This window comes from Mycobacterium sp. Dal123C01, from assembly GCF_052566995.1.
In genome coordinates, this window is the sequence record NZ_CP199580.1 from 5,646,845 (window position 1) to 5,704,515 (window position 57,671).

51 protein-coding genes, 1 tRNA gene and 1 pseudogene (2 of these 53 running past the window's edge) are annotated in these 57,671 nt (G+C 65.4%); 20 read left to right on the forward strand and 33 right to left on the reverse strand.

The window, feature by feature from the left end; all coding sequences use genetic code 11:
* The 5 genes from ACTXG5_RS26400 to ACTXG5_RS26420 all read right to left on the reverse strand — a co-directional run.
* On the reverse strand, positions 1-3,121 hold the 5' end (the start) of the coding sequence (locus tag ACTXG5_RS26400; RefSeq protein WP_445161590.1) for an amino acid adenylation domain-containing protein. Its footprint begins 5,753 nt before the window's first position; only the first 3,121 of its 8,874 coding nucleotides appear in the window; its start codon is at positions 3,119-3,121; its stop codon lies off the left edge, out of view.
* Positions 3,122-3,233: 112 nt separating this feature from the next.
* Positions 3,234-4,172 (reverse strand): methionyl-tRNA formyltransferase, encoded by a 939-nt coding sequence (locus ACTXG5_RS26405; RefSeq protein WP_445161591.1) that lies wholly within the window; start codon positions 4,170-4,172, stop codon positions 3,234-3,236.
* Positions 4,173-4,298: 126 nt separating this feature from the next.
* Positions 4,299-5,792, reverse strand: a complete 1,494-nt coding sequence (locus tag ACTXG5_RS26410) for a DHA2 family efflux MFS transporter permease subunit (protein WP_445164605.1) — start codon at positions 5,790-5,792, stop codon at positions 4,299-4,301.
* Between the two features lie 310 nt (positions 5,793-6,102).
* Positions 6,103-6,780 (reverse strand): CGNR zinc finger domain-containing protein, encoded by a 678-nt coding sequence (locus tag ACTXG5_RS26415; protein WP_445161592.1) that lies wholly within the window; start codon positions 6,778-6,780, stop codon positions 6,103-6,105.
* A 233-nt stretch (positions 6,781-7,013) separates the two neighbouring features.
* The gene (locus ACTXG5_RS26420) at positions 7,014-7,679 is read right to left on the reverse strand and encodes a winged helix-turn-helix transcriptional regulator (RefSeq protein ID WP_445161593.1); all 666 of its coding nucleotides are present in this window, start codon (positions 7,677-7,679) and stop codon (positions 7,014-7,016) included.
* A gap of 116 nt (positions 7,680-7,795) precedes the next feature.
* Here ACTXG5_RS26420 and ACTXG5_RS26425 point away from each other — a divergent pair, with 116 nt between their 5' ends.
* On the forward strand, positions 7,796-8,203 hold the full coding sequence (locus ACTXG5_RS26425) for a tautomerase family protein (protein WP_445161594.1): 408 nt from the start codon (positions 7,796-7,798) through the stop codon (positions 8,201-8,203).
* 108 nt (positions 8,204-8,311) lie between these two features.
* Here ACTXG5_RS26425 and ACTXG5_RS26430 read toward each other — a convergent pair whose 3' ends face one another.
* Positions 8,312-9,166 carry an alpha/beta fold hydrolase gene (locus ACTXG5_RS26430; protein WP_445161595.1) on the reverse strand — a complete coding sequence of 285 codons (855 nt, stop codon included), beginning with the start codon at positions 9,164-9,166 and terminating at the stop codon, positions 8,312-8,314.
* A 427-nt stretch (positions 9,167-9,593) separates the two neighbouring features.
* Between ACTXG5_RS26430 and ACTXG5_RS26435 the strand changes: the two genes are divergently transcribed.
* Positions 9,594-11,222, forward strand: a complete 1,629-nt coding sequence (locus ACTXG5_RS26435; protein WP_445161596.1) for a GMC family oxidoreductase — start codon at positions 9,594-9,596, stop codon at positions 11,220-11,222.
* A gap of 63 nt (positions 11,223-11,285) precedes the next feature.
* Here the strand turns inward: ACTXG5_RS26435 and ACTXG5_RS26440 are convergent, their stop codons facing one another.
* The gene (locus ACTXG5_RS26440; protein WP_445161597.1) at positions 11,286-11,978 is read right to left on the reverse strand and encodes a helix-turn-helix domain-containing protein; all 693 of its coding nucleotides are present in this window, start codon (positions 11,976-11,978) and stop codon (positions 11,286-11,288) included.
* Positions 11,979-12,194: 216 nt separating this feature from the next.
* Positions 12,195-12,791: a TetR/AcrR family transcriptional regulator gene (locus ACTXG5_RS26445; RefSeq protein ID WP_445161598.1), complete on the reverse strand. Its 597-nt coding sequence runs from the start codon at positions 12,789-12,791 to the stop codon at positions 12,195-12,197.
* 145 nt (positions 12,792-12,936) lie between these two features.
* Between ACTXG5_RS26445 and ACTXG5_RS26450 the strand changes: the two genes are divergently transcribed.
* Positions 12,937-13,404, forward strand: a complete 468-nt coding sequence (locus ACTXG5_RS26450; RefSeq protein WP_445164606.1) for a DUF1772 domain-containing protein — start codon at positions 12,937-12,939, stop codon at positions 13,402-13,404.
* A 47-nt stretch (positions 13,405-13,451) separates the two neighbouring features.
* On the forward strand, positions 13,452-13,817 hold the full coding sequence (locus ACTXG5_RS26455) for a nitroreductase/quinone reductase family protein (protein WP_445161599.1): 366 nt from the start codon (positions 13,452-13,454) through the stop codon (positions 13,815-13,817).
* A 108-nt stretch (positions 13,818-13,925) separates the two neighbouring features.
* Here the strand turns inward: ACTXG5_RS26455 and ACTXG5_RS26460 are convergent, their stop codons facing one another.
* Positions 13,926-14,807 carry an AraC-like ligand-binding domain-containing protein gene (locus ACTXG5_RS26460; RefSeq protein WP_445161600.1) on the reverse strand — a complete coding sequence of 294 codons (882 nt, stop codon included), beginning with the start codon at positions 14,805-14,807 and terminating at the stop codon, positions 13,926-13,928.
* A 573-nt stretch (positions 14,808-15,380) separates the two neighbouring features.
* Here ACTXG5_RS26460 and ACTXG5_RS26465 point away from each other — a divergent pair.
* Positions 15,381-16,877 (forward strand): aldehyde dehydrogenase family protein, encoded by a 1,497-nt coding sequence (locus ACTXG5_RS26465; RefSeq protein WP_445164607.1) that lies wholly within the window; start codon positions 15,381-15,383, stop codon positions 16,875-16,877.
* Between the two features lie 23 nt (positions 16,878-16,900).
* On the opposite strand, the pseudogene ACTXG5_RS26470 reads toward ACTXG5_RS26465, so the two are convergent.
* From ACTXG5_RS26470 to ACTXG5_RS26495, 6 genes and pseudogenes are all read right to left on the reverse strand, one after another.
* Positions 16,901-17,270 (reverse strand): annotated as a pseudogene (locus tag ACTXG5_RS26470) (hypothetical protein); the annotation flags it as partial.
* Positions 17,271-17,373: 103 nt separating this feature from the next.
* Positions 17,374-18,921 carry an acyl-CoA synthetase gene (locus tag ACTXG5_RS26475; protein WP_445161601.1) on the reverse strand — a complete coding sequence of 516 codons (1,548 nt, stop codon included), beginning with the start codon at positions 18,919-18,921 and terminating at the stop codon, positions 17,374-17,376.
* 331 nt (positions 18,922-19,252) lie between these two features.
* Positions 19,253-19,326: transfer RNA gene (locus ACTXG5_RS26480), tRNA-Met, on the reverse strand.
* Between the two features lie 72 nt (positions 19,327-19,398).
* Positions 19,399-19,935 carry a cupin domain-containing protein gene (locus ACTXG5_RS26485; RefSeq protein WP_445161602.1) on the reverse strand — a complete coding sequence of 179 codons (537 nt, stop codon included), beginning with the start codon at positions 19,933-19,935 and terminating at the stop codon, positions 19,399-19,401.
* Positions 19,936-19,961: 26 nt separating this feature from the next.
* Positions 19,962-20,462 carry a Dps family protein gene (locus ACTXG5_RS26490; protein ID WP_445161603.1) on the reverse strand — a complete coding sequence of 167 codons (501 nt, stop codon included), beginning with the start codon at positions 20,460-20,462 and terminating at the stop codon, positions 19,962-19,964.
* A gap of 41 nt (positions 20,463-20,503) precedes the next feature.
* Positions 20,504-21,154, reverse strand: a complete 651-nt coding sequence (locus ACTXG5_RS26495; RefSeq protein ID WP_445161604.1) for an HD domain-containing protein — start codon at positions 21,152-21,154, stop codon at positions 20,504-20,506.
* A 106-nt stretch (positions 21,155-21,260) separates the two neighbouring features.
* Here ACTXG5_RS26495 and ACTXG5_RS26500 point away from each other — a divergent pair, with 106 nt between their 5' ends.
* On the forward strand, positions 21,261-22,232 hold the full coding sequence (locus ACTXG5_RS26500; protein WP_445161605.1) for a GlxA family transcriptional regulator: 972 nt from the start codon (positions 21,261-21,263) through the stop codon (positions 22,230-22,232).
* On the opposite strand, the gene ACTXG5_RS26505 is transcribed toward ACTXG5_RS26500, so the two are convergent.
* The 3 genes from ACTXG5_RS26505 to ACTXG5_RS26515 form a co-directional block, all read right to left on the reverse strand.
* A complete protein-coding gene (locus tag ACTXG5_RS26505) occupies positions 22,229-23,128 on the reverse strand; it encodes an SDR family oxidoreductase (RefSeq protein WP_445161606.1) in 900 nt (299 codons plus the stop codon). The genes ACTXG5_RS26500 and ACTXG5_RS26505 overlap by 4 nt on opposite strands.
* A 6-nt stretch (positions 23,129-23,134) precedes the next feature.
* Positions 23,135-26,116, reverse strand: a complete 2,982-nt coding sequence (locus ACTXG5_RS26510) for a UPF0182 family protein (protein ID WP_445161607.1) — start codon at positions 26,114-26,116, stop codon at positions 23,135-23,137.
* Between the two features lie 95 nt (positions 26,117-26,211).
* Positions 26,212-27,234, reverse strand: coding sequence for a YlbL family protein (locus ACTXG5_RS26515; RefSeq protein ID WP_445161608.1), 1,023 nt, complete (start codon positions 27,232-27,234; stop codon positions 26,212-26,214).
* 78 nt (positions 27,235-27,312) lie between these two features.
* Here ACTXG5_RS26515 and ACTXG5_RS26520 point away from each other — a divergent pair, with 78 nt between their 5' ends.
* Entirely contained in the window at positions 27,313-28,701 is a 1,389-nt protein-coding gene (locus ACTXG5_RS26520; protein ID WP_445161609.1) for a zinc-dependent metalloprotease, read from the forward strand.
* Here the strand turns inward: ACTXG5_RS26520 and ACTXG5_RS26525 are convergent.
* Entirely contained in the window at positions 28,698-29,468 is a 771-nt protein-coding gene (locus ACTXG5_RS26525; RefSeq protein ID WP_445161610.1) for a C39 family peptidase, read from the reverse strand. The two genes, ACTXG5_RS26520 and ACTXG5_RS26525, sit on opposite strands and share 4 nt — an antisense overlap.
* A 187-nt stretch (positions 29,469-29,655) precedes the next feature.
* Between ACTXG5_RS26525 and ACTXG5_RS26530 the strand changes: the two genes are divergently transcribed.
* Together ACTXG5_RS26530 and ACTXG5_RS26535 are read left to right on the forward strand one after the other, a co-directional pair.
* Positions 29,656-30,516 (forward strand): cyclodehydratase, encoded by an 861-nt coding sequence (locus tag ACTXG5_RS26530; RefSeq protein WP_445161611.1) that lies wholly within the window; start codon positions 29,656-29,658, stop codon positions 30,514-30,516.
* 68 nt (positions 30,517-30,584) lie between these two features.
* A complete protein-coding gene (locus ACTXG5_RS26535) occupies positions 30,585-31,928 on the forward strand; it encodes a macrolide-binding ATPase MABP-1 (RefSeq protein WP_445161612.1) in 1,344 nt (447 codons plus the stop codon).
* On the opposite strand, the gene ACTXG5_RS26540 is transcribed toward ACTXG5_RS26535, so the two are convergent.
* From ACTXG5_RS26540 to ACTXG5_RS26550, 3 genes are all read right to left on the reverse strand, one after another.
* Complete coding sequence (locus ACTXG5_RS26540) at positions 31,925-32,194, reverse strand: WhiB family transcriptional regulator (RefSeq protein WP_445161613.1); 270 nt, start codon at positions 32,192-32,194, stop codon at positions 31,925-31,927. The two genes, ACTXG5_RS26535 and ACTXG5_RS26540, sit on opposite strands and share 4 nt — an antisense overlap.
* Positions 32,195-32,336: 142 nt before the next feature.
* Complete coding sequence (locus tag ACTXG5_RS26545) at positions 32,337-32,489, reverse strand: hypothetical protein (protein ID WP_445161614.1); 153 nt, start codon at positions 32,487-32,489, stop codon at positions 32,337-32,339.
* A gap of 120 nt (positions 32,490-32,609) precedes the next feature.
* Complete coding sequence (locus ACTXG5_RS26550) at positions 32,610-34,706, reverse strand: ATP-dependent DNA helicase UvrD2 (RefSeq protein WP_445161615.1); 2,097 nt, start codon at positions 34,704-34,706, stop codon at positions 32,610-32,612.
* A gap of 126 nt (positions 34,707-34,832) precedes the next feature.
* Here ACTXG5_RS26550 and mrx1 point away from each other — a divergent pair, with 126 nt between their 5' ends.
* Complete coding sequence (gene mrx1 / locus ACTXG5_RS26555) at positions 34,833-35,087, forward strand: mycoredoxin Mrx1 (RefSeq protein WP_445161616.1); 255 nt, start codon at positions 34,833-34,835, stop codon at positions 35,085-35,087.
* 44 nt (positions 35,088-35,131) lie between these two features.
* On the opposite strand, the gene nudC is transcribed toward mrx1, so the two are convergent.
* The 4 genes from nudC to ACTXG5_RS26575 all read right to left on the reverse strand — a co-directional run bounded on the left by nudC (position 35,132) and on the right by ACTXG5_RS26575 (position 43,639).
* Positions 35,132-36,055 (reverse strand): NAD(+) diphosphatase, encoded by a 924-nt coding sequence (gene nudC / locus ACTXG5_RS26560; RefSeq protein WP_445161617.1) that lies wholly within the window; start codon positions 36,053-36,055, stop codon positions 35,132-35,134.
* Positions 36,055-37,110 (reverse strand): potassium channel family protein, encoded by a 1,056-nt coding sequence (locus ACTXG5_RS26565; protein WP_445164608.1) that lies wholly within the window; start codon positions 37,108-37,110, stop codon positions 36,055-36,057. Before ACTXG5_RS26565 ends, nudC begins: the two co-directional genes overlap by 1 nt.
* 104 nt (positions 37,111-37,214) lie before the next feature.
* Positions 37,215-40,508, reverse strand: coding sequence for an ATP-dependent helicase (locus ACTXG5_RS26570; RefSeq protein WP_445161618.1), 3,294 nt, complete (start codon positions 40,506-40,508; stop codon positions 37,215-37,217).
* Positions 40,505-43,639 (reverse strand): ATP-dependent helicase, encoded by a 3,135-nt coding sequence (locus ACTXG5_RS26575; RefSeq protein ID WP_445161619.1) that lies wholly within the window; start codon positions 43,637-43,639, stop codon positions 40,505-40,507. The genes ACTXG5_RS26570 and ACTXG5_RS26575 overlap by 4 nt, the downstream gene beginning before the upstream one ends.
* 80 nt (positions 43,640-43,719) lie before the next feature.
* Between ACTXG5_RS26575 and ACTXG5_RS26580 the strand changes: the two genes are divergently transcribed.
* Complete coding sequence (locus ACTXG5_RS26580; RefSeq protein ID WP_445161620.1) at positions 43,720-44,505, forward strand: alpha/beta fold hydrolase; 786 nt, start codon at positions 43,720-43,722, stop codon at positions 44,503-44,505.
* Between the two features lie 2 nt (positions 44,506-44,507).
* Complete coding sequence (locus ACTXG5_RS26585) at positions 44,508-44,816, forward strand: MGMT family protein (RefSeq protein WP_445161621.1); 309 nt, start codon at positions 44,508-44,510, stop codon at positions 44,814-44,816.
* Here ACTXG5_RS26585 and ACTXG5_RS26590 read toward each other — a convergent pair.
* From ACTXG5_RS26590 to ACTXG5_RS26600, 3 genes are all read right to left on the reverse strand, one after another.
* Positions 44,813-45,667, reverse strand: coding sequence for a TIGR02569 family protein (locus tag ACTXG5_RS26590; protein ID WP_445161622.1), 855 nt, complete (start codon positions 45,665-45,667; stop codon positions 44,813-44,815). The two genes, ACTXG5_RS26585 and ACTXG5_RS26590, sit on opposite strands and share 4 nt — an antisense overlap.
* Before the next feature lie 83 nt (positions 45,668-45,750).
* Complete coding sequence (gene moeZ, locus ACTXG5_RS26595; protein WP_445161623.1) at positions 45,751-46,929, reverse strand: adenylyltransferase/sulfurtransferase MoeZ; 1,179 nt, start codon at positions 46,927-46,929, stop codon at positions 45,751-45,753.
* A gap of 71 nt (positions 46,930-47,000) precedes the next feature.
* Positions 47,001-48,026 carry a DUF3152 domain-containing protein gene (locus tag ACTXG5_RS26600; protein ID WP_445161624.1) on the reverse strand — a complete coding sequence of 342 codons (1,026 nt, stop codon included), beginning with the start codon at positions 48,024-48,026 and terminating at the stop codon, positions 47,001-47,003.
* 198 nt (positions 48,027-48,224) lie between these two features.
* On the opposite strand from ACTXG5_RS26600, the gene ACTXG5_RS26605 reads away from it, so the two are divergent.
* Positions 48,225-48,911 carry a TetR/AcrR family transcriptional regulator gene (locus ACTXG5_RS26605; RefSeq protein WP_445161625.1) on the forward strand — a complete coding sequence of 229 codons (687 nt, stop codon included), beginning with the start codon at positions 48,225-48,227 and terminating at the stop codon, positions 48,909-48,911.
* On the opposite strand, the gene ACTXG5_RS26610 is transcribed toward ACTXG5_RS26605, so the two are convergent.
* A complete protein-coding gene (locus ACTXG5_RS26610) occupies positions 48,898-49,170 on the reverse strand; it encodes a DUF3107 domain-containing protein (RefSeq protein WP_445161626.1) in 273 nt (90 codons plus the stop codon). The two genes, ACTXG5_RS26605 and ACTXG5_RS26610, sit on opposite strands and share 14 nt — an antisense overlap.
* Positions 49,171-49,367: 197 nt before the next feature.
* On the opposite strand from ACTXG5_RS26610, the gene ACTXG5_RS26615 reads away from it, so the two are divergent.
* Positions 49,368-50,144 carry an MmpS family transport accessory protein gene (locus tag ACTXG5_RS26615; protein ID WP_445164609.1) on the forward strand — a complete coding sequence of 259 codons (777 nt, stop codon included), beginning with the start codon at positions 49,368-49,370 and terminating at the stop codon, positions 50,142-50,144.
* A 10-nt stretch (positions 50,145-50,154) separates the two neighbouring features.
* On the opposite strand, the gene ACTXG5_RS26620 is transcribed toward ACTXG5_RS26615, so the two are convergent.
* Complete coding sequence (locus ACTXG5_RS26620) at positions 50,155-50,850, reverse strand: ferritin-like fold-containing protein (protein ID WP_445161627.1); 696 nt, start codon at positions 50,848-50,850, stop codon at positions 50,155-50,157.
* A 246-nt stretch (positions 50,851-51,096) separates the two neighbouring features.
* Here ACTXG5_RS26620 and ACTXG5_RS26625 point away from each other — a divergent pair, with 246 nt between their 5' ends.
* A complete protein-coding gene (locus ACTXG5_RS26625; RefSeq protein WP_445161628.1) occupies positions 51,097-52,614 on the forward strand; it encodes a DEAD/DEAH box helicase in 1,518 nt (505 codons plus the stop codon).
* Between the two features lie 12 nt (positions 52,615-52,626).
* A complete protein-coding gene (locus ACTXG5_RS26630) occupies positions 52,627-53,838 on the forward strand; it encodes an Rv3212 family protein (RefSeq protein WP_445161629.1) in 1,212 nt (403 codons plus the stop codon).
* Between the two features lie 26 nt (positions 53,839-53,864).
* On the opposite strand, the gene ACTXG5_RS26635 is transcribed toward ACTXG5_RS26630, so the two are convergent.
* Positions 53,865-54,665 (reverse strand): ParA family protein, encoded by an 801-nt coding sequence (locus ACTXG5_RS26635; RefSeq protein ID WP_445161630.1) that lies wholly within the window; start codon positions 54,663-54,665, stop codon positions 53,865-53,867.
* A 138-nt stretch (positions 54,666-54,803) separates the two neighbouring features.
* Between ACTXG5_RS26635 and ACTXG5_RS26640 the strand changes: the two genes are divergently transcribed.
* Genes ACTXG5_RS26640 through ACTXG5_RS26650 form a run of 3 tightly spaced genes read left to right on the forward strand, consistent with a single transcriptional unit; the run spans position 54,804 to position 56,985 of the window.
* Positions 54,804-55,409, forward strand: a complete 606-nt coding sequence (locus ACTXG5_RS26640) for an acid phosphatase (protein ID WP_445161631.1) — start codon at positions 54,804-54,806, stop codon at positions 55,407-55,409.
* A complete protein-coding gene (locus ACTXG5_RS26645) occupies positions 55,406-56,506 on the forward strand; it encodes an isochorismate synthase (protein WP_445161632.1) in 1,101 nt (366 codons plus the stop codon). Before ACTXG5_RS26640 ends, ACTXG5_RS26645 begins: the two co-directional genes overlap by 4 nt.
* Complete coding sequence (locus ACTXG5_RS26650; RefSeq protein WP_445161633.1) at positions 56,503-56,985, forward strand: GNAT family N-acetyltransferase; 483 nt, start codon at positions 56,503-56,505, stop codon at positions 56,983-56,985. Before ACTXG5_RS26645 ends, ACTXG5_RS26650 begins: the two co-directional genes overlap by 4 nt.
* Here the strand turns inward: ACTXG5_RS26650 and ACTXG5_RS26655 are convergent.
* Complete coding sequence (locus tag ACTXG5_RS26655; protein ID WP_445164610.1) at positions 56,937-57,365, reverse strand: hypothetical protein; 429 nt, start codon at positions 57,363-57,365, stop codon at positions 56,937-56,939. The two genes, ACTXG5_RS26650 and ACTXG5_RS26655, sit on opposite strands and share 49 nt — an antisense overlap.
* Positions 57,366-57,486: 121 nt before the next feature.
* On the opposite strand from ACTXG5_RS26655, the gene ACTXG5_RS26660 reads away from it, so the two are divergent.
* Positions 57,487-57,671 carry the 5' portion of a diacylglycerol/lipid kinase family protein gene (locus tag ACTXG5_RS26660; RefSeq protein WP_445161634.1) on the forward strand. It continues 781 nt past the right edge of the window, so 185 of the gene's 966 nt are visible here — the first part of the coding sequence; its start codon is at positions 57,487-57,489; its stop codon lies off the right edge, out of view.

Here is a 57,671-nt window from a genome sequence, read left to right on the forward strand (position 1 = left end):
CGTGCAGCCAGCGCATGATCGGGGTCGCCAAGACCGGCCCGATGCCCTCATCGACCACATCGTCATCGGCGGTGGCGATCGTGGCCACTCGGGCCAGACCGGCCACGGTCTGCTCGACGAAAATGTCGCGCGGGCGACACAGCACCCCGATGGCCCGGGCCCGGGCCACGATCCGCATCGACAAAATGCTGTCGCCGCCGAGGTCGAAGAAGGAGTCGTCGATTCCGACGCGGTCCAGACCGAGGATCTGGGCGTAGATACCAGCCAGGATCTCCTCGACTGCGTTACTCGGGGCGCGGTACTCGGTGTCGTGGTATCGCGGGACCGGCAGCGCGCGGGTGTCGAGTTTGCCGTTGACCGTCAACGGCAACGCGTCGACCGCCACGAGCGCGGCCGGCACCATGTAAGCCGGCAACCGCTTGGCCAACCGTTGGCGCGCACCACCGACATCGACCGCTCCGGGCACCGCTTCGGTGAAGTAGCCCACCAGCCGCCTATCGCCCGGACGGTCCTCACGAACCACCACGACCGCGGCCTCTACCCCATCCAAACCGCTTAGCGCTGACTGGATTTCACCCAATTCGATGCGATACCCACGGATCTTGACCTGCTCATCCGCGCGCCCGATATAGCGCAGCTGCCCATCGGGACCCCAGCACACCAGATCCCCGGTGCGATACATCCGTACCCCAGAAGCGAACGGACAGGCCACAAACCGCGACGCGGTCAACGACGCCCGGCGCAGATAACCCAACCCCAAACCACGCCCGGCCACATACAACTCAGCGACCACCCCGGGCGGCACCGGCCGCAACAATGCGTCTAGCACAAACAACGCCGCGCCCGGTATCGGCACACCAATGGGCACCACCCCGGTTCCCGCCTGCAGCGGCACACTCACGGTCACACACAGCGTGGTCTCGGTCGGCCCGTAGGCGTTGGTCATCACCCGCCCCGGTGCCCACCGGTCCACCAACTCCACCGCACACGGCTCAGCGGCCACCACCAACGCCGCCGACTCCAAGCCATCCAGCGACAGCGCTGACACCGCAGACGGGGTTTGATGCAACACAGTGACCTGCTCGTCAATCAGCAAGGCCTGGAAGGCTTCCGGGACCGCTGCTACCGACTCGGGCACGATCACCAGCCGAGACCCGTGCAACAACGCACCCCAGATCTCTTCCACCGACGCATCGAAAGCATAGGAGTACCACTGCGACCATACCTGGCCCGGCCCCGAAGGCAGACCCACGTGCAACGGCTCCAGCAGCTGAGTCACGTTGTGGTGAGTGGTGGCTACTCCTTTAGGCACACCCGTGGTTCCCGAGGTGTAGACGATGTGGGCGACGTCATCGGAGGCCGGCACCGGCAACGCCGCACTGGACTGCGCGCCAATAACGGGATCGTCGACATCAATAACCACAAGCCGGTGACCATCAAAGCGCCCGGCCAGGTCAGCGGTGCTGATCGCCGCGACCGGCGCGGCATCGGCGAGCATGAACTCGATGCGGGCATCGGGCACCGCAGAGTCGATCGGCAGGTAGGCCGCCCCCGACTTCAGCACCGCCAAAATCGCCACGATCGCCTCCGCCGACCGCGAAAACATCACTCCCACACACTTGCCTGGACCAGCGCCCCGCCCAATCAATAAGTGCGCCAACCGATTAGATGCCTCGTCAAGCTCTCGATAAGTCATCAAACGGCCTGCGCTGCTTATCGCTACTGCTTCCGGCGTACGAACCACCTGCGCAGCAAACGATTTCGGTATCGACGCCCCCACCACCGGTCGCCCCAACACCGCCCGATTACCCAGCACGTCGAGACGCGCCCGCTCGTCTTCTTCAAGCAACGGCACGTCGCCCACCACCACGGACGAGTCCGCCATCAAGAGACGTTCAAACAGCGATTCCAGACGGCCTATGTGCCCGGCGATCTCGTCGTCGGCGTACCGGTCCGGATTCCACGCCAGGTGAACTCGCGGTGCGCCGTCACCCCACTGCGGATAGATGTTGACCGCGATGTCTTGTATGGGAAAATTGCTCAGTATGTTGCAGATACCTTCGGATGGGCTGAAATAGAGTGGGGCCGCGAAGTCGAGCACGTTGACCACCGGGCCAAACTCGAGGTTCATGTCGTGACGGGTGCCGTCGCCGATGATGTCCGGGAAGCGCCGGAACTGTTGATGCCGCAGTGCCCCAACGACGGCCTTTCCAACCCGATCGGTGAGTGTGCCGATGGTGTCCGCGTCGAAGACATCGATGACCAGCGGCACCATGTTCGACACCATGCCCGCACAGTTTTTCAGCGCTGCGGTCGTGCGTGCCGAAACCGGCAGAGACAGCGAGATATTTTGTTGCCCAGTCGTTTTCGCGATGAATACCGCCATCGCCGCGACGACTCGTGCGACGTCGAACTGGCCGTTCTCCAACGATCGCAGCTCGCGCACCAGCGGGTGGCGCGGTGCCACCGACCTCTGTCTTGCCGACAAGTCGGTGACTTCTGGCGACCCGCGCACAACGCTCTTCCAGTACTCGGCATCGGCATGACTGCGTGAAGACTGCTGATATTTCTCGTCCGCGGCGCGGATCACCGCAAACTCCGAGAAATCGACGTCGCCGGTATTGGCAGCCGCTCCCGAGTAGACGTCCGCGACGTGCCGCATGAAGGTGTAGGCACCATAGCCGTCAAAAAGAACGTGGTGCACCCGCAGGTAAAAGTAGGACAAATTGTCGGTGATCCGCAGCAGCACGAAGTTGGTCAGTCGGTCGCGAACCAGATCGACCGGCCGGTGGTAGTCGTCCTCCATCCAGCTGCGACCAGCGGCGAGTGGATTGGACTCGGCACGCACATCAATACACTGCAGGGCCTGCGGAATCGAATGGTCAAGCATGAAGACCGGTTCGCCATCGTCGAGGGAAAGCCGCGCACATGGTGTGCCGAAGCGTGTGGCCGCCGATTCGCATGCAGCCATCAGCTTTTCGGCATCGATAGCGTGGTCGATCTCGACGTAACCGGCGAAGTTGTAAGGGACTTCGGGTCGGAGTTCTTGGGCAACCCATATCGAACGCTGGGCGGGGGTCAACGGTCCCAACGTCTCCGGTTGCGTGCCGTAATTCAGCATCTACGACGAACTTTCTATGCGGACCGGCGTGCCGGCGCTCGCCACGTCACGCCCAGTTCGGTTGACATCGCGGAATAGTCAGCTGTGCAAGAGTTTTTAGTCGGCGGCCGCACTATGTGTGGCTGTCCAGGTAGCTCCCGAACCGAAAGTATTTTTCCCCACTGCACTCGACGCCGTCGGACGAACGAACGCGAGTGATCACCAAGCCGCGGTTGCCGCCCCGACGTGCGCCGGATCCGCACACCACCACGCCGCCTTCTTCCTGCACCATCACCCGGCCCGGCGTACCGCCGTAACGGGCATCGGAAACGCGCGCCTCGAGGACTTCGATCCGTTCCCCACGGTAGAAGCTGAATGCGCGAGGATAAGGGTCGGACAGTGCACGCACAAACCGCTCGAGATCCTCGGCCGGCCAACTCCAGTCGATCAAACTGTCGCGCTCCGAACGCTTGTGGAAGTACGTCCGTTCGGCCTTGTTCTGCGGCCGAAAGACCGCGCCGCCGGACTCCAGCGCGCTCAACGCTTCGTCCAGTGCGCCCGAAATCAAATCCATGCCCCGCATGACCAACTCGGTGCCGGAGTCGGTCGGACCGATCGGCAGTGAGCGCTGCACCAGGATGTCCCCGGTATCCAGACCGTCATCCATCCGGTGCACAGTCAATCCGAACTCGGACTCGCCGCTGATCAATGCCCACAGCACGGGAGAAAACCCGGTGAATTTCGGCAGCAGCGAATCGTGAAAGTTCAAGGTGCCATATCGGGGAAGGTCATAGAGCTCCGCCGGCATCCGGTGGTACCAGCTATTGACGACGATCACATCGGGCTCGAAGTGGTTGACCAAATCGATGGTCTCGGCGTCAACCCGCTGGGCGAAATGCACTGGAATGCCGTGCTCGCGCGCGAGTTCGTCGACCGGCGCTGACCAGATCGCCTTATAGGATTCGCTGCTGGCCGGGTGGGTGACGGCAAGCACGACTTCGTGCTCGAGATCAATCAACGCCTGAAGGGTCTTGTAGCCCCACGTCTGAAACCCGAAAAACACAATGCGCATGACGCAAAACCCACTAACTCTTTACCCCGACCGGCCCTGCACCGTGCCGCTATTGAGCACCGCCCACCGGCGGCAAAGCTTACCTTAGCCTCCCCTAACTAGCGAACGGGCCGTATCAGCATGAACTCAAGGATCAATCCTCGAGCGATGGCGCCTGCCCGCGGGTTTCCTGGGCAGAAAGGCCGCGGGGATGATCGTGCAAACCGCCAGTGCGGCGGCCACCGCAAACACCATCGTGTAAGCGCGCGCCAGGTGGTCAGACGCGCCTATCTCTTCGTGACGATTCAACTGATCGGTCAACAGCACCGCCATCAACGCGGCTCCAATGGCGCCACCCAGCTGATCGTTGATGCCCAGCAGCGTCGTAGCCCGTGCGATCTGATGCGACGCCAACGACTGCACGCACCCCGCAGACAGTGGCGTCGCGGCGCAACCGATTCCCAGGCCCATGATCGTCAGGCCGGCGAGCAGCGTCGGTGAATAGGCCTCTTGGCGGGCGACTCCGAGGGTGAAGATGCCCAGGCCAGCTGCCATCAGCGGGAAGCCGATCAGCACCATCCTGCCGGGCCCGAGTTTGTCCATGAATGCCCCGGCCAGGGGCGTGGTGACTATGACGCCGACTCCCATCGCGATCAGATGCGTCCCGGACTGCATCGGCGTCTGGTGTAGCGCGACCTGGAAATAACTGGGGACAAGCACTAAGACGCCGACGTAGGTGGCGGCGAAGAGCAGCAGCGTCACGTTAGCCAATGTGACCACGCGGTTCTGGAACAGTCGCAGGTCGATGAGTGGGTGATCCGTGCGACGCCAGGCGTGGAAGACGAAGGTGGTGATCAATGCCAGGCCGATCGTTACGGGTATAAGCACGTGGGGATCGGCGACCGTGTGCTCGGGAATGGATGAGACCCCAGCCAGCAGTGCCGCAACGCCGGGTGACAGCAGCAGCACGCCGATGACGTCGAGTTTCTCCGACGGCGCCGGACGATCCTCCGGAAACATGATTGCCGCGAGCGCGAAGGCGGTCAGTCCGATCGGCAAGTTGATCAGGAATATCCACTTCCAGCCGTAGGCGCCGATCAGCCACCCGCCCAGGATCGGCCCCCCAATAGGGCCGAGTAAGAAGGGCACTGCTCCTATCGCAACCAGGCGGCCGAGCCGCTTCGGGCCTGACTCACGGGTAACGATCACAAAACTCAGTGGTGACAGAACGCCGCCACCGGCCCCCTGGAGCACCCGAAAAATGATGAGCAGCCATATGTTTGGTGCAATCGCGCACAGCAGTGACGCCAACGTGAATACTGCGACCGCGCCCATGAAGAGCCGCTTTGTCCCGAACCGGTCGGCCGCCCACCCCGTTACCGGGACAACCGCCGCGAACGCGAGCAGGTAGCCGGCGATCGTCCACGAGACGACGGCCGGAGTGGACCCGAATTCGGCGGCAAAGGTGCGTTGGGCAACGGCGACGGCGGTAGCGTCCAGAAACCCCATCAAGGCAGCCAGGCCGCACACCGCGCCGATCCGGAGCAGCCTAGCGTCGAGCTTATCGGGGTAGTCAGGCTCACCCACGCCCGATTGCCCGATGGTTGCGGAAGACGCGTCGTTCATAGCGTTGCCGAGCATATCGACGGCGACCGAATGCTCCCAACGGGCATCGCGGCCACCCCGCGCCCCTGTCGGATTACGCATGTCGTCGAGGTAGAAGGCAACACGGCCAAGTTGGCGGTGGCCAAGAACGCGTGATTGCTGGTCAGACATGGAAGTGGCCCCCGGAGAAGTCTGCGGGGCCCACCTTCGCTAGTAGCGGGGACAGGATTCGAACCTGCGATGGAATGTCGAACTGTCCGCCACTCTCAAGGTGCCCATCCACCTGTGCGAGCTCGCCGTACGCAACGTCGACAGAGGCCGTCTACGGCGCCCGATGGCCGAAACTTCAGCCAGGGCGTGGCCCGGCGGTCGACGGCGAACCGGTTAACGGTGGCGCGCACGTCGTCAAATTGTGCCAAACGGCGCTGTTGTTCCATGAGCGGTCATAAAACGTCGCTCGGCACGCCGGATTCGGGCATTGTTTGAGTCGTTGCCAGGTAGAACCTTGTTGGCTTAGCAATACTTCAATCCAGACCGCGAAAGCGAGCCACCGCCACCCGAATCCGATCGGCTCCCAGCGGATCGTGCCATCTGCGTCACGAGCTATCGCGGCAAGGCCGAGATAATCATGGCCGGTTGGTACTGAGACGCCGGAGATTAACGTCTCGAGCACGTCGCGGAGGTCTCTGAGGCGATCTGCGTCGTGATCAGTCAGCCGTGGGGGCGCATGGTCCTCCCCTCTTTGCGCGGACCAAGCCTTCACGGCGTTCGCGACCCAAAGCTGAGCGTGCGCGACATCACCGAGCATGTCCTGGCTGTGCTGCGTGCTGGCGCGGGTATTGAGGAGATCTTGAACCAGTGCCAACCCGCCGGGGGCGGCAGCAACGCCGTGGCGCTCGGACGCAATCCATGACGATGTCGGCCTACGGCTCGTCAAGTCTGTGCCGGCATGGCATGGCCAGCTTCTTGTGTGTGAGGTCATGTCACGGCTTCCAGGAGACGATCTTCGTTGGCGCGGACGCATTCGGAAAAGTCCTGTGCCACATCAGAACATCGCCGCGCAGACGGTGTCAGTCGAGTGATCATCATTGCTGACTCCTGCGGGGCGCGGTAATCGTTAACATCAGCATTGCCACTATGTGACGAGGTAGCCAGACCGCAGTCCTACTGGTAGCGGCAGAGACAGGATGGGTCGTAGGCCGGTGTCGGCGCTCGCGAGGTCGAGCAAGCGGCCCAACTGGAGAAACGCGACGTCGCTTAGGCGGTCGGCACCGGCTGTGGCAGGGGAAAGAGGCGCCGAAACCGCTCGACGATCTCAGCGTTCCCGGTGATGTCAAGCGTCCCTTTGGTTTCCAGCTCATCGAGGCCCGTGTCGGTGCGCAGCAGTAAGAGCAGCGTGCGTTGATCGGTGTGCAGTGTGGCGTCGGGGTTGTGAATGTCCCCGCGGCTGATCCTCAGTTCGCCGTGGGCGATGCGTATTTGGAAGGGTTCGTCGCCGAGGTGGATGGCAATGGTCGTCTCGAGGTCGGCGGCGGCGGCGCGGTCAAAGAGCGCGCCCAGGGAAAGCATCAGCGAGTCGCTTCCCATCGGGGCGTCATAGGGCATGGCGGGTGAGTGGCTGGCCCATTGCGCCAGACTCGTCACGATTGGGGCCAGCTGGTCCCCCCACGGGGTCAGCTCATAGACCCAGGAGGCCGCCGGCGCGCTGAGTTTGCGGCGCCCGAGCACGCCAGCGTCGGTGAGCTCCCGCAACCGTTGGGTGAGCACACCGGGGCTGATTCCGGGCAGGCCGGTCAGCAGATCGGTGAAGCGTTTGGGGCCCAGGAGTAGGTCCCGGACAACTAGTAGCGCCCACCGCTCCCCGACCAGGTCCAGCGCATGGGCAATCGCGCAGCCCTGCCCATATGTTCGCTCACCAACCATGACGACGACTCTACCAGGGGAAAGTGGAAAAACCGCCTAGTCACTTGTTTTTTAGTAGTCATTACTACTAGATTCATAGTTATATTGTCCGACCCCAACTCAGGAGACGAAAACTGATGCCCGTGTTCACCATTGACGCCCCTTCAGGGGCGCAGCAAGACGCCAAAGACAAGATGCTGAAGGAGGTCACCGAAGCGCTGCACGAGGCGTGGCCCATCCCCGACACCCGTGGCTGGTTGCGCGAATACCCAGCCGGCAACGTCTCCCAGGACGGACGCATCGCAGCTGAGCCGGTGCGGCCAGTGTGCTCACTGGAGGCGCCAGAACTGACCAACCTGGACGCGAAACGGAAACTGGTGCAAAAAATCGAATCGGCGATCGCCGCGGCCTACGACGGCATCGCCAACACCGAGGAGGTTCTCGTCTTGGTCAACCACTACCCACTTGAAAACGTCGGATGGCAAGGAAGTCTGCAATCCGACAAACCCGAGATCGTCGCCGCCATCGCGCAGCTCAACCAATAGACAGGACGTTGATCGAGGGCGGAGTGCCCCCCAGCGTCTCGCCCTCGATCAATCCTTTGACCAATATTGTTGCAATGCACACGATTCCGGTGATGCCTGCTTGCGGTTTTAGCCACCGGGCGTAGACGTCGACACGATGAACGCCCGAACTAATTCCGCAAATGCGTCGGGGCACTCGATCTGGGGCATATGGCCGATGCCGGTGAACAGATGAGTCTTGGCGTGCGGCAGGAATTTGCGGGCTGTGATCAGGTGGCGCACAGGCAGGATGCGGTCGCGGTCGCCCCAGATGATCAGGGTGGGGCGAGGATGAATTTTTGCTTCAGCGATGAGTTCCGCGCGCCACCGCCGCCGGAATCCTCGTGCGGTGGCGAGTTCGCGGACCAGTTCGTGTAACACCGGGCCATACTGGGGCTGCCGGGCAATCGCCAAAGCGTGATCGATTCGTTGCCTCGTCGCCAGCGACCGGTCAGCATAGATGGCTCGCTCGATCATCCGTGCACTGACGCGGGTGGGGTGTCGGGCGGCGAAGCTACCGATCCCCGGCACAGAAACCAACCGGACCATTGCGTAGACCTCGGAGCCAAAGCCGGCGGGGTTGACCAGAACCAGACTTGCCACCCGTTCGGGATGCACACACAGCAGCTGCAGTCCCACGGCAGCGCCCAGTGAGTTCCCGATGACGTGCAGCGGCCCCTGTTCGCCTAGGACATCGAGTGTCGCGGCGACGCCGCGCGCGAGCGCCGGTACTGACATGGAATCGTGTGGGCGGGTGGAGAATCCCAAGCCGGGAATGTCGAGGGCGATAGTTCGGTAGCCGGCCAGTCGCTGGTGCTGTGGCGCCCAATCTTCCAGGCTACGGCCCACACCGTGCAGCAGCAGGATCGCCGGTTGCTCGGAGCTACCGTCGATCCGGACCCGGGTACGCCCGTCGTTGACGGCGATGATGTCGGGCGCACTCATGTGGTCACCTTTCTTCAGCGGCTATTTGTCCTGCGGCAGTGACGCTTTCGAAATGTCGCCCACGTCTTGACAACACTAGAAGCCCAAATCCGTTGGAGGCGACGGATTGTCCGCTCAGTGAACAATCCCTAAGTGCCGCGGCGACGCACCCATGTGCAGCAGCCCGAGCCCGCAGGCCCCGGATTTCCGGGGGAATGTTCATTCAACGGACAATGGGTCACCCGTTAGCGGCGCTGCCCTCTAACGTCGAAGACATCACCGCATCTGAGGTGTTCGACATCCCTACCATGGGCGCCGAACCCGACTCAGCAAGCGCGGGCCGCTATCTCGCCCGCCAAAACCCCTGCGTACCTGATCCACACAGCGGCAAGCCACAGAACAACTAGCCGCAGAACAGTCGAACCAACACATCGAAATGAGAGAGCAGATGAACACCACTCCCGACGAGGCGTCCCCGCAGGGAGCCGATTTCGCTGAACGAGTCGATCGCAATCAGCGAAATCTCGCTTCTAAGTTATGGCCGCAGTATGACTTCATTGTCTGCGGTTCAGGCTCTTCGGGGTCGGTGGTAGCGCGGCGTCTCGCCGAAAACGCCGACGCCAGCGTGTTGCTGCTAGAAGCCGGCGGCGACGATGACGTGCCAACTGTGATGAGAGCAGAGCAGTGGCCACTAAATCTGGGGAGTGAGCGCGATTGGGGCTTTGCGGCCCAGCCCAGCCCGCACGTCAACGGTCGCTCTATCCCACTGTCGATGGGCAAGGTGTTGGGGGGTGGCTCCAGTATCAACGTGATGGCGTGGGCCCGCGGGCACAAAAACGATTGGGACTTCTTCGCCTCCGAAGCCGGCAATAAGGCTTGGAGCTACCAATCGGTGTTGAACACTTATCGGCGCATCGAGGATTGGCACGGTGCGGCTGACCCCGACTATCGGGGCACAGGTGGCCCCGTGTACGTCGAGCCCGCGCCCGACCCCAACCCGATAGCACTCGCCGGCCTGCAGGGCGCCCGCTCGGTGGGGATTCCGACCTTCGAGAATCAGAACGGCCGCATGATGGAGAGCGACGGCGGCGCGGCGATTATGGATGTGATAGCCCGAAAGGGCCACCGCCAATCTATCTTTCGTTCCTACGTCTTCCCCTACATGGACCGGCCCAACCTGACCGTGCTTACCGGCGCGCTGGTCACCCGGATAACATTCGAGCACACGCGGGCCAGCGGCGTGGAGTTCCGCCACGACGGGAAAATCCACCACGTGGATGCGGGATGCGAAGTCGTGTTATCGCTGGGCGCGATAAACACTCCCAAACTGCTCATGCAGTCCGGGATCGGCGACCACACCGAATTGCGACAACACGGCATCCCCGTCGTGCAGCATCTACCAGGGGTCGGTCAAAACTTGCAGGACCATCCTCGTATCGATTGTGTCTGGGAGTACCCGCAGCCGCTTCCACCGCGCAACAACGGCGCCGAGGCGACCTACTTTTGGAAGAGCGACCCCAGCCTGGACACCCCGGATTTGCAGAGTTGCCAGGTTGAATTTCCACTGTCGAGTCCGGAGACGGCAGCCAGATTCGACGTGCCTGACTTCGGGTGGGGATGGTCGCTCGGTCTGGTGCGGCCAAAAAGCCGAGGGGAGATCCGCCTCACCGGACCCGATCCAGTTGACCCAGTGGAGATTTGCGCAAATTTCTTGTCTGATCCCGATGATGTCAAGGCAGCGATTGCGGGCGTGGAACTGTGCCGCGAGATCGGCAACTCACCCGCTCTTGGTCCGTTCGTGAAGCGTGAAGTCATGCCCGGAAGCCTCACAGGCGCCGAGCTTGAGCGCTACGTGCGAGATGCCGCGGTGAGCTACTGGCATCAAGCCTGCACCGCCAAGATGGGCCAAGACTCCATGTCGGTGGTAGACGGAGAGCTGAAAGTCTCTGGAGTAGAGGGTCTTCGGATCGCCGACGGGTCGATCATGCCCCGGGTGACGACCGGAAACACCATGGCTGCCTGCGTCATCATCGGCGAACGCGCTGCAGAGATCCTCAAGAGCGAACACACATTTTGATGTCGTCACATGCCTCAAGGGTTGCCCGTCTGGTGAAGGTTGTTGGAGGACACAATGGCTACGTCACTGTCGGCTGAGTGAGCTTTTCCCGTGGATCGGCGCCCTGAGGCTTGAGGGTGTGCGAAGTTTTCGGGCGACTTGTGCACCGGCCGCCCGGGTGGCGGCCACTAACGCGACCGGGGGCCGCTTCCCCGTGATGAGCGCGGTCATCGCCGCCACTTGACCGCCGCTCAGGGGGATCGTCACCGTGACACAGCTGAGATTTGGCAGCACACCACCGGCATCCAGAATCGGTGCCGGGCGCGGGATTTCGATGTGGGCACGTGCCGACGACGTTCTCGGCGGCACCGGGCTGCCCGGCTCAGGCATGGCGACGACAAGCGGGATGCGAGGCTCCACCGTGTCAAGGAACACTGTTTCACCGCCGATGCTGGCGGACAGGCCCACGCCGGCGCCAGTGATCGCAGCAAGCTCTGCCATCGGTCGCCGAGCGACAACGCGGAGCCGATGCTCAGGCGTCACCCGCGAACCCAGTTCCAACAGACTCGCCCCGAGACGGTACCGCGTGCCCTCGCGCCTGACTGCGCCCGCCTCAATGAGCTGCCCGAGTAGCCGGTGCACTGTTGGGTGTGGGATTCCGGTTGCTTTCGCCAGGTCGACCAGCCGCGCCGGTTCCAATGTAGCCACCTGATCCAACAGGTCGAATGCGGTTGCGATGATGCTGCTGGGGCCGTCAGCGCGAGGTACAACCGTCATCCATTGAGGTTACGCGGAGATCTATGTACCGCAGACAATTGTGAGCAGTCGCCTAGAAACTAACGTCAGCGGAAGTAATGGCACGACGCTGGCCTTGTTCAGCCAGAGGCCGACGAAAGAGCAGATCGTTGCGGAGCATCCGGATATGCGCCCGGTCGCACTGATTCGAGCCAGTTTCGCGGTGATTTGTTCCGAAATATGTTGCCAATCTTGCGGTTATCGCGGTTCAGTACCGGTTGTCGCCGGTGAGAATTGGGCGGCGAGGAGCTCGACGCGTTCGGACTCACATTCGGGGCGTAACCGTCCGCCGCGTGCAAGTGTTGTCAATCCGTGCAGCGCTGACCAGAACACCTCGGCGAGAGTGTCGACATCCGTTCCGTGAGCAACCCCGCAGAGTCCCTCATGAAGCTCAGCGAATCCCGCTGACAATTGCGGCGGAGTGTCGTCGGCGGCGAAGTGCAACGTGGTGGTGCGAGCGAACATCGCGTCGTACAGGGCCGGATTCTCCCGGGCAAAGTCGAGATAGGCGTGTGCCATCAATGTCAGCGAGCGGTGCGGCGTCTCGGCGCCGGCGCGGGCTGCGCGCAGCTCTTCGGCGAGTTCGCCAAATCCATCGATCGCGACGGCCGCGGCGATCTGGTCCATGCCCGAGAAGTGCTTGTAGAGCACGGGCTGGCTGTACTCGATCTCGGTGGACAGCCGCCTGGTGGTGACAGCATCCCAGCCTTCGGCCTCGGCCAACTTGCGGGCGGTACCGACGATCAAACGACGGCGAGCGGCGCGATCTCGCTCGCGGCGGTCCTCGATGCTCATACCCACATGATAGCACCGCTACTTATACGAGCACCGCTATTGACGCATGAGCGACGGAGGGTTAGCGTCGCTAGCATGAACGAGTTTGATACCGACATCGCAACGGTGCGGCCCGCCGCGAATCCGTCGAAGGGGGTGCGGCGTGATCGCGCTAGTCCACCTCGCTGCATTGATCGCGGTGCTGGGAACCGCGGTCGTCTACGGCACCGATGTGTTTTGTGCGATGGTGCAACGACCTGCCTTGGCCGCCATCGATGACCGGACCCTGGTCGCGGTGATGGGCAACGTACACCGCTACGGCGACCGACGAATGCCGCTGCCCGGCGTGGTCGGGATTCTTGCCACCGCCACAAGCGCCGCACTCGCCGCTGCTGCCGGCAACTGGGCTCAAGCCGCACCGGCGGCGACTGCCCTTGCCCTGCTGGTGGTTTGGCTCGTGCTCTACGCACGGATCAGCAAGCCGATCAATCGGCAACTCGCCGCCGCGGCCGCCACCTGCGACATACCACCGGATGCGCGCGCCCTGCAGGGCAAGTGGGACCGAATCATCAATGCTCGAGCCATCATTCAGGGTCTCGCAGTCGCCTCGCTGTGTGTCACACTGATGATCTGACCGCCAGCATCAGGAAATCCGTTTACAACCAAAGGAATACAGACACCATGTCTCAGTTCACGAATTTCGGCAGACTACTGATGCGCGCCGCTCCAATAATGAATGCACCGGTGGCCGCGTTAACGAACTCCCCGCGCTTCGGTCGATTGATCAGGCGCAACATCACCATGATCACCTATACGGGACGACGCTCCGGGCGCACCTTCAGCATCCCGGTGGCATACCGGCGCAGCGGTGACGAAATCGAAATCGCCGCAAACATGCCCGACGCCAAGGCGTGGTGGCGAAACTTTCTTGGCGACGGCGCACCCCTGACGCTGAGTCTTGACGGAACCCGGCGCTCCGGCCACGCGGTGGCGCAGCGAGACGAAAACGGCCGTGTCACGGTCATTGTCCGGCTTGCCAACTCTTGACCGACGAAGATGGCGACCTATCAGTTCCCAAAGGCATGAAGTGGCCACCAGTCCGGTGTGGCTGAAGCAGCAGTTGTCAAGGACGGACCCCTGTGACAACACCGGACTTTAGGGTCGAAATGCTTCCCGGTACGCGGTTGGCGATATCCCATAAGTCGCTTTGAACATCCGGGAAAAATGAGCCGAGTTGTATAGCCCATGACGCGCCGCGATCGCGCTGACACCCTCCCCCAGCAGCCTGGCATCCTGAAAGTCTCGTCGGCAGCGCTCCAAACGCCTCGATCGGATCGATCCGGCTACAGTCAATCCTTCTGCCGCAAAAAGCTTTTGGAGATATCGGGGCGAAATATGCAACGCGGCCGCGACCTTTGAGGTGTCAAGATCCGGCTCGGCAAGGTGTGCACCGATGAAGGTCCTTGCACCAACTAACAAGCTAGCGCGTGCCGGAATTCGGCCGAACTGCGTGTTGTCGATAGCGACGGCGCTGATGAGATCAAGTACTGCGTCTTCCATCATCGGCGTCGTGGATAGTGTGCCGGCCCGTAGCCTTGGTCGAAGCGCAATCAGAAACTGCGAGACTAGCGCCCCGATGCCATGGTCTCCCGGAATGCGTTGTGCGGACGCCTTCCTGAGTTGGTCAGAGGTGATCTTCAATGATGTGCGGGGAAACATCAGCACCAGCGTGTCGAACCTGCTCGCGTAATGCATCGCGTACGGAGTGCTCGTGTCATACACAGCGAAATCCCCCGGATTCAGCACTGCCTCGCGACCATTCTGAACGATGAGACCTCTCCCACGCAGCTGCACACTGACCTTCACGCCGCCCATGTCGCCGCGTCGGATGTTTGCGGCGGTGCGGCGGAAATCAACGGCACTGCTGGACAGCTCACCGACGCTAATCGATCCGACTGTCGCGGTTGTCAATTCGCCGGTGAGGTTGTAGTCGTGTGCCGTGGCCACTATGTCGACGGGTACAAACTTCGCAGCCATATCCTCGCGCCACCGTTCGCAACCCCCGCCGCTATCGGCGGCGCCAGCCTTCGGCGCACACCGAGACAAGTTCCTGTCCGGCGCGGCAGCGTTCAGTGACGCGCGTGTCGCCGTGTCTTGTGGCCGCTCGGTCACACCCGTTGCGCTATCCCTTCCGCCGAAGTCCGTGTCGGAAAAGCCGCGCTGTCGACTACGCACGGACGTCGACAGCGATTCTACCGGCATCCTGCTCAGCGAGTTGCACGACGTTGAAATGACCCAGTCCCCCTACAGATAGTCGAGCTACAGATTTCGTCGCGTGCCGACAGTCAACGCCACTATGAGATCGGGCAGACCAACAAAGCTTGTGTCTTTGCGCACACAATTAGCGTTGTTGCGCACACAACTTGCGACTTTGTCGTCGCGCAAGCTCTTCAGAACATCTTTGGACTCACCGGCGCAGCCGCAGGCAGGACGCACACACGCATGTGGTGTACGCGCACGCGCTATCGCGACTGTCTCAACCCCGCAAGCATTGAGTTCAAGTTGACGTGTCTGCATCGGTGAGGCTGACGCGTCGTGAAAAGCAAAGGAGTGTCTGTGACCACGCACAGCCCAACGAAGCCGGCCTTAAGCCCCGCCGTTCAGCAATGGCTCGACAATCATCAGCCACGCTTGATGATCAATAACGAATTTGTTGAGGCCAAGTCCGGCAAGGTGTTTGAGTCGATCAATCCCGCGACTGAGCAAGTCATCGCACTTGCCGCGGAGGCCGATAAGGCCGACGTCGATGAAGCAGTGAAGGCCGCGCGCACTGCTGTCGAAGAAGGACCGTGGTCCCGCATGAGCGGGCACGACCGTGCGAAGGTCCTTCGCGACCTCGCCGATCTGCTGGATCAGAACAGCGAACAGATCGCCCAGCTGGAGACGATCGACAACGGCACCCCGATCTCGTCCGCTCGTGTGCTGGTTTCTATGGCCGTTCAAGCGCTTCACTTCTTCGCCGGCGCTGCCACTAACCTCAGCGGCCATACCGTCGCGTCGGCGTCGGACCGGTTCAATTACACGCTCCGCGAACCCGTCGGAGTGGTTGGCTCGATCATCCCCTGGAACGGACCGATGCTGGCGGCAAGCTGGAAGATCGGGCCGGCGCTGGCGGCAGGCAACACGGTCGTGCTCAAGCCGGCAGAGCAGACGCCGCTGAGCGCGATGCGGCTTGCGGAGCTGGCCGTCGAGGCGGGAGTCCCGGCAGGCGTTATCAACATCCTCACTGGGTTCGGGCCGGGCGCAGGGTCCTCCATCGCAGAGCACCCGGGAATCGACAAGGTATCGTTCACCGGCTCGACCGAGGTCGGCAGGAAGATCCTTGAAGCTTCGAACCGGAACCTCAAGCGGCTGACGCTCGAACTCGGCGGCAAGTCGCCGAACATTGTCTTCTCCGACGCGGATCTCTCCAAAGCGCTGCCGGGCTCGGTTTTGGCGTTCACCTTTGTCTCTGGCCAGGTGTGCGCGGCGGGCACTCGGTTGTTCGTTCAGCAGGATTTTAAGGACGAATTTGTTTCGCGACTGGCCGAGCAGACGGCGTCGATCAAGGTTGGCGATCCCATGGACGAGGCGACAACGATGGGACCGGTGTCGTGCAAGGAGCAGTTTGATCGTGTTCAGGACTACTTGGCGGTCGGCAGGGACGAAGGCGCCACGGCCCGCGCGGGCGGAGCAGCCATGGGGGGTAGCGGATATTTTGTGGAACCGACCGTGTTCGACGACGTCACCAACTCGATGCGCATCGCGCGCGAGGAGATCTTCGGTCCAGTGGTGTCGGTCATCGGCTTCAGCGATGAGGACGACGCGGTTTTCCAGAGCAACGACACGCAATACGGCCTGGGCGCGGCGGTTTGGACACGAGACCTCAGCCGCGCACATAAGATCGCCCGACGGATTAAGGCCGGCACGGTGTGGGTCAACACCACCATGCAGTTCGACCCCACCATGCCGTTCGGCGGATATAAGCAGTCCGGGTACGGCCGAGACCTCGGGCTGGACTGGTACCAGGACTACACCGAGGAAAAAGCGGTCTTCGTCCAGCTTTAGCGCGTCCCGAGCTGGGTTAGGAGTTAGCTGCGGCAGAGTCCAATGCCGCTGTGCCTGAGCAATTTCCGCGAGTGCCCGGCTTCCCAGACCCGCCAACACCCACAAAGCTGGCGACGCGGTTTAGGCGTACCCGGCAGTGAGGTTAGTGAGATTCGGCTGATCGGGGGTTGGCCGCCGATGGCTGAGTGGCGTCGTTGATTGTTGTAGTGCTCGAGCAGGGTCCAAGGGTTGCCCAGCGGGCAACATTGGTCGTGAAGACCTCGCGGCTCCGAGCGCGGCGCTGATCTCGAGAAACGCCATGCACGTGATTCCGTTCTCGTCGGGCAGCATCTCGGAGTTGGCCAGCCGGGAGTGATCATCGACGACCGAATGGACGTAGTCGAATCCGACACCGCACCACGGGTGCGACGGCACACTCAACGCCTCCGGCCGAGTACAGCTAGGCGCCGCGAAGCAATGCACAACAGGGTCGCATTGGTTACCCGTTACCGATGGTTTACCGCGCGCCGGCGCCCGTTGGACGCGACAGAATATCGTCGCGCAGTTGACGCTTGAGTACCTTGCCGATGCCTGAAAGCGGTAGCTGTTCAACGACTTCGATGCTGCGCGGCACCTTGTAGCCGGCGAGCCGAGCCCTGACATGTTTCTGCAATGCGGCTGGATCGATCTCCGCGTTGGCAGCGGGCACGACGACGGCATGCACTGTTTCACCCCATTGATCGCTGGGCAACCCAATCACCGCGCAGGCGGCAACCGAAGGATGACTGCTCAAGGCGTTTTCGACTTCGGCTCCGTACACGTTCTCACCGCCGGAGATGATCATGTCCTTGACGCGATCAACCACATAAAGAAATCCGTTGGCATCGAGGTACCCCGCGTCGCCGGTGCGGTACCAGCCATCGACGAGGACAGCGGCGGTTTCATCCGGTCGATTCCAGTAGCCGCGTGTGACATGGTCACCGCGGACACAGATCTCGCCGACAGCGCCGGTCGGGGCTGCACCGCCGGATTCGTCGATGACCCTGATCTCGGAATGCGGCGCCGCACGACCCGCCGAGTTCAGCAGACTGCCGTGGTGATCCTGATGCCATAGCAGACTGACCACGGGCGCGGCCTCGGTCATGCCGTAGACCTGAGTGAACCGGACTCCGGGCAACAACCGCATGGCGCGCGTGAGCAGCGCCTCCGAGATCGGTGAACCGCCGTAAAGGATGTTACGAAGCGAGCTCATGTCGTACTCGCCCATCGCGGGGTCGTCGATGAGCATCTGGATCATCGTGGGAACCAATACGACATCGGTGACTTGGTGGTCGCGGATCGCCGCGAAAACGGCGTCGGGCTTGAACGCCGGAACCATCACATGCACGCCGCCGATCAAGACCTGGGCGATCCATCCACAGAGACCGGCAACGTGGAACATTGGCGCCGCGTGCAGGAGCACCGCTCCCTCTTGTACTCCTTGCCTGGTCGCGAGCGTACCCAGCGCCGAAGTCACGATGTTGCGATGGGAGAGCATTACGCCTTTGGGAAAACCTGTTGTGCCGCCGGTGTAGAACAGGCCCGCCAGGTCGTCGCCGCAGCGGCGCGCGTCGGGCATCGGTAGGTGCGCCGCGACGAGATCCTCGTAGCCCACCATCCCAGTGGGCACCGATTGTTCGCCGCAGTAGATCAACCACCGCAAGTCCGGACACCTTTGCCGCAACTCCTCGCCTACCGGCACGAACGCGTCATCGATGAGCAAGCAGGAGGTACCCGAATCGTTGAGGGCGTAAGCGATTTCGGCGGCGCTCCAGCGAATATTGACCGGGTTTACGACACCGCCGGCCCACGGTACCGCCAGCAGATACTCCGCGTAGCGGTCGCTGTTGAGTGCAAGCATGCTGACGCGGTCGCCAGCGCCGGCACCCAGCGCGCGTAAGCCTGCGGCCAGCCGCGCAACGCGGTCTGCCTGCTCATGAAATGTACGCTCGCGCGTTCCAAAAATCGTGGCCGTCCGATCCGGTGTGGTTTGCAAAGATCGGTGTAGGCCCTGGGTGAGTTGCATACGCGGACATTCCTAACTTCGATGCGCCCTATTGCCAAAAAGTCTGGCCACTCGCGGGGCGGCGATGTTGTGCGTAAACGCACAAGAGCTTGTGTAGACGCGTACGGTCTCAGCGGCGTACTCAGCTAGTGGATCAAGTGCACGAGAGTCTGGCGGCCCGCCATTGCGGCCAGCACGACCTGCCAGGAGCCGGAAGCCATCCCCCGAGGGAACGACGACAGCGACCCCGTCGAGCAGGCAGCACCGTTCCCAATCGGTGGCGGCCGTACCGCCCCGACAGACGGGGCGGCATGAAAATGGCCCCGGAAATCTCCGGGGCCATTTCACTTTGTAGCGGGGACAGGATTCGAACCTGCGACCTCTGGGTTATGAGCCCAGCGAGCTACCGAGCTGCTCCACCCCGCGTTGGTAAATGCCAGGTTACCGAACACGTACGAAGCTATCCAAATCGCGGGTCGGCGAGAGCGAAAGCCCAGCTCAGTGCGATGGCGGATTCAGGCCGTATCGCTGCGCGATATCGTCCATCCAGTCCGGTGTCCCGTAGGTCAGCCCATACTTGGCCGCCAATGCATCGAATTCCGCCGTCTGGTGCAGTGGCTTGCCCGCCGCGTCGCTCGCGTGCTCGAGGAGCAACTCGCCCAGTTCACGGAAGTAGTTCTCGAACCCGCCGGGAGTGATGATCTCGACGATGCGACCGGGCTCGGTGCCGGCATTCCACATCGCGTGCATCTGCCCGCGCGGCTTGGTGATGTAGCCACCGGGGCCGAGGACTACTTCGCTGTCGTCGGACCGGAAGCCGATCTCACCGGCGAGCACGATGGAGTGCTCGTCCTCGCGGGTGTGGCGGTGCGCCGCGGAGATGAAGCCGACCTCAAACGGATGCTCGACGATGGACACCTCGCCGTTGTTGTTCTTGCCGGAGAGCTTGAACACCGCCCCAAAGCCCGGGATGGCGACGGAATCGCCCTCGCCGGGCTGCACCACCGAAACCCCGATTTGATTCGCGTTGGCCATCTGATCTGCCCCCTCGCTGAAATCCGTTAAGCTGCACCGTTTTCGGACTTGAGCAGCCAGGCCTCTTTCTCCAACCCGTCGATGATCGCGTGCAGCAAGTCGGCGGTCGAGGGATCGGCGGCGTCGACGTCGTCGTGCACGGCGCGCATAGTGCCCACGACAGCGTAAATCCGGTTGCTGATCATGTCGACCGTTTCGGTGGCGCCGACGAGACCTGGCGGGATCGCGGGCACGGATGTCGTTGCAACGACTGTGTCTGAGCGCCCATCGGGAACCGCATCCAAGGCGCGCATACGTTCGGCGATCGTGTCGCTGGCCTCGCGCGCCGTATCAACGATGCCGTCGAGCTGCAGGTGCAGATCGCGGAAGTTGGTTCCGACCAGGTTCCAGTGCGCTTGCTTGCCTTGCAGATGTAACTCGATCAAGTCGACGAGCACTCTTTGCAGGTTCTCGAACAAGCTGGCCGGGGCGTGAAAAGGCCGAACCTCGTCGACGTCACGACGGGTGCTGGACAGTGCAGTTGTCATGGCGGATTCCTTTAGCTAGCAATGCGGCTCGGGTCGAGGGGCTATTCGGGCCAGGTGTTGTTGAGGATGATGTCGACGAAGTTCTCGCGGACGAACGTCGGGTCGAAGTGTGCGAGCACGTCGTCGTTGACGGTGCCGAAGGTGCTCTGCGGGCGGTGCTTCATTGCGTCGTTGAACGTCGTCAGGATGCGCTGCTTGAAGTTCGGACGCGGATGAGCCGCAGTGACCGCGGCAAGCGCATCGGGAGAAAGCTCGTCGCGGTCGATGCCCAGCACGTCGGTTTCAACACCAGCGGTCACCAAGGCGATTTCGGTTGCCAGGAATTCCGGGATCCCTGGCGTGGTGTGCAAGGCGATACTCAGCCACACCTTGTCGGCATCGGCTTGATCGACGCCATACCCCAGCAGGAACTCCCGCGCCGCATTGGCGCCGTCTACCTCGAAGCGCTGCTGCGAGGTGCGGTAGCGCTCGGTGAGGCCCAGGTCGTGGAACATTGCCGCGGCGTAGAGCAGCTCCAGGTTCGGTTCCAGACCGCGGCGTCGTCCCTGTAGGGCACCGAAGAGGTACACCCGGCGGGAATGGTTAAAGAGCAAGTCGTCTTCGGCGTCGTGGATGTAGGTGGTGATGTCGCGCACCAGTGGTGTGTCGGGTATGGCGATGTCCGCGATGGTGTTCATCAACTGAATATCCATGATCTCGTCTCCTCGGGTGATCTTGGTTATTAGTTTGCGGGGTCCCGAGTTAGCCGACCGTTGCCATTCGCGCCGTCTTCTCCACAGAAAGCGACACAATGGCTTCGTGGCTGAAGTCGGAGCGCATTCGCGGGTTGTGGTGATCGTCGTCTTCGACGCGGTGACGCTGTTAGACGTCGCGGGAGCGGCTGAAGTCTTCGTCGAGGCCAACCGGTTCGGGGCCGACTACCAGCTCAAAATCGCCTCAGTGGATGGGGGTGACGTGACATGCTCGATCGGGACCCGGTTGGGTGTCACCGACAGCATTTCGTCGATCGATTCCGCCGATACCGTGATGGTCGCCGGCAGCGACAACTTGCCCAGGCGAGCGATTGATCCCGCGCTTGTCGACGCCATCAGATCAGTGTCGGCACGGACCCGGCGTATGGCGTCCATTTGCACGGGGTCGTTCTTACTCGCCCAGGCCGGGCTCCTTAACGGTCGGCGCGCCACCACCCACTGGCACGATGCCCGGTTATTTGCCCGGGCCTTCCCGGACATCACGGTCGAGCCCGACGCGATCTTCATCCGCGACGGCGATGTCTTCACCTCGGCCGGGGTGTCGTCGGGTATCGACCTGGCGCTGGCGTTGGTCGAAATGGATTACGGGACCGAACTGGTCCGCGACGTGGCTCGGTGGCTGGTCGTCTATCTCAAACGGGCGGGCGGCCAATCACAATTCTCGGTGTTGGTTGAGGCCGATCCACCGCCACAATCACCGCTGCGCGCGGTCACCGATGCGGTCGCGGCCAACCCGGCCGCCAACCACAGCGTGAAAACTCTTGCGGCGCAGGCGTCGTTGAGTACGCGGCAGCTGACCCGGCTATTTCAGTCCGAGCTCGGCACCACCCCGGCCCGCTACGTCGAAATGGTGCGCATCGATGCCGCCCGCGCCGCACTCGACGCCGGTCGCACCGTCACCGACACCGCGCGGATGGCCGGCTTCGGCAGCGCCGAAACCCTCCGGCGGGTGTTCGTCGACTACCTGGGTGTCTCGCCCAAGGCCTACCGGGACAGGTTCCGCACGGCAACGGCCTAGTTCAAGTTGGCTGGATTCAACAGATCTGACATGCCGACGCGATGCAACATCTCAGCCCTGAGCCGATCGAGCACCGCGAAGCCGACATCGGCGCCGTCCTGGGCCGGATCGATGTGAACCCGGAACGGGCGCTTGCCAAATGGGGTGTCGACCACGCTGACGAGCGCGTCGGCAACCACGGATACATCGGCGTCCGCAGGCACGATGGCGTTGAAGGCCTCCTGAACACGGACTCCGAAATCCGGATAGGGGCCCGCTTCGTACTCGGCGAGCACCGCCTGGTCGCCAGGTGAGCCGGCATTGGCAAAGTGGTTGGTACCACTGGTGAATGCGCCGGGCACAATGATCGACGTCTCGATGCCCCACCGGGTCAGTTCGCGCGCATAGGACACGGCCAGTGAGTCCATCGCGGCCTTGGCGGCGAAGTAGGGCGCCAGATACGGTGGCGTGCCCCCGGCCGAGCTGCTGCTGGATACCCACACGAGAAGCCCCTGCTGCTGGCGTCGCATGTGTGGCAGCACGGCCCGGTTGACCCGCTGCGTGCTCACCACGTTGACGTCGTAGAGCTGCGCCAGCTGTTCCGGCGTGAACGCCTCGGCGGGGCCGAACACCATGTGGCCCGCGTTGTGGACCAGCACATCGATGCGGCCATCGGCGTTGACGACTTGTTCGATAGCGGCGTCCACCGAAACCTGCGACTGGACATCCATTTCCACGGTCCGTAGGTCCACGCCATTCTCCTTGGCGAAGTTGCTGACGGCTTCGACCTGAGAGGCGTTGCGGCCGTTGATGTCACGCATCGAGGCATAGACGGTGTGGCCGGCACGCGCCAACGCTTCGGCGCTGAGCCGACCGAACCCGCTCGATGCGCCGGTAACCACAATGACGCGTCCCACGGCGATCTACTTCGCGTTGTTGTACTTGGTGATGGCGTCGTCGAGCCGCTGTAGTGCCGCGCCGTAGCCGGCGAAATCACCCTTCTTCTGCGCATCGCGCGCGGCGCCGATCGCCGTCTGAATCTCCTGCAAGGCAGCCGCTTTGGCGGGCGACAATGTCGTCGATCCGTCCGGAGCCGGGGGCACTGCCGCTGGCAGCGGCGGCGAGCCTGGCGGCGCGGCCGGCGTTGGTGGACTCGCGGGCGGGGTCTGGGGTGCACCGGCATCGGTGGGAACAATCCCCGTCGCGGCCGCACCCGCACCAGGCCCGAACAACCCGGTGAGTGCGTCACCGACCGTCGGACCGTAACCGATCTTGTCGTTGTACATCATCGCCACCCGGATCAGCCGCGGGTACGACGAGGCGGCGTCACTGGCCCCCGGAGAGGCGTAAACGGGTTCGACGTAAAGCAGCCCACCTTGAGCCACCGGCAGCGTCAGCAAGTTGCCCCACCGGATTCGGTTCTGGTTGTCACGCCCGATGACACCGAGGTCTTGAGATACCGCCGGATCGGTGGTGATCGCGTTATTGGCCAGCTTCGGACCGTTGACCTGACCCGGGATGGTCAGCACCGTGATCTTGCCGTACGTCGCGGGATCGGAGCTGGCACTGATGTAGGCGGCCAGATAATCGCGTTTGAATCTGTTCATCGCGCTGGTCAACTGGTATGAGGCCGAGTTATCTTGCTTCGCAATGTTTTTCGCAACGATGTAATACGGCGGCTGATAGCTGCTTGCCGTCGGATTCGGGTCCAGCGGCACATCCCAGAAATCTGAGGTGGAGAAGAACGTCACGGGGTCGTTGACGTGATACTTCGCCAGCAGCATCCGCTGCACCTTGAACAGGTCCTCGGGATAACGCAGATGCTCGGCAAGCTCGGGAGTGATGTCACTCTTGGGCTTGACCGTCCCCGGGAAAACCCGCATCCAGGCTTTGAGCACCGGGTCCTGCTCGTCTTGCTGGTAAAGCGTCACGGTCCCGTCGTAGGCGTCCACCGTCGCCTTCACCGAGTTTCGGATATAGGAGACCTGCTTGTCGGGACCCAGGTGGTTGAACGCCACCTCGGTGGAGTCAGCGGTCGCGGACTCCAGGGAAGTGAGTTCGGAATACGGGTAGTTGTCCAAAGTGGTGTAGCCGTCGATGATCCACACCAGGCGTTTGTTAACGATCGCCGGGTAGACGGAGCTGTCGGTCGTCAGCCACGGCGCCACCGCCTCCACCCGCGCTGCCGGATCGCGGTTGAACAGGATCTTGCTGTTGGAGCCGATCACATTGGAAAACAAGAAGTTTCGCTCGGCGAATTTGGCGGCGAACACGCTGCGGGATAGCCAGTCGCCAATCGGGACTCCCCCGAGCCCGGTGTAGGTGTAGTTCTTGGTCTCGGTGTTGGTCTCGTAGTCGTATTCCCGGTCGGCGCCATTCTTTCCGACGATCGCGTAGTCGGCCGCCGCGTTGGCGATGACGGGTCCGAAGTAGATGCGCGGCTGGTCCAGCGGCGCCGGCCCGTCGGACACCACACTGCCGTTGGCTCCGACGACGTTCGCCAGAAACTCCGGATAGCCACCGTTCTGGGTGGGGTCGTTGGCGATGCCCCGCACGGTATTGGCCGGCGACGCGATGAAGCCGTTGCCATGGGTGTACACGGTGTGCCGGTTGATCCAGTCACGCTGGTTGTCGATCAGCCGGTCCGGATTGAGTTCTCGGGCCGCGACCACATAGTCACGCAACGCGCCGTTGCGGTCCAGGTAGCGGTCGATGGACAGCTGGTCGGGGAAGTAGTAGAAGTTCTTGCCCTGCTGAAATTGCGTGAACGCCGGGCTGATGATCGTGGGGTCGAGCAAGCGGATGTTGGAGGTGGTCGCGCGGTCCGCCGCGACCTGCTGGGCGGTGGCCTGGTTATCGCCGCTGTAATTGCGATAGGTCACCGCGTCGGACGTCAGCCCATACGCTTGTCGCGTCGCCGTGATGCTTCGGCTGATATATTCGCTTTCCTTTTGCGCGGCATTGGGTCTCACGCTGATCTGCTCGACGATCAACGGCCACCCGGCGCCCACGATCAACGACGACAGCAACAACAGAACCAGGCCGATGGCCGGAATCCGCAAGTCCCGCAGCACGATCGCGGAAAAGACCGCGGCAGCACAAATCAGCGCGATCGCCATCAGGATCAGCTTCGCCGGCAACACCGCATTGATATCGGTATATCCGGCACCGGTGAATGGCTTGCCGCCGCGCGTGTGCGACAACAGCTCATAGCGGTCCAGCCAATACGCAAAGGCTTTGAGCAGTACCAGCATGCCGACCAGGCTGACCAACTGAATCCGCGACGAACGACTCACGGCACCGGTACGGCCCGAGAGCCGAATGCCACCAAAGATGTAGTGCGCCAGAAGATTCGCTATGAAAGCCAGGAACACCGACACGAACAGGTAGCTGAGCACCAGCCGGTAGAACGGCAGCTCGAACGCATAGAAGCCGAGGTCCTTACCGAACTGCGGATCCTTGATCCCGAAGTCTCCGCCGTGCATGAACAGCTGGATGCGCACCCAGTAGCTCTGCGCGACAACGCCGGCCAACAGTCCAATTGCCGCCGGGATGCCGATGGCTACCAGCCGCAACCGTGACATGACCAGGGTGCGATACCGCGCGACCGGATCGTTGTCGTTACTCGGGACGAAGACCGGGCGGGTGCGGTAGGCCACCGCCAGCCCGGCGAACACGATGCCGCCGACCAGCAGGCCGGCGATCAAGAACACCACGATGCGGGTCACCAGCACGGTGGTGAACACCGAGCGGTAGCCGAGCTCACCGAACCATAACCAGTCGACGTAGGCGTCGATGAGTCGCGGGCCGGCGAGCAGCAGCGCGATCACACCGAGCGCGATCAAGATCAGAATCCGGCTGCGCCGAGTCAGCTTCGGCATCCGTGCGGTGGGCCGCATCCCCACTGGCTACGCTCCCTGATCGATGTGGCTGGTCTCCATTTAGTCGCCGGTTGTTGCCGGTTTTCCTGGACGGTCACAACTGTACGCAGAATCGCGGGCTAACAGCTCGGTGCCTGACCTCCTTGTTGGATCGCGTGTAGCGCGTCCACCGCTTGGTTGAGGGTCTCGACCTTGACCAAGCGCAAGCCGTGCGGATTGTCCGAGGCCGCCTCGTAGCAATTCTTCGCGGGCACCAGGAACACCGTGGCACCGGCCTCCTGGGCGGCGACCATCTTGTGCGTGATGCCACCGATCTGGCCGACCTTGCCGTCGGACGAAATCGTTCCGGTCCCCGCGATGAACGTCGAGCCGGCCAGCTCGCCGGTCGTGAGCTTGTCGACGACCGCCAGGCTGAACATCAGGCCGGCCGAGGGCCCGCCCACATTGGCGAGGTTGAAGTCCACCGAAAACGGCGCCCAGGGCGCGTCGAGCACCGCGACACCCATGAAGCCGTAGTCGCGGTCTTTGTTTGTGCCCAGGGTGATTTGCGCGACGCCGGCCGGCTCATTCTTGCGGCGGAAGTCGATCGTCACCACCTGGTCGGGCTTGGTGTTCTTCAGCAATCCGGTGAACTGCTCGACGTTGACCACCGGGGTGCCGTTGACCGCGTCGATGGCGTCACCGGCCTTCAGCTTGCCCATCGACGGGCCGGGGTCGGTGACGGTCGCGACGGTGACTGCCGGCGCGTATTTCAGATAGCCCAGGGCGGCATAGGCGGCGCTGTCCTCGGATTCTTTGAAGTCGGCGTTGTTGGCCTTGTCGACGTCGTCGCGTGACTTGCCGGGCGGGAAGATGAGGTCGCGCGGTACCAGCTGTTCCTGTCCGGAGAACCACAGCGTGAGGGCTTCGCCCAGGGTCAGATCGTCACGCTGGGACACCGTCGTCATGTTGAGATGACCGGTCGTCGGGTGAGTTTGGGTGCCTTCGATGGCGACCACCTGCTTGCCGTCGACCTCACCGAGCGTGTCGAAAGTCGGGCCGGGGCCCAGCGATACAAACGGCACCGTCACCACCGCAAGCAACACGCCGAAGACCAGGATCGGCACCAGCGCGACCATCAAGGTCAGAATCCGCCTGTTCACGCCGCTTACCCTAACCGGATACCGCTCTGCCTCGTTCAGCTGCAAGCGTGACGGCGGGTGGGGCCTTCTGTTCCGGCAGTGAGTACCGTTGGAGTCATGGCTGACCTGCCTTTCGGCTTCTCTCATGGAGACGACCCCGAGCGCGACAAGCACGGAAAGAACGATCCCGAATCCGGCTCGGGCGCGTCAGACCCGCTGGGCGCATTCGGCATGGGCGGGGATTTCAACATGGGTGACCTGGGGCAAATCTTCACCCAGCTGGGTCAGATGTTCAGCAACGCGGGCACGACGCCGGCGGGGGGCAACCCGTCGGGACCCGTCAACTACGAACTGGCCCGCCAGGTCGCGTCCAGCTCGATTGGGTTTGTCGCCCCGATCCCGGCCACGACGAACTCCGCGATCGCCGATGCGGTACACCTCGCCGACACCTGGCTCAACGGCGTCACCGCGCTGCCCGCCGGCACCAACAAGGCGGTCGGCTGGAGCCCCAACGACTGGGTGGACAACACCCTGGCGACCTGGAAGCGGCTGTGTGACCCGATGGCCCAACAGATCTCGACGGTGTGGGCGTCTTCGCTGCCCGAGGAGGCCAAGGGCATGGCCGGTCCGCTCATGGCGATGATGTCGCAGATGGGCGGCATGGCATTCGGCTCGCAGCTGGGCCAGGCCCTGGGCCGGTTGTCCCGTGAGGTGCTGACGTCGACCGACATCGGTTTGCCGCTGGGACCCAAGGGCGTGGCGGCGATCATGCCGGACGCGGTGGAGGCGTTTGCCTCCGGTCTCGAGCAGCCCCGCAGCGAGATCATGACGTTTCTGGCGGCTCGTGAGGCGGCCCACCACCGGCTGTTCAGCCACGTTCCCTGGTTGGCCAGCCAGCTGCTGGGTGCCGTCGAGGCCTACGCCATGGGCATGAAGATCGACATGAGCGGGATCGAGGAGCTGGCGCGCGACTTCAACCCCGCCTCACTATCCGACCCGGCGGCAATCGAGAACCTGCTCGGCCAAGGCGTCTTCGAGCCCAAGGCAACACCGGCGCAGACCCAGGCGCTGGAACGGCTGGAGACACTTCTCGCACTGATCGAGGGCTGGGTGCAGGTCGTGGTGACCGCCGCCCTGGGCGACCGGATTCCGGGCGCGGCCGCGCTCAGCGAGACACTGCGCCGGCGGCGGGCCAGCGCGGGCCCGGCCGAGCAGACATTCGCCACGCTGGTCGGCCTGGAGTTGCGGCCGCGCAAGCTGCGCGAAGCCGCCGCGCTGTGGGAGCGCCTGACGGAGGCCGCCGGTGCGGACGCCCGCGACGCCGTCTGGCAACACCCTGATCTGCTACCCGGCGCGGAGGATCTCGACGAACCGGCCGGCTTCATCGACCGGATCATCGGTGGTGACACCAGCGGTATCGACGAAGCCATCGCCCGACTCGAGCAAGACGACCCCGGCCCAGACGGCGGTCCTGTCGACCGCGGTTAGCTGCCTGGCGCGGTAACGACGATCGATTCCTGCCCGATTTTCCAAGCCGTCATGAATGTGCCGACGCTCACCTTCGTGTCGCCGTTATCGGCGTAGGGGTCGTTGAGGTGAACCGTTTCGTTGTTGGTATCGACCCCGGTGACCACGAGTAAGTGATCGGCCGTGGTGCGCTGGTCGTTGGAGCCCAAGATGGTTCCGCCATTGACCCACGCGATGACCTTGCGGCCGGCTCCGAGGTACTGCTCCAGCGCGGGCAGACCCACCTCCTCGGGGTGTTTGTCATAGGTCATATGCGATTTGACGCCGTAGTGGTCGAGCAGCACGACCGTGTCGGCCATGTCGATGCCACCCTTCGCCCCTTCGTGGCCCGGGTCGCCGGTGGGGAGGTAAATCGGACCGTCGCGGATCGCCGAGGGCGTGTTCTGTGCCAGCTTGATGATCTGCTCCTCCGTCGGAGCGTTGCCGGTGACTTCACCGACCACGTCGGCCACCGAAGCCAGCCCGCAGGTGTCCTCGAGCGATTGCTGCACCCAATACTTGGCGGCCGCCGCCGGGTCGCCGTACACGCCGCTGGCGGTCGTGCTCGTCCTCGCCGTCGACGGCGGGTTGCCGGGGATGCTGCCAGTGGCGGCGGCCGGTGACGTCGTCGCCGCACGCATCGACGGTGGCGCCGAGCTACACGCCGATATCGACGAAATGCTGGCCAGACCGATGCACGCACCCGCCAGGGCAGTGCGCACCGCGGTTGCCAACCGAGCGTTGAACATATTCCCTCGCGAAGATCAGTAGGGCAATCGATTGGTCAGCAAAGTAGCACCTTCAGCAAACGCCCGGGGCACGATTAGAGGCCGTCCCCGGCCGAACGGGGCGGCCAGCAAACTTCTGGCTATCGCCTCGGCCGCCTTGTGGATAACTGAACCGGCCGTTCGCGGCGGCCTGGCACAGTCAGGATTCATGCCGCGGCCCGCGTCTCCTCTGTATGCGCTGGACCCGGCGCTGCCGGTGCTGCTGCGACCCGACGGCGCCGTGCAGGTGGGCTGGGATCCCCGCCGGGCCGTACTCATCCGCCCGCCCAGTGGCCTGGCGGCGCCGGAGTTGGCCACGCTGCTGCGGTGCATGCGCTCCCCTGTGCCGATGCGCGAGCTACAGCAACAGGCCCTCGACCACGGATTACGCGACGCTGACGGCCTGGCACACCTGGTCACGCAGCTGGTGAGCGCCGGCGTGGTGGCCCGCGGATGCCGGCAGACCGGTGGCCGGGCAGCCTCGATCCGGGTCCACGGCCGCGGGCCGCTGTCGGACCTGCTGATGGAGGCGCTGCGCTGTTCGGGTGCGCGGATCGCGCACAGTAGCCAGCCACATGCCGCGGTGTCGCGCGCCGCCGTGGATCTGGTGGTGCTGGCCGACTACCTGGTGGCGGATCCGCGCATGGTGCGCGATCTGCACAGCCAGGGCGTCGCGCACCTGGTGGTTCGGGTGCGAGACGGTACCGGGCTGGTGGGGCCGCTGGTCATCCCCGGCGTCACCAGCTGCCTGGGCTGCGCCGACTTACACCGCAGCGACCGCGACGCCGCGTGGCCGGCGGTCGCGGCCCAACTGCGCGAGACCGTCGGAGTGGCCGACCGGGCCACCCTGCTGGCTACTGCGGCACTGGCGCTCAGCCAGGTAAATCGCGTGATCGCCGCGGTGCGCGGGCACGATGTGGGGGCCGATCCCGGACCACCCCAGGCGCTGAACGCCACTCTGGAATTCGACCTCAACGCCGGGGCCATCGTCACGCGGCGATGGACCAGACATCCATTGTGTTCGTGCTGACGCCGTGACCACCGGTCGTCCTCACAGCTCACTGTTGCCTAGATCATCACCGACGCGGGCGTTTCGTCATGGATGATGGGGTTGTGTCAGACATCAAACGGGGGCGTGCGGCTCGCAACGCGAAGCTGGCCAGCATTCCGGTCGGCTTTGCCGCGCGGTCCGCGCTGGGCTTCGGTAAGCGGCTGACCGGTAAGTCGAAAGACGACGTCCAGGCCGAATTGCTGGAGAAGGCCGCCCACCAATTGTTCACCGTCTTGGGCGAGCTCAAGGGCGGAGCAATGAAGGTGGGCCAGGCTCTGTCGGTACTGGAAGCCGCGATTCCGGAAGAGTACGGCGAGCCGTACCGCGAAGCGTTGACGAAGCTGCAGAAGGACGCCCCGCCGCTGCCCGCCGACAGGGTGCACCGGGTGCTCGACGCGCAGCTGGGCACCAAATGGCGAGATCGGTTCAGTTCCTTCGACGACACCCCGGTGGCCTCGGCCAGCATCGGCCAGGTGCACAAGGCGGTGTGGTCCGACGGCCGCGACGTGGCCGTCAAGATCCAGTACCCGGGTGCCGACGAGGCACTGCGCGCCGACCTCAAGACCATGCAGCGGATGGTCGGGGTGGCTAAACAGCTCGCGCCGGGCGCCGACATCCAGGGCGTGGTCAACGAGCTGATCGAGCGCACCGAGATGGAGCTCGATTACCGGCTGGAGGCCGACAACCAGCGCGCATTCGCCAAGGCGTATCGCGACCACCCGCACTTCGCGGTACCGGGCGTCGTGGCCAGCGCACCCAAGGTGGTCGTCCAGGAGTGGATCCAGGGCGTGCCGATGGCCGAGATCATCCGCGATGGCACGCCCGAGCAGCGCGACCTGATCGGCAGCCGGCTCCTCGAACTCACCTTCGACGCGCCACGCCGGCTGCAGATGCTGCACGGCGACGCACACCCCGGAAACTTCATGCTGCTGCCCGACGGTCGGATGGTCGTCATCGACTTCGGTGCCGTCGCGCCCATGCCCGGTGGTTTTCCGATCGAGCTCGGGATGACTATCCGGTTGGCCCGCGAGAAGAACTACGACCTGCTGTTGCCAACGATGGAAAAAGCCGGCTTCATCCAGAAAGGCCAAGAGGTGTCGGTGCGCGACATCGACGACATGCTGCGCCAATACGTCGAACCGGTCGAGGTCGAGGTTTTCCACTACACCCGTAAGTGGCTGCAGAAAATGTCCAGCATCGAGATCGACCGCTCGGTGTCGCAGATCCGGACGGCCCGGCAGATGGACCTACCGCCCAAGCTGGTGATCCCGATGCGGGTGATCATGTCGGTGGCCGCAATTCTGTGTCAGCTGGATGCCCACGTGCCCATCAAGGCGCTGTCCGAAGAGCTGATCCCCGGCTTCGCAGAGCCCGACCCCGTGATGCTCTAGGCAGCCACCGCACCTTTGCGGGGACGTCCGCGCGGACGTTTGTAATCCACGATCGCACCCCGCTCGAATATCTCGCCGCCCCAAACACCCCACGGTTCGGCACGGTCTAGCGCCGCCGCCAGGCATTGCCGCCGGACCGGGCAATCCATGCAGAGCGTCTTGGCGCGCTCCAGGTCAGCCGGGGTCTCGGCGAACCATAGGTCGGGATCGCCGGCGTGACATGGCAACACCGGCGGCGGTTGTCTGGGGACTGTCAGTGCCGACATGTCCTGCTCACCTGCTTCCTGGTTGGTGTCCTTCTTCGGTGATCCGGACCAGGTTGCGGGCTTTGAAAACTGCCGACCCAAAAACTATGGCCACGGATCCTTGTGACTTCGGGTCCGTGGCCATGTGGTGTAAGCGGGGTAGTTAGGTAAGACCCCAATCCACGGACGCGTCAGCCGCGGCGGCGGCGCGATGCTTAAGCGCGGCCGCCGGCGTAGCGGCGGTGTGGGCGGCATGGGAGATCCCCGCAGTCAGCACCGCGCCGGCCACGCCTACCTCGAACGTGTCGTTGATCATCGTGGCCACCTCCTCGCGCCAGTACGTGTGCCGGCGTTGCGCCGGCAGCAGAATGCGTATCCGAGAATAAATGTTAGCCGACGGCTCTGACAACTGATTTTCTGACCTGCGCGTTTGCCGTCAACGGCCGCGCACGAGCTCCAAGACGTCCGGCCCGTACTGCTCAAGCTTGCGCGCGCCGATGCCCGGTATCGCGACCAACGCCGCCTCGTCGTCGGGCAGCAGCTCGGCGATCGCGATCAGTGTGTTGTCGGTGAAGACGACAAAGGCGGGCACCTTCTGCTCCTTGGAGACGTCCAACCGCCACGCCTTGAGCCGCAACAACAACTCCTCGTCGACGTTGGCGGCACACGTCTCACACCGCCGCAGCATGACGGCGGTCGGGGTGTTCAGGTCCTTGTTGCAGATCCGGCAGCGGGTGGGGCCCTTATTACGCCGGGACTTGCTCGGCGCAGCATCGGCCCGCGCCTGCGGCGCAATGCCGTTGAGGAACCGCGACGGCTTGCGGCTCTGCCGTCCGCCCGGGCTGCGCGACAGCGCCCAGCTGAGCGCCAAATGCACTCGTGCCCTGGTGATTCCGACGTAGAGCAGTCGACGCTCTTCCTCGACCGGCTCACTCTCCGCGCCGTGCGCCAGTGCGTGCGAGATGGGTAGGGTGCCGTCGGCCAATCCAACCAGGAACACCGCATCCCATTCCAGACCCTTGGCGGCGTGCAACGAAGCCAGGGTGACGCCCCGCACCACCGGCGCGTGCCGCGCGTCGGCCCGGATCCGCAATTCGGCCACCAGACCCGGCAGGTCCAGCTGCGGGCGCTGCGCCACTTCGTCGTCCACCAGCTCGGCCAACGCGGTCAGCGCCTCCCAGCGCTCCCGGGCCCGGGTGCCGACGGGTTCCTCGGGCGTCAGACCCAGCGGTTCCAGGACCGCGCGGACCACCTCGGGCAATGGGCCCTCGGCGGCGCGCTCGGCAGCGCGCCGCAGGGCCACCATCGCCTGCTTGATCTCCTGACGGTTGAAGAAACCTTCGCCACCGCGGACCTGGTAGGCGATGCCCGCCTCGGTCAATGCTTCCTCGTAGATCTCGGACTGGGCGTTGACGCGGTAGAGCACCGCGATTTCGGATGGCGCGGTGCCGGATTCGATCAGCCCCGCGATCGACTTGGCCACCGCGGCCGCCTCCACGGTTTCGTCGGAATGCTCGCGAAACGATGGCGCCGGACCGGGCGGACGCTGGCCGGACAGCTGCAGCTTGCTGCCCGCGACCCGGCCGCGCGCCGCGGCGATCACCTGGTTGGCCAGCGACACGACCTGCGGCGTGGAGCGGTAGTCGCGCTCCAGGCGCACCACCGTGGCGTCCGGAAACTGCCGCGAAAAGTCGAGCAGGAACCGGGGTGAGGCCCCGGTGAACGAGTAGATGGTCTGGTTGGCGTCGCCGACAACCGTCAGGTCGTCACGATCGCCCAGCCACGCCGACAGCACCCGCTGCTGCAATGGGGTGACGTCCTGGTACTCGTCGACGACAAAGCAGCGGTAGCGGTCGCGAAACTCCTCGGCGACCGCGGCGTCGTTCTCGATCGCGGCCGCGGTGTGCAGCAGCAGGTCATCGAAGTCGAGCAGCGTCACCGTTTCGTCGCGAACCTTGAGGGCCTCGTAGGCGGCGTAGACGTCGGCGATTTTCGTGGCGTCCAGCGGGATGTCACGACCCACGGCGGCGACGGCGCCCGAATATGCCTCTGGGCTGATCAGCGATGCCTTGGCCCACTCGATCTCGCCGGCCAGGTCGCGCACGTCGTCGGTGCCGACATTCAGCCGGATGCGGCTGGCCGCCCTGGCCACGACAGCGAACTTGCTGTCCAGCAGTTGCCAGCCGGTGTCACCGACCACCCGCGGCCAGAAATAGCGCAACTGGCGATGCGCGGCCGAGTGAAAGGTCAGGGCCTGCACGGCGCCGACACCCGACCCGGCCTGCGCGGCGGCGTCCAGCGTCCGCAATCGGGACCGCATCTCCCCCGCCGCACGCTGGGTGAACGTGACCGCAAGCACCTGCCCCGCGGCGACATGGCCGCTCGCCACCAGCTGGGCGATGCGGTGAGTAATGGTGCGGGTCTTGCCCGTTCCGGCTCCCGCAAGTACACAAACTGGTCCGCGCGGTGCCAGCACCGCCTCGCGCTGTTCGTCGTCCAGTCCGGCGGTCAAAGGGTCGGCGACCATCGGCATGTCGTCCATCTTGGCAGCGGTGGCCGACAAACCGGGCGTTTCGCCACGCCGAACCTGCGCCTTCCCTGCCCCGCACCCGGTGGTCCCCGTGCGGAACGCATCATCGCCGGGCTACGTTATCGAGTTATGAGCAACGCTCCACTTACCGTTTACACGACGTCATGGTGTGGCTACTGCCACCGGCTCATGACCGTGCTCAAGTCCAACGGAATCCCCTACGAAGCGGTCGACATCGAACACGACGCAGCGGCCGCGGAATTCGTCGGCGCGGTCAACGGTGGCAACAAGACTGTGCCGACGGTCAAGTTCGCCGACGGGTCGACGCTGACGAACCCGAGCGCTGCGGAAGTGAAAGCGAAGCTGGCTCAGGTCGCCGGCTGAATCGGGCGCTGATCGTGTCGGTCGGCGTGGTCGGTCTTAGCGCCTCAGCCGAGTGCGGCCCAGGATTCGATGATCACCCTCGCGATCGAAATCGACCCGGGCAGTAGCAGTTTCGACTCCGAGGAACTGGTCCAATCGCCGACCTCAAGTGCTGCGCGCACCTCGTCGCGAGTGAACCAACCCGCCTCCGCGATCTCGCCGTCGTTGAAAGCAAACTCCTCGTCGGGATCGCCCAGCGCATGGAAACCGACCATCAGCGATCGCGGAAAAGGCCACGGCTGGCTGCCCAGGTAGCGAACGTCGCGCACGGTCAGGCCGATTTCCTCGCGAATCTCCCGGACTACGCAGACCTCGAAAGACTCTCCGGCTTCGACGAATCCGGCCAGCAAGGAGAACATCCGCTCGGGCCACACCGCCTGGCGGGCCAGCACCGCACGGTCACCGCCGTCGTGCACCAGGCAGATGACCGCCGGGTCGATGCGCGGGAACTCCTCATGGCCCGTGGCCGGGGTGATGCGTGACCAGCCCGCCCTGGCCGGTTTCGTCGGCGACCCGTCCACCGCGCTGAACCGCGCCCTGTCATGCCAATTCAGCAGCGCGACAGCCGACGACACCAGTTGGCTGCTGGTGTCGTCGAAGATCGGGCCGAGACTGCGCAGATTCACCACTTCGGTTTGGACGTCGGGGTCTTCGGGTGCTCGCAGCGCGCCCCGGATGGCCCAAACATGCTGATCGTTCTCGATGCGGCCGAGGAATACCGCGTCCGTCGGTGGCTTATCGCCGACTCCGGCTGCCGCGCCCAGCACCACGCGTCCGTTGGCGACCAACACCTGGTTGCGCGAATCCACGCGCAGCAGCGCCGCATCCGCCCATCCCTCGGTGGCTGCGTCGACATCGGTGCGCAATTGATCGGCCCGGTCCGCCCCGACGCGCGAGAGTAACGGGACGCTGCTCAGTTGAAAGTCCACTAGTGCCCCGAGTCTCGAATGTAGAGCAGCCGGTCGGTGGCCTCGATGGCGTCCACTTCGGGTGCACCGATGCGAATCAGATGTCCGTCACGCACCACGCCGAGCACGATGTCGCGCAGGTGTCGCGGGGATCCGCCGACCTCGCTCTGCTCGACTTCGCGTTCCGCGATGGCCAGCCCGGCGTCCGGAGTCAGCAGGTCCTCGATCATCTCCACGACGGTGGGCGTGGTGGTGGCAAGACCGAGCAGCCGGCCCGCGGTCTCGGAGGAAACCACCACCGAGTCCGCGCCCGACTGCTGCAGCAGATGCGAATTCTCGGCCTCCCGGATGGCGGCCACAATTTTGGCCTTGGGCGCGATCTCTCGCGCCGTCAGCGTCACCAGCACGGCGGTGTCGTCACGGTTGGTGGCAACGATGATCGACGATGCGTGCTGAGCACCGGCCAACCGCAATACGTCGGATTTGGTGGCGTCACCGTGCACGGTGACCAGACCGGCGGTCGCGGCGTGCTCGAGGGCACCGCGATCGGTGTCGACGACGACGACTTCGCCCCCAGCGGACTCGTCGCTGACAATGGTTGCCACAGCCCGTTTCCCCTTGGTGCCGTAGCCGATCACGACGGTGTGGTTCCGCACTTTGTTCCTCCAACGCTGAATCTTCCACCCTTGCCGGGACCGCTCGGAAAGCACCTCGAGCGTCGTGCCGACCAACACGACCAGGAACGCAATCCGCAACGGGGTGAAGACGACCGTGTTGACCAGGCGCGCCGCCTCGCTGTACGGCGTGATGTCGCCGTACCCGGTCGTCGACAACGACACCGCCGAGAAGTAGAGGCAGTCCAGGAACGTCAGCCGGTCGCCCCGCACGTCGCGATAGCCGGCACGGTCCAGGTAGACGACCAAGGCGGCGCCGAACAAGACCAGCAGCGCGATGATCAGCCTGCGGGTGATGACCCGGGCCGGGCTGCCGGGGTCTTCGGGGATGCGCAACACGCCGACCAGCAGGTGACCGGGCTGAGCGGTCAGTCTCTCGTCGAGACTCCGCAGCCCTCGCAACCTACTCTTGGGCACAGCGGTCCGTTATCGGCCGAACACCACCGCACGCCACACGCACGATTCAAATGTAACCACGATCGCGGGCCGGCAGACACTTGATCGGCTCAGACGGCGACCTGTCGCTCGTCCTCGGAGTCAGCCAGCATCCCGGCCAGCTCGGTGGGATCGGGCAGCTCGTCGGGCACAACGGTGAGTCCGGTGCGCACGTAATGGAACGCGGTCCCCACCGAGGATCGCGGGCATCCGGACAAAGCCGCCCACGCCAAGCGGTAGACGGCGAGCTGGACGGCGGCCTGTCGCATCGCCTCCGGCCCGCGCGGAGGTTCGCCCGTTTTCCAGTCCACCACGGTGGCGCCGCCGTCGGGTTCGGCGAAGACCGCGTCGATGCGCCCGCGCACCACGGTGTCGCCGATGGGCATCTCGAAGGGGACCTCCACGGCAAGCGGTGTGCGGGCCGCCCACGGCGATCGGGTGAATGCCGCCTGCAGCGCGGCCAATTCTTCGGTGTGGCCGAGGTCGGCGTCCGCCGCACCCGGCAGGTCGCCAAGGTCGAAAAGCCACTCGGTTCCGTAGAACTGTTGCACCCAGGAGTGAAAGGCATTGCCCAGCAATGCATGTGGATCCGGTCGAGTCGGCAGGCGACGCGCCAATCGCTGCACCGCCCCCTCGGGATCGCGGGCCAGGTCCACCAGCCCGCTGACCGACAGCTGGCTGGGCAGGGCCCGGGCGACCCGACGTTCGGAGCGAGCACGCTCGCTCAGTAGCGCGTCCACGTCGGCGGCCCAGCCGTCAACGTCGACCCGTTCTTCCGTCAGGTCCGCCGCCATCGCCCCGGCCACCAGCGCTGCCCCACGCTCGACTTCAGCGCGGCGCCCGGCCAGCGGATCGGTAGGCCAAACCGCTTCGATAACGTCGTCGCGCATTGGGTTTCGTTCACCGTCGGCGGGCGCGGGAGCCCACTGTTCCACCAGTCCGCAGGGAGCACCGGCCGCGGCCGACCGGTCGATGACGTCCTTGAGTTCGCACAGGAAGTCCGACGGCCCGCGCGGTTTGATCCCGGTGGGACCCCAGTGATGACCGGAGACCAGCAGCGTGTCCTCGGCCCGGGTGATGCCGACATACAACAGCCGGCGCTCTTCGTCGATGCGCCGCTGATCCAGCTGGCGCCGATGTTCGGAGATCTTGTCCGACAGCTGCTTTCGGTTGGTGACGTCCGAGAGGTCCAATACCGGGATGCCCAGTGAGCCCGCTGACGCCCGATCGCCGCGCAGCAGCGGCGGCAGCTCGGCGGCATCGGTCAGCCAGCTGCTGCGCGACGCGGTCGACGGAAATGTTCCGCCGGACAGGTGGGCCACCGCGACCACTTGCCACTCCAGACCCTTCGCGGAGTGCACGGTGAGCACCTGGACCCGATCCCGCGCGACCGCTAATGGGTAAGGCGCCAAGCCGTTTTCGACGATCTCGGCCGCGTCCAGGTAGGCCAGCAGACCCAGGACCGAGGCCGCGGCGGACAGGTCCGTCGCGCGTGTTCGTTCCGCGTAGCCGGCGACCACGTCGGCGAAGGCGTCGAGGTGTTCGGCGCCGGCCCAACCCCGGTGGCCCGCCGCGGCGCGGACTTCGCAGTCGACCCCCAGCACGCGTCGCACCTCGGCGACCAGATCGGGTAGCGAATGACCGAGATGGCCGCGCAAGGCGCTCAGCTCGGCGGCCAACGCGGTGATGCGTTGATATCCCGCAACCGAATACGAGGCGGCCGGACCGGGATCGTCGATCGCGTCGGCCAGGCACGCCGCGTCGGCTTCTAAGTTGGAGGGACCGGCCGACATCGCGATCGCCTGGGCCGAGGACGCCTCAGCCGAGCGTGGCACGCCATGGGCGGCTGCGCGCCGCCAGAGCGCGGCGATATCGCGGCCACCCAGACGCCACCGCGGACCGGTCAGAACTCGCATCGCCGCCGCGCCGGCCGTGGGGTCGGCGACCAGGCGCAGCATGGCCACCAGTTCGGCTACCTCCGGGATGGACAGCAGGCCGGCCAACCCGACGACCTCGACCGGGATTCCGCGCTCGCGAAGCGCAGCGGCGATGGGTGCGGCATCGGCGTTGCGGCGCACCAGCACCGCGGCGGTCGGCGGGCTCACACCGTCGGCTCGAGCCCGCTGGTACTGCTCGTCCACATGGTCGGCGATCCACTCGCGTTCGGCCTGTGCGTCAGCAAGCAGCGCGGCGCGGACGGTGCCGGGTGGGGCGTCCGGGCGGGGCCGCAACGCGTGCACGGCCACGGATCGGCGTCGCGCCTCCGCCGATATGGCGTTGGCGATGTGCAGTGTGCTGGGTGGGTTGCGCCAGCTGGTGCGCAGCTCCAGGACGGGCGCGGGGGTGCCGTCGGATCGAGGGAAGTCGGTGGTGAACCGGGGCAGGTTGGTTGCCGAGGCGCCGCGCCAGCCGTAGATCGACTGGATCGGGTCGCCGACGGCCGTCAGCGCAAGCCCGTCGTCGATGCCCCCGCCGAACAGTGCCGACAACGCGACTCGCTGGGCGTGACCGGTGTCCTGGTATTCGTCGAGCAGCACCACCCGGTAGCGATTTCGTAGGTCCGCACCGACCTGCGGGAAAGTTGCGGCAAGCCGTGCCGCCGAAGCCATCTGCACGCCGAAGTCCATGACCTTCGCGGTGCGCATGCGCTCCTGCAACGCGTCGAGCAACGGCACCAGCTCGGCGCGCTCGGTCTGGGCGGCCAGCAGCCGCAGTAACCATTGGCTCGGACCACGGTCGCGTTGGTAAGGACCGGCGGGCAGAGCGTGCACCAACCGCTCCAGCTCCAGGTGGGTATCGCGGAGCTGGCCGGTGTCGACCAGGTGCTCAGTGAGCTGGCCCCACAGCCGCAGCACCATCGAGGTGATCGCGGCCGGCGTCTTGTCGGTACGCAGCTGCCCGTCGTATCCGTTGACCACGTCGAAGGCCAGCTGCCACAGCTCGGTCTCGCTGAGCAACCGGGTGTCCGGTTCGACGGGCAGCAGCAGCCCGTAGTCACGCAGGAGTGAGCCGGCGAACGCGTGATAGGTGCTGACCATCGGGGTGCCCGCCGATTCGACCGGGCCGGTCGCGCCCAAGCCAACGCCGGCCAACCGGGCCAGTCGGGAGCGGACCCGGCGCATCAGTTGTCCGGCGGCCTTGCGGGTGAACGTCAGTCCCAGCACCTGGCCGGGCTCGGCGTATCCGTTGGCGATCAGCCACACCACGCGCGCGGCCATCGTCTCGGTTTTGCCCGCACCCGCCCCCGCAATGACGACGAGCGGACCCGGCGGCGCGGCAATAACGGCGGCCTGCTCAGCGGTGGGCGGGAAAAGCCCTAGCGCACCAGCCAATTCGTGCGGGGTGTAGCGCGGTTCCGGGGTCATAGCGCTGTTCCTTCTATGTGGGCCGGGCACCACTTCCGTATCGGGCAGTGCGCGCAGCCTTCGTTGCGCCGGGCGACGAACTGCGGACCGGCTGTCGCCTCGGCCGCCCGCATGACCAGATCGCGCCATTCGTCCCGGGCGGCCGGGGTCAGTGGATCCTGCTCACGCACGGTCGCGCCCGCCGCCCCGCTCTTGCCGATGTAGACCAGCCGCGCGCCGCCGGGCTCCATATCGGGCGCTCCTTCGGGCACAAGACCTTCGGCCACCGCCAGCTGGTACATCGCCAGCTGCGCGTGCTGTTGGGCATCGTCCTTGCTGACCGGCGTTTTCCCGGTTTTGACGTCGACGATCACCAGCCGGCCGGCTCCGTCGCGTTCCAGCCGGTCGACTCGGCCGCGCAAGCGAACTTGGCCACCGGCATCGCGCGCCGTCCCAAGGACTCCGTCGACGTCGACCTCGACACCGACCTCCCTCAACTCGCCTCGCGTTTGCGCACGCCACTCGACGAACGCCTCGATCATGGCGCGGTGGCGGGTCAGCTCGTTGGCCGAATGCCAGCGGGCATCGAAAGGCAGGTGTTCCCAGGCCCGATCCAGCTCGACCAACAGTTGTGCTTCGCTTTTGCCCGGTTCGGCGATCAGGGCGTGCAGCACCGAGCCGATCGTGGACCGCAGCTCACGCGGGTTGGTTCCGCCGTGCCGTTCGACGAGCCAGCGCAGCGGGCAGTCGTTGAGGGTCTGCAGAGTCGATGGCGTCAATGTGACGGGATCGCCGCTGTGGCAAAGCGGATCGCTGGTGCTGACCGCGGTCAGACCGTGCCAACCGGCCGGGTCGGCACCCGGCACACCGGCGCCGGCCAGCCGGGCCAATTGCGTTGCCGCACAATGGCGAGCGGCATATTCGACGGCGCCGTCCGGTGCGCAGACGACACCGCGTAACCGACCGACCAGCGCGGACGTCGAGAGCACCCGAGGCGCTGAAACCGGCTGCGCCGCGACATGGTCATTGTCATCATTGGCCCACTGCGCGACCTCGAAAAAGAACGCCGATGGCAATGCAGCCTCCAGGTCGGCGCCGCCGGTGTCGCTGTCGACGGCGGTAATCAGCAGTCGGCGCCGGGCCCGGCCCATCGCGGCCACCAGCAGCCTGCGCTCCTCGGCCAGCAGCGGCGCACGCACCGATGCGTCGGCGCAGATGCCGTCAATGACGTCGAGCAGTCGCTGCGTGCCCAATACACCGCCGCGCGGAACGGTGTTGGGCCACAAGCCATCCTGCAAGCCGGCGATGACCACCACGTCCCATTCGTGTCCCAGCGCGGCGTGTGCGCTGAGTACCCTGACCTGTTCGGCCGTCGACGCCGGCTCAGTGTTGGCCCTCGGCACCTGCAGCGCCACAACGTGTTCGATCAGACCGCCTAATGACGCGCCGGGTGTGCGCGACACGTACTGGTCGGTGACGTCGAACAACGCGGTCACCGCCTCCAAGTCCCTGGCGGCGTGGGCGCCGGCGGTGCCGCCGCGCTCGCTGGCCGCCAACCAGCGACGCTGCAAACCGGATCGGTGCCACGCCGCCCATAGCGTGTAGCGCGGATCTTGGCCGCCGCGGTGGCAGCGCGCGGCCGCGTCCAGCACCGCGCGCACCCGCTGCAGCGGGCGAGACCGCGAGGACGACGGCGCCCCGGCCCCCAGCGCGGCCACCACCAGATCCCCGAAACTGGCTGCCGCATCGGCGGGTTTGGCGCGCATCAGCGTCCGGCGCAGCTGCCGCAGCGAGACCGGGTCGACGCAGCCGATGGGCCCGGTCAGCAGTGCCAGCGCCTGGTCGCCGTCGAGCCCCTCGGCGGTTGCCGCCAGCACCGTGAGCATGGCCTGGACCGCGGGCTCCTCGGCCAACGACCCGTTGACCGCGGGCGCGGCCACCGGTACCCCCGCGGCCGCCAACGCTCGCGGCAACCGCGCCCCGGCTCGCGGCACCGACCGCACGATCACCGCCATCTGCGACCACGGCACCTTATCGACGAGGTGCGCACGCCGCAGCGTGTCGGCGATCATCGCCGCCTCCGCATGCGCCGACGCCGCCAGGCGAACCGTGACCGATCCATCGTCGGCGCCGGTGCCGTCGATCTGCCTGCCGTTGCTGCTGCCCGGGAGCCGTTGCGCGATGCCACTGACCGCGCGCGCCACCGCAGGCGCACACCGGTGCGAGGCCGTCAGCGTCACCGACGGTGTATCGCCGTGCAACAGCCCGGCCGGCTCACCGCCTCGGAACCCGAACACCGCCTGGTTGGGGTCCCCGGCGACCAGCGCCAGTTCGCTTCCAGCGGCCAACACCCGGACCAGGCGGGCGGCCTGCGGGTCAAGCTGCTGGGCGTCGTCGATCAACAAGACCCGGACCCGGGCGCGCTCGGCGGTCAGCAGCTCAGGATCGACCGCGAACGCCTCCAACGCGGCGCCCACGAGTTCGGCGGCGCCCAGCGTCGGCGTCGTCGCCTGCGGCGCCGCGGTCCCGACCGCCGCGCGCAGCAACATCACCTGCTCGTACTGTTGCGCAAATCGACCCGCCGCGGCCCATTCCGGTCGCCGGCACCGACGGCCGAGCCGCTGCAGATCCTGCGGATCCACACCGCGTTCCGCGCAGCGCGCCAACAGATTTCGCAGCTCGGTGGCGAAGCCCGCGGTGCTCAGGGCAGGCCGCAGATGCGGCGGCCATGCGGTGCTGCCGGCGTCTTCGAGATCGCCGGCCAGCAGCTCCCGGATGATGGCGTCCTGTTCGGCGCTGGTGACCAGTCGCGGCGGCGCGTCGCCGGCGCGCTGGGCCGCGCGTCGCAAGACCGCATAGGCGTAGCTGTGCACGCTGCGCACCAACGGCTCGCGGATCGCGGACCGGCACGGGCCGGTGCCGCGCGCCCGCAGCAATGCCATCGTCAACGCGCTGCGCTCCCGCATCCCGATCCGGCCCGAACCGGTAAGCAGCAGAACCGATTCCGGGTCCACACCCGCGTCGACCTGAGCGACAGCGGCATCGACCAGCAGGCTGCTCTTCCCGGTGCCCGGGCCGCCGAGGATACGCATCAGGCCGCGTGCACCCGGCGCCAGAACAGCACCCGCCTCGGCACCCCAGGTCAACGACATACGGGCATGACATCACGAGGGTCTGACAAGTCGGTCCGGCTAGGACCGGCGGCGGCCGCCGGGCCTGGCATCATCGACGCGTGACCACCGATCTTCACGTGCACCGCTACGGTCCGTCTGGCCCGGTGCAAATGCTTGCCCTGCACGGACTGACCGGCCATGGCCAACGGTGGCAACAGTTGGGCGATTATTTGCCCGAAATCACCATCGCCGCCCCCGATCTGCTCGGCCACGGCAAGTCGTCGTGGGCCGCACCGTGGACGATTGAGGCCAATGTCACGGCGCTGGGCGCGCTGCTCGACGAGGTGGCCGAGACCCCGGTCCTGGTTGTCGGCCACTCGTTCGGCGGGGCGCTGGCAATGAATCTGGCCGCGGCCCGGCCGGACCTGGTGACGGCCCTGCTCCTGCTCGACCCCGCGGTCGGTTTGGACGGCGGCTGGATGCGCGACATCGCCGAGGCAATGCTCTCCTCTCCCGACTACCCGGATCCCGCGGAAGCTCGCATGGAAAAGGCCGCGGGCTCTTGGGCAGACGTGGATCCCGCCGTGCTCGACGCCGAACTCGACGAGCATCTGGTCAAGCTGCCAAGCGGACGGTACGGCTGGCGGTTCAGCGTGCCGGCGATGATGTCCTACTGGAGTGAGTTGGCCCGTCCGACCGTGTTTCCGCCGGCGGGAACGCCGACCACCTTGGTGCGCGCGGCCTTCACGTCGCCGCCCTACGTCAGCGACCAACTCATCGCGGGGCTGCAGGAACGCTTGGGAGCCGATTTCGAGTGCCTGACTTTCGAGTGCAACCACATGGTGCCCGGCGCAAAGCCGAGCGAGGTGGCCGCGCTGATCCGCACGCAGTTCCAGGTCTGCTGACCGTGGCGCCGGTGACCGAGGAACAAGTCGAGCAGGTGCGCGCACTGGTGGCCGCCATCCCGTCCGGCCGAGTCTGCACCTACGGCGACATTGCCGCTGTTGCAGGGCTTTCCAGCCCGCGGATCGTCGGATGGATCATGCGCACCGACTCCTCCGACCTGCCCTGGCACCGGGTGATCACCGCATCCGGGCGCCCGGCACAGCATCTGACGACCCGGCAATTGGAACTACTGCGCGCCGAAGGAGTTCTTTCCGTCGACGGCAGAATCTCGCTCAGCGAAGTCCGCTACGAGTTTCCATCCGGCGGTTAAAGCACCAGCCGGATCAGAGCTGCCGTGCGGGCCAGACCCGGGAAGGCCTCGGCGGTCGACCGCGGATGCAACGCATGAACTGCCAGCCGAAACATCAACGCGCGCAACAACATCTGCGGCCATTCCGGCAGAGCGTTCCAACGTTCGATAAGCCCGTCGTCGGCCTCACCCCACGACAGCGCGTCGACGACCACCACGCCGGCAGCCCACGACGCGGGCCGCCAGTACGGCGTGATGTCGGTGATCCCCGGCGCGGCGGTGCCGATGAAAAGCACTGTGCCGTAAAGATCCCCGTGCACCAGCTGATTGGGGCTCTTGGTCGGCTTGCGTAACGTCGCGAGCTGGCTGATCAGCTCGACCGAACGTTGGCCGTCGGCCGGCGGCGGGGCGGTGCGCGCGCCCGGCGGCACCGAAGCCAGCGGCCGCTCTTCCCACGCGGAGCGATCGGCGGCGATGAACACGTCGATGTCTGACCATGGCGAGGTCGGCCCCTGGGTCAGAAATCGGGGGCGCTCCAGTTTGCCGGTGGCCTCGTGCAGTCGCACCGCCGCCGAGACGACCTCGTCGTGCCTGGGCTCCGGTGTGCCGGCGACAAACGTGTCCGCTCGCCACCCTGAGACCACGTAGCGCCCGTCGGTCGAGCGGACCGGCCGGGCCAGGCGCACCCCGTCGACGAATAATGTCTCGCGCACCCGCGCAGACCAGGCCGCGCGCGCGTGGTCGGCCACGATCGAGAGAACGACTTCGCCGCAACGCCAGCCGCCTTCCCAGCTGGCACCCAAGGCGATGGGCTTAACCCCGGCCAAACCGAACGCCGAAAGCACGTGCTCCGGCGGTGGTTCGACACTCACGGGGGTTAGCCTAGCCGGGCCACGATGCGGGTCGGCGCGACGACGCGCTGTGGGGGAACCCCAGCCGCGCAGGGCTGAGCTGGTCAGTACATCACCATGTCGGGCTGCATCTGCTGAGCCCACGCCACGATTCCGCCCTGCAGGTGGACGGCATCGGAGAAACCGGCGCTCTTCACCGCGACCAGCGCCTCGGCCGAGCGCACGCCCGTCTTGCAATACAGCACCGCTTTGCGGTCGTGCGGGAACTTTGCCAGCCCCTCACCGGAACTGATCAACGAATTCGGGATCAGCTGAGCGCCGTCGATGTGGTTGATGTCCCACTCCACGGGCTCACGAACGTCGATCAAGGCCAGCTTCTTGCCCGAGTCCAGCAGCGCGCGCAGCTCCCGCGGTGTGATGGTCGAGCCGGTGGCCGCCTCGACCGCATCCTGCGACACCACACCGCAGAATTCCTCGTAGTCGATCAGTTCGGTGATCTTGGGCGTGGACGGGTCCTTGCGGATCGTGATCGTGCGGTAGCTCATCTCCAGCGCGTCGTAAATCATCAGCCGGCCGAGCAGCGATTCGCCGATACCGGTGATCAGCTTGATCGTCTCGGTGCCCATCACCGACGCGATGGAAGCGCAGATGATGCCCAGGACGCCCCCCTCGGCGCACGACGGCACCAACCCGGGTGGTGGCGGCTCCGGGTAGAGGTCGCGGTAGTTCAGGCCAAGCCCGTGGGGAGCGTCCTCCCAGAACACCGAGACCTGGCCTTCGAAGCGGTAGATGGACCCCCACACGTAGGGCTTACCGGCCAGCACCGCGGCATCGTTGACCAGATACCGGGTGGCGAAGTTGTCGGTGCCGTCCACGATCAGGTCGTACTGCTCGAACAGGCCGACCGCGTTGCTCGCCTCCAGCCGAAACTCATGGAGTCGCACCTCGACCAGGGGATTGATCGCCAGGATCGAGTCGCGCGCCGACTGCGCCTTGGAGCGTCCGACGTCGGCCACGCTATGGATGATCTGGCGCTGCAAGTTCGACTCGTCGACGACGTCGAAGTCGATGATGCCAATCGTCCCGACGCCGGCCGCGGCCAGATACAGCAACGCCGGTGCGCCGAGTCCGCCGGCGCCGATCACCAGCACCCGCGCGTTCTTCAGCCGCTTCTGCCCGTCGACGCCCAGGTCGGGAATGATCAGGTGGCGGCTGTAGCGCGCCACTTCGTCGCGGCTCAGCTCGCCGGCGGGCTCAACTAGTGGCGGCAACGATATGGACACCGAATATCTCCTCGGTCAGCTTCGCGACTCAACTACAGTCAACGCCTCGATCGCCGGCATTGCTTCCGCGGCTAGGCGATCGGATACGGCCAGGGGTTGAAGCGGCAGGTCTTGCCGTCGGCCTTGACGTACTCGGGGTCGAACTTCGCGGCGTCGTCGTTGGATGTGGAGAACGTCTGCTGCATCATCACCGGCGCCAAACCGCCCTGCTTGTCACACGGCTCGTGACGCACATAGCCGATGGCGTGGCCGACCTCGTGGTTGATGACGTACTGCCGGTACGAACCGACGTCTCCTTCGAAGGGCACTGCTCCGCGCACCCAGCGCGCCTCGTTGACGAACACCCGCGCCTGCCGGTCCGGTCCGTACACCGGGTTGTAGCAGGAGGTCTCCAGCCGGAATTCGTAGCCGCACCCCTCGCGCACCGTCACCGGAGACACCAGCGAAATCCGGAAGTCGGGTTTCCCGGTGTCGATCCTGACGAAGGCGAATTGCGGGTTGTGCGTCCAGCCCTTGGGGTTGGCCAGCGTCTGATCGATCATCGTGGCAAATGCGTCGTCACCGCCGAACATCGCGGGATCCAGACCGTTCTCGACCTCGACGGTGTACCGGAAAACCTTGGCGGTGCCCTGACCGATCTGCGGTGTGGTGCCGGGCACGACTTGCCAGGTCTTGTCGCCGGCTTCGGTGAACGGACCGCCGTCCGGCAACGTCCCGGCCGGCAGATTGGCGTCGAAGGTGGCCAGGCCGCGCGGTGGTGCGTCGAGGATGGCCGTGCCCACCGCCCCGATGGCCGGCGGCCCCTGGATGGGCTTGCTCGCGGTCGGTGTCGGCGCGCCGACGCCGGTCATCGTCTGGTAGATGACCACCGCGGTCAGCGCCACCAGAACGGGCAGCGCATAGGCCCGCCAGCCATAGGTGGAGATGAAGCGGCCCAGCCACGTTTGTTTCCGCCACTGGCGCGGACGGTCGCGGTCGGCCCGGGCCCGTCCGGCGCCCGGCGCGATCGGGTCACGCAGGGCCCGAAGCGGTTCTCGCCACTCGTCACGCAGCACGGGCACTCGACCGGTGCCGGGCACGGGTGGCTCCGACGTCATTGCCCCAGGATGGCACAGCTGGGACCCAGCGAGTCCCTGGCGCGCCCGAGCGCACCCCACCACACCGGCTCAACCAGCGCCGAGGGCGCCGATGCCGGTCGCAGGTACACCATGGGTAGTAATGTCTGTGCGACGAGCGGCGCGCGGCCGGCCTGTCGTTATCCATTGGTCAGCCGCCACAATTCGAATGAGGACCAAGTGAGCGATCTCGCCAAGGCGGCGGCACGGCGTGCCGTCAGATCGACTGAGCGCGGTCGGCCGAGTGACGGCATAGCGACCTCGAGCCGGCGGGGCAACCGATTGCCGCGCGACGAGCGGCGCGGCCAATTGCTGATCGTGGCCAGCGATGTCTTTGTCGACCACGGCTACCACGCGGCCGGCATGGACGAGATCGCCGACCGAGCGGGGGTCAGCAAACCCGTTCTGTATCAACACTTTTCCAGCAAGCTGGAACTGTATCTGGCGGTGCTCGATCGCCACGTCGAGAACCTGGTCTCGGGCGTGCAGAACGCACTGAGCACCACCACCGATAACCGGCAGCGGTTGCGCGCCGCGATCCAGGCGTTCTTCGACTTCATCGAGCACGATGGCCAGGGCTATCGGCTGATCTTCGAAAACGACTACGTGACCGAGCCCGAGGTCGCCGCCCAGGTGCGGGCGGCCACCGAATCGTGCATCGACGCGGTCTTCGCGCTGATCAGCGCCGATTCCGGCCTGGACCCGCACCGCGCCCGGATGATCGCGGTGGGACTGGTGGGCATCAGCGTCGACTGCGCAAGGTACTGGCTGGACGCCGACCGCCCCATCTCGAAGTCGGACGCCGTCGACGGCACCGTCGCGTTCGCATGGGGCGGGCTGTCACACGTGCCGCTTACTCGCTCTTAGCGGTCTTGCCGCCGGGCTTCGCGCCGGCGTCTGCCCCGATTCCGAAGCCGACCCGACGGGTGTCGGCGACGCCGATCTCGATGTAGGCGATGTTGGTGGTGTGGATCAGGAAGCGGCGGCCCTTGTCGTCGCTGAGGCTCAGCAGACCCGAGCCTTCGCGCACCGCGGCGCTCACGGCCTCTTCGACCTCCGCAGGCGTCTGCGCACTGGAGAAGACCAGCTCGCGCGGACTGTCCGTGATACCGACCTTGACCTCCACGATGGCCCCTTCCGTTGATATTCCGTTCGCAAGCGTGTCAGCAGCAGGTTAGTGGACGCGACCGGTGAGCTCCGAGCAGAGGGTGACCGGCGGGAGTTCGCGGTAAGCGAAACGTCGCCTAACGCCAGATAACGATTGGCTCCCAGCTGGATCAACATGGCGCACGGCGCCCGTTCGGCGGCTTTCACATCAGTAACATCGGAATCATCAGAAACACGCTGGATGATCGCACCGGCCTAGATCGTGGCCTCGCCCATGACTACCCCGATGACGAGACGTACGACGGAGCCGAGTACGACGGCTACGACGATGACGACTGCGATGAAGACGACTCCGCGGACAACGAGTACGAGTGGGACGAGTTCAAGGAACTCTTCTGGCCGGTCGGCGGATGGCGACCGACCGTGGCAGTGCTCGGCGCGGTGCTGGCGATCGGAGCGGTCGCGACCGCCGTGATCATCAACAGCGGCGACAGCGCGTCGACGAAGGCCACCGTGGGGGCACCGGCTCCCACGACCATGACCTCGGCACCACGGACCTCCGGCCCGCCGAGCGCGTCGCACAGTCCGGCGCCGAGCACCTCGCGGGCGCCTCAGCTACCGCCGGAGACCGTCACCACCGTGACAACCCCGAGCGCGGCGCCGACCGGACCGCCCATTGCCGCGCCGCTTCCCGCCCTGGTGCCGCCCACGGCCGGACTGAATCCGCGCACCGTCTTCTACAGCGTGAGCGGGACGAAGCAGCTCCTGGACCTGGTGACCGTCGTCTACACCGATGCCGATGGCTATCCCCAGACTGAGTTCAATGTGGCGCTGCCCTGGTCGAAGGCGGTGGTGCTGAACCCGGGCGTGACAATCCAGTCCGTCGTCGCGACCAGCATCGTGGGCCACGTCAACTGCGCGATCGTCAACGCCCAGGGCCAAGTCGAGGTGGCGTCGAACAACAACTCGAACCTGGCGACCTGCACGCGTTAGTCCGCGGACGTCAGCCCAGACCCAGTTCGTGCATTCGCCGGCTGTGCGTTTGCTGCAGACGTTCAAAGAACGCGCTGAGCTGACCCAGGCCACCGGGACCGGACACCACCAGATCGACCAGCTCGTCGTGGTCAGCCAGCAAGTATTGCGCCTGGGTGATCGCTTCGCCGTATAGCCGGCGGGCCCACAGCGCCAACCGGCTGCGTTGTTTGCCACTCGCGGTCACGGCGGCACGCACTTCGGCGACGACAAATTGCGAGTGCCCGGTTTCCGCGAGGGCCGCGCGCACCACGTCGGCGATCTCGTCGGGCAGCCCGTCGGCAATCTCGAGGTATAGGTCGGCCGCCAGCGCGTCGCCGATATAGGTCTTCACCAGCGCTTCCAGCCACGTGCTGGGCATCGTCAACCGGTGGTAATTCTCGAGCGCCGACACGTACTTCGACATCGCCGACACCACGTCGACACCACGGCTTTCCAGGGCGTCATGCAGCAGCTCATAGTGCTGCATCTCGGCGGCCGCAATGCTCGCCATCGAAATCCGTCCCCGCAGGTCAGGCGCCATACGGGCCTCGTCAGTCAGCCGGTAGAACGCGGCCACCTCGCCATAGGCGAGCACCGCGAACAGTTCGTTGACGCCCGGATGATCCGCGGTAAGTCCTGGGGAAGGCGAATCGTCTACTTGGTCGGCAGAGGAGGCCGAAGTCATGGACATCACTCTAGTCGGCGGACCTGGAAGAAGATGGGTGTCAGCTGTCGACCAGCTATCATGCAGATAGATAGTGGCTTATTTCTTTCTATCGCCCCTATCGGCGAAATGTGCGTGCACAGCTGGCCCGCCCCATCTCAGCAGGGCCTGGTGACTCGGCGACTTGGAGTCGGAACTCGTGCGCGCGTGACCGCGACAGAGAAACCGACCAAATCGAAAAGTCACCGAAAGGTACATCACCCACGCATGACTGCATTGACAAGCAAAATTGAACCGACCTTTGCCGAACTCGGCGTCCGCGACGAAATCGTTCGAGCTCTCACCGAAAAGGGCATCGAGCACGCCTTTGCTATCCAAGAACTGACCCTGCCGATGGCGCTGGCCGGCGACGACGTCATCGGCCAAGCCCGCACCGGTATGGGTAAAACCTTGGCCTTCGGCGTTCCGCTGCTGCAGCGCATCACCGACGGCGTCGGGGTACGGGCGCTCAACGGCAGCCCGCGGGCCCTCGTGGTGGTCCCCACCCGGGAGCTATGCCTGCAGGTCACCGATGACTTGGCCGCCGCTGCCAAATACTTGATCGCCGAGGAAGGCCGCCGGCTGTCGGTGGTCTCCATCTACGGCGGACGGGCCTACGAACCTCAGATCGACGCGCTGCGCACCGGCGCCGACGTCGTGGTGGGCACCCCGGGCCGGCTGCTCGACCTCTGCCAGCAGGGCCACCTCCAGATCGGCGGGTTGTCGGTGCTGGTCCTCGACGAAGCCGACGAGATGCTCGACCTGGGCTTTTTGCCCGACATCGAGCGCATCCTGCGTCAGATCCCCGCCGACCGGCAATCGATGCTGTTCTCGGCGACCATGCCGGACCCCATCATCACGCTGGCCCGCACCTTCATGGTCCAGCCCACCCATATCCGCGCCGAGGCGCCGCACTCGGCGGCCACGCACGACACCACCGAACAGTTCGTTTATCGCGCCCACGCTTTGGACAAGGTCGAGCTGGTCAGCCGGATTCTGCAGGCCGAGGGCCGCGGCGCGACGATGATCTTCACCCGCACCAAGCGCACCGCCCAGAAGGTCGCCGACGAGCTGGCCGAGCGAGGCTTCAAGGTCGGCGCCGTGCACGGCGATCTCGGGCAGATCGCCCGGGAGAAGGCACTCAAGGCGTTCCGCGCCGGTGATGTCGACGTGCTGGTGGCCACCGACGTGGCCGCCCGCGGCATCGACATCGACGACATCACCCACGTCCTCAACTACCAGATACCCGAGGACGATCAGGCCTACGTCCACCGCATCGGCCGTACCGGTCGCGCCGGTAAGACCGGTATCGCGGTCACCCTCGTCGACTGGGACGAACTGCCCCGCTGGACGGCGATCAACAAGGCGCTGAACCTGGGCTCCCCCGATCCGGTCGAGACCTACTCCAATTCGCCGCATCTGTACGCCGAGATGGGCATTCCGAGCGAGGCCAGCGGCATGGTCGGTGCGCCGCGGAAGTCTCCGGTCAAGCGCCGCGACACCGAGCGCACCGCGACATCGGACAGGCCGGCGCGCACCCGCTCGACTAACCAGCGTCGCCGCACCCGCGGTGGCGAGCCCGTGAGCGGGCAGCCGGGCGGCAACGGGAGCGGCCCCGGTAGCGAGGGCAACGCCGCCACGGAGACACCGTCGGATTCGGCATCCAGCAATGGCAATGGCACCGGGACACCCCGGCGTCGCCGTCGTCGCCGCAAGCCGGCGGAAGCCACCACGCACGCCAACTGACCACTCCCAGGCATGGTCAAACCCGAACGCCGGACCAAGCGCGATCTGTTGGCCGCCGCGGCGATCGCGGTCGTGGTCGCCGCAACCGCATCGCTGATCTGGTGGACCAGCGATGCCCGGGCCACGATCAGCCGGCCCGCCGCGACTGCGGCGCCCAACCCGACTCTGGCCCGGGAAGTGCCGGCCAGCCTCAAGCAGCTGTGGACCGCCGCCAGCTCCGCCACGACGGCACCCGTGATTGTGGGCGGGACCGTCACCACCGGCGACGGCCGCGAGGTGGACGGTCGCGACCCCGGCACCGGCCAGACGCGCTGGAGCTACGCCCGGGACCGCGACCTGTGCGGCCTGTCCTGGGTCTACCACTACGCCGTCGCGGTCTACCACGACGACCGCGGTTGCGGTCAGGTCAGCACCATCGACGGGTCCACCGGCCGCCGGGGGGCCGCCCGCAGTAGCTATGCCGACCCGCAGGTGCGCCTCTCCTCCGACGGCACGACGGTGTTGTCGCTCGGCGACACCCGCCTAGAACTGTGGCGCTCGGACATGGTCCGGATGCTCAGCTACGGCGAGACCGACGCCCGGGTGAAACCGTCGTCGCGGGGTTTGCATTCCGGATGCAAGCTGGCCTCGGCGGCGGCCAGCTCGTTGGCGGTTTCGGTGCTGGAGAGCTGCGCGAACCAGGCCGACCTGCGACTCGCCCTGTTGCGCCCGGGCAAGGAAGAAGACGAACCTCAGCAACACCTCGTCGCCGAGCACGGGATCGGGGTGAACTCCGGTGCCCGCGTGCTGACCGTCTGGGAAAGCAACACGGCCGTGTATCTGCCGCTACCGCAGCCCAGGGTCGACGTGATCGATGAAATGGGCACCACGGTGGCGAGCACGCTGCTGCCCAAGGCGCCGTCGAACTCGGCGGTATCCCAGGCGGGCAACCTGGTGACCTGGTGGACCGGCGATTCCGTGCTGGTCTTCGAGGCGAGCAACCTGAACCTCCGCTACACCATTGCCGCGGGCGGGCAAACGGCCCCGTTGGGTCCCGGCACCATGATGGCGGGCAAGCTGCTCATCCCGGTCACCGGCGCGATCGGTGTCTACGACCCGCTGACCGGAGCCAACGAGCGCTACATACCGGTGAGCCGGACGCCGGACAACAACGCGGTGATCCCGGCCGTTTCGGGCTCGAGGGTGTTCGAGCAGCGGGGCGACACCGTGGTGGCCCTGGGCTAGACCCACGTCGTCGACGCAGGCCGCCGTTAGGCGTCGATCGCGAACGTCGGCAACGGTTTCCCGGATTTCCAGTGCTTCATCAACGCCTGCGCCAGGTCGGCGTAGGCCACCGCGCCTTTGTTTTTGCGCCCGGCCATGACCGACGAGCCCGATGCGCTGGCCTCGGCGAAGCGCACGGTGCGTGGGATCGGCGGCGCGAGCACCGGCAGGTCGTAGCGGTCGGCGACGTCGAGCAGCACATCGCGGGTGTGGGTGGTGCGAGAGTCATACAACGTCGGCAATGCGCCCAGTAGCCGCAGATTCGGGTTGGTGATCTGCTGCACGTCGGCGACAGTGCGCAGGAATTGGCCGACGCCGCGGTGTGCCAGCGTCTCGCACTGCAGCGGCACGATCACCTCGTCGGCGGCCGTCAGCCCGTTGAGCGTGAGCACCCCCAGCGACGGCGGGCAATCGATGATGATCACGTCGAATTGGTCGGCGACTTTGGCCAGCGCACGTTTGAGCGCATATTCGCGGCCCGCTCGCATCAACAGCATCGCCTCGGCGCCCGCCAAGTCAATGTTGGCCGGCAGCAGCGTCATTCCCTCCATCGTCGTGACCAGCGCGGCGCTCGGCTCGACATCACCGAGCAGCACCTCGTGCACGGACACCGGCAACTTGTCGGGATCTTGGCCAAGTGAGAACGTCAGGCAACCCTGCGGATCCAGATCGACGAGCAGCACCCGCCGACCCTTGTCCACCATGGCCGCGCCCAGCGAAGCTACCGTCGTCGTCTTAGCAACGCCGCCCTTCTGATTGGCCACCGCCAGTACCCGCGTCTCACTCATCAGCGCCGCTCCTCCTCATCGCTTTGCTCTGCATCGTCGTCGGCGCGCCTCACACCTGCCATCCTGGCACGTTCGGGGCCGGGCGCTAAGGACTTCCCCCCTTCGGGGACGGCATGTCCTCAGGCAGAATCAGTCGACATGGGCTTGCACAACCACCGACTGCTGTTGCTTCGTCACGGCGAGACCGAGTGGTCGTTATCGGGCCAGCACACCGGCAGCACCGAGATCGACCTGACCGAGAACGGCCGAACGCAGGCCAAGCAGGCCGGCGGTGTGCTGAGCGGGCTGAGCCTCGACAACCCCCTGGTGATCAGCAGCCCGCGCCAGCGCACCCTGGTCACTGCCGAGTTGGCGGGCCTGACCGTCGATGAGATCTCGCCGCTGCTCGCCGAGTGGGATTACGGCGAATACGAAGGCGTCACAACCGAAAAGATCCGGGAAACGGTCCCCGATTGGCTGGTGTGGACACACGGCTGCCCCGGTGGTGAAAGTGTCGCGCAGGTCAGCGAGCGCGCGGACCGGGCGATCGCGATGGCGCTGCAGCACCTGGAATCGCACGACGTGGTTTTCGTCAGCCACGGTCACTTTTCCCGTGCGGTGATCACGCGCTGGGTCGAGCTGCCGCTCGTGGAGGGTCGCCGATTCGGCATGCGCACCGCCTCGATCGCGATGTGCGGCTTCGAGCATGGGATACGACAGCTCCTCGCGCTCGGGCTGACCGGTCAGCCGATCGCGGCAGGGTGAGCTCGGTCCAGCCGCCGTTCGCGCTGTGCGGCCCGCGAGGCACGCTGATTGGCGAAGGAGTGCGGACGAGCTACAGCGACGTGGCCGCCGCACAAGCCGCGCTGATCTCGGGATCCGCTCCAATAGTGTTGGGCGCGTTACCTTTCGACGTGAACGGGCCCGCCGCATTGCTGGTGCCGAACACGGTGCTGCGCACTGACGGGTCACCCGACTGGCCGACGGGCCCGCTGCCATCCGTGCGCATCACGGCCGCCGTCCCGCCGCCGGCCGACTACCGCGTCCGGATCAGCCGCGCACGAGATGAGTTGACCGCACCCAACCCCTCACTGAGCAAGGTGGTGCTGGCCCGCGCGTTGCAGCTGGCCGCCGATGGCGCGCTGGACGCCCGCGTCATCGTGCGCCGGCTCATCGCCAACGACCCGGCGGCCTACTGCTATCTGGTCGACCTGACCGCTGCCGGGGCGGACTACGCGGGTGCGGCCCTGGTGGGTGCCAGCCCGGAACTTCTGGTCGCGCGCTTCGGCGACCGGGTGAGCTGTCAGCCGTTCGCAGGTTCGGCCCCACGCGCCGCGGATCCGCAAGTCGACGCCGCCAACGGCGCCGCGCTGGCCGCCTCCGCCAAGGACCGTCACGAGCATCAGTTGGTCATCGACACGATGCGGGCCGCCCTGGAACCACTGTGCGACGAGCTGACCATAGCGCCCGAGCCTGCGCTGAGCCGCACCGCGGCGGTGTGGCATCTGTGCACGCCGATCAGCGGCCGGCTGCACGATAGATCAACCACTGCACTTGATTTGGCGTTGGCACTGCATCCCACCCCGGCGGTCGGAGGGGTGCCCGCCGAGGCCGCATCCGCGCTCATCGCCGAACTGGAGGGCGATCGCGGTTTCTACGCCGGAGCGGCGGGCTGGTGCGATGCCAAGGGCGACGGCTACTGGGTGGTGTCCATCCGTTGTGCGCAGCTGTCGGCCGATCGCCGCACGGCACTGGCCCATGCGGGCGGCGGCATTGTCGCGGAATCGGATCCCGACGACGAAGTTGACGAAACGACATCGAAATTCGCCACGATACTTAGCGCGCTGGGAGTTGAGCAGTGAGCGAAATAATCCGCCGCGCCACACCCGGGGACGCCGCCGCTATTACCGCCATGATTCACGAACTGGCCGAATTCGAGCACGCCGCCGATCAATGCACGGTCACCGAAAAGCAAATATCCACAGCACTTTTCGGCAATTCCCCGACGGCGTATGGACATGTCGCCGAAGTTGACGGCGAGGTCGCCGCGATGGCGGTGTGGTTCGTCAGCTTCTCCACGTGGGACGGCGTCGCGGGCATCTACCTCGAAGATCTGTTCGTACGGACCAACTTTCGCCGCCGCGGCCTGGCCCGCGCACTGCTCGCGGCCCTGGCGGGTGAATGCGTCGACAACGGCTACACCCGGTTGTCGTGGGCGGTGCTGAACTGGAACGCCGACGCGATCGCACTGTACGACGGGCTCGGCGGACAACCGCAACGTGAGTGGACCACCTATCGGCTGTCCGGGCCGCCACTGGCCGAGCTGGCCGGACCGCGCTGATCGCCATCGGCGGCCCAGCGCAGGGCGGTAGGGCTGAACAACAAGATCAACACCGTCAGCGCCACGATGGCCACCGGAACGCCCAGCGCCCACTGATGCGAGCCCACCGCGAGGTACCAGGCCACCGGCAGCAGGAGCAGCTGGGTGAACACGGCCAGCCCGCGACCCCAGCGCCTGCCGACCACCAGCGCGCGTCCGGCAGCCGCCACCACGCCGCCGATCACCAGGAACCAAAGCGCGGTACCCACACCGTTGACCACCCGCTGGTCTGCTCCGGCGATCGCGCGCACCACTAGGACAACGGCCATCACCAGTGCGGCCAGCCCCTGCGCCGCGACGACGAATCCGGCCCCACGAACGGCAGACGGGGGCGGTGGTATCGCCCGGTTGCGGGGGACGCGGTTCACAGCGTCAGCGTAGCCACGGCCACCCGGCTTTCCCTTCCGAGCGGGCGGTTCCCCCACAGCGCAGCCTTAACCGTCCCGCATAAGCTCGTGCGTCATGCGAGCCGTGCTGATCGTGAACCCAACAGCCACTTCCACCACGCCCGCCGGCCGCGACCTGCTGGCCCATGCACTCAAGAGCCGCCTCGAGCTCACGGTCGAGCACACCAACCACCACGGCCACGGCACCGAGCTCGGCCAAGCGGCCACCGAGGACGGGGTGGACCTGGTCGTCGTGCACGG

Coding starts and splice junctions, on each gene's coding strand:
- ACTXG5_RS26405 (WP_445161591.1), bottom strand. CDS start 4,172: ATGCGCATTGTGTTTTTCGGGTTTCAGACGTGGGGCTACAAGACCCTT.
- ACTXG5_RS26410 (WP_445164605.1), bottom strand. CDS start 5,792: ATGCTCGGCAACGCTATGAACGACGCGTCTTCCGCAACCATCGGGCAA.
- ACTXG5_RS26415 (WP_445161592.1), bottom strand. CDS start 6,780: ATGCGTCCGCGCCAACGAAGATCGTCTCCTGGAAGCCGTGACATGACC.
- ACTXG5_RS26420 (WP_445161593.1), bottom strand. CDS start 7,679: ATGGTTGGTGAGCGAACATATGGGCAGGGCTGCGCGATTGCCCATGCG.
- ACTXG5_RS26425 (WP_445161594.1), top strand. CDS start 7,796: ATGCCCGTGTTCACCATTGACGCCCCTTCAGGGGCGCAGCAAGACGCC.
- ACTXG5_RS26430 (WP_445161595.1), bottom strand. CDS start 9,166: ATGAGTGCGCCCGACATCATCGCCGTCAACGACGGGCGTACCCGGGTC.
- ACTXG5_RS26435 (WP_445161596.1), top strand. CDS start 9,594: ATGAACACCACTCCCGACGAGGCGTCCCCGCAGGGAGCCGATTTCGCT.
- ACTXG5_RS26440 (WP_445161597.1), bottom strand. CDS start 11,978: ATGACGGTTGTACCTCGCGCTGACGGCCCCAGCAGCATCATCGCAACC.
- ACTXG5_RS26445 (WP_445161598.1), bottom strand. CDS start 12,791: ATGAGCATCGAGGACCGCCGCGAGCGAGATCGCGCCGCTCGCCGTCGT.
- ACTXG5_RS26455 (WP_445161599.1), top strand. CDS start 13,452: ATGTCTCAGTTCACGAATTTCGGCAGACTACTGATGCGCGCCGCTCCA.
- ACTXG5_RS26460 (WP_445161600.1), bottom strand. CDS start 14,807: ATGGCTGCGAAGTTTGTACCCGTCGACATAGTGGCCACGGCACACGAC.
- ACTXG5_RS26475 (WP_445161601.1), bottom strand. CDS start 18,921: ATGCAACTCACCCAGGGCCTACACCGATCTTTGCAAACCACACCGGAT.
- ACTXG5_RS26485 (WP_445161602.1), bottom strand. CDS start 19,935: ATGGCCAACGCGAATCAAATCGGGGTTTCGGTGGTGCAGCCCGGCGAG.
- ACTXG5_RS26490 (WP_445161603.1), bottom strand. CDS start 20,462: ATGACAACTGCACTGTCCAGCACCCGTCGTGACGTCGACGAGGTTCGG.
- ACTXG5_RS26495 (WP_445161604.1), bottom strand. CDS start 21,154: ATGGATATTCAGTTGATGAACACCATCGCGGACATCGCCATACCCGAC.
- ACTXG5_RS26525 (WP_445161610.1), bottom strand. CDS start 29,468: ATGTTCAACGCTCGGTTGGCAACCGCGGTGCGCACTGCCCTGGCGGGT.
- ACTXG5_RS26530 (WP_445161611.1), top strand. CDS start 29,656: ATGCCGCGGCCCGCGTCTCCTCTGTATGCGCTGGACCCGGCGCTGCCG.
- ACTXG5_RS26535 (WP_445161612.1), top strand. CDS start 30,585: ATGGATGATGGGGTTGTGTCAGACATCAAACGGGGGCGTGCGGCTCGC.
- ACTXG5_RS26540 (WP_445161613.1), bottom strand. CDS start 32,194: ATGTCGGCACTGACAGTCCCCAGACAACCGCCGCCGGTGTTGCCATGT.
- ACTXG5_RS26545 (WP_445161614.1), bottom strand. CDS start 32,489: ATGATCAACGACACGTTCGAGGTAGGCGTGGCCGGCGCGGTGCTGACT.
- ACTXG5_RS26550 (WP_445161615.1), bottom strand. CDS start 34,706: ATGCCGATGGTCGCCGACCCTTTGACCGCCGGACTGGACGACGAACAG.
- mrx1 (WP_445161616.1), top strand. CDS start 34,833: ATGAGCAACGCTCCACTTACCGTTTACACGACGTCATGGTGTGGCTAC.
- ACTXG5_RS26570 (WP_445161618.1), bottom strand. CDS start 40,508: ATGACCCCGGAACCGCGCTACACCCCGCACGAATTGGCTGGTGCGCTA.
- ACTXG5_RS26575 (WP_445161619.1), bottom strand. CDS start 43,639: ATGTCGTTGACCTGGGGTGCCGAGGCGGGTGCTGTTCTGGCGCCGGGT.
- ACTXG5_RS26600 (WP_445161624.1), bottom strand. CDS start 48,026: ATGACGTCGGAGCCACCCGTGCCCGGCACCGGTCGAGTGCCCGTGCTG.
- ACTXG5_RS26620 (WP_445161627.1), bottom strand. CDS start 50,850: ATGACTTCGGCCTCCTCTGCCGACCAAGTAGACGATTCGCCTTCCCCA.
- ACTXG5_RS26625 (WP_445161628.1), top strand. CDS start 51,097: ATGACTGCATTGACAAGCAAAATTGAACCGACCTTTGCCGAACTCGGC.
- ACTXG5_RS26630 (WP_445161629.1), top strand. CDS start 52,627: ATGGTCAAACCCGAACGCCGGACCAAGCGCGATCTGTTGGCCGCCGCG.
- ACTXG5_RS26635 (WP_445161630.1), bottom strand. CDS start 54,665: ATGAGTGAGACGCGGGTACTGGCGGTGGCCAATCAGAAGGGCGGCGTT.
- ACTXG5_RS26640 (WP_445161631.1), top strand. CDS start 54,804: ATGGGCTTGCACAACCACCGACTGCTGTTGCTTCGTCACGGCGAGACC.